48 protein-coding genes (1 of these 48 running past the window's edge) are annotated in these 57,551 nt (G+C 71.5%); 31 read left to right on the top strand and 17 right to left on the bottom strand.

All coding sequences use genetic code 11. From position 1 onward, the window contains the following. From QFW81_RS14950 to groES, 3 genes are all read right to left on the bottom strand, one after another. Nucleotides 1–860: the beginning of a translocation/assembly module TamB domain-containing protein gene (locus QFW81_RS14950; RefSeq protein ID WP_280579894.1), read on the bottom strand. Its footprint begins 1,339 nt before the window's first position; 860 of the gene's 2,199 nt are visible here — the first part of the coding sequence; the start codon lies at nt 858–860; its stop codon lies beyond the left edge, outside the window. A 128-nt stretch (nt 861–988) separates the two neighbouring features. Continuing rightward, nucleotides 989–2,632 (bottom strand): chaperonin GroEL, encoded by a 1,644-nt coding sequence (gene groL / locus QFW81_RS14945; protein ID WP_280579893.1) that lies wholly within the window; start codon nt 2,630–2,632, stop codon nt 989–991. A 141-nt stretch (nt 2,633–2,773) separates the two neighbouring features. Next, a complete protein-coding gene (groES, locus tag QFW81_RS14940) occupies nt 2,774–3,064 on the bottom strand; it encodes a co-chaperone GroES (protein ID WP_280579891.1) in 291 nt (96 codons plus the stop codon). Nucleotides 3,065–3,217: 153 nt separating this feature from the next. Between groES and QFW81_RS14935 the strand changes: the two genes are divergently transcribed. After that, nucleotides 3,218–3,361 (top strand): hypothetical protein, encoded by a 144-nt coding sequence (locus QFW81_RS14935; protein WP_280579889.1) that lies wholly within the window; start codon nt 3,218–3,220, stop codon nt 3,359–3,361. A 643-nt stretch (nt 3,362–4,004) separates the two neighbouring features. Here QFW81_RS14935 and QFW81_RS14930 read toward each other — a convergent pair. Next, nucleotides 4,005–4,478: a winged helix-turn-helix transcriptional regulator gene (locus QFW81_RS14930; RefSeq protein WP_280579887.1), complete on the bottom strand. Its 474-nt coding sequence runs from the start codon at nt 4,476–4,478 to the stop codon at nt 4,005–4,007. A 257-nt stretch (nt 4,479–4,735) separates the two neighbouring features. Here QFW81_RS14930 and QFW81_RS14925 point away from each other — a divergent pair, with 257 nt between their 5' ends. Beyond that, complete coding sequence (locus QFW81_RS14925; protein WP_280579886.1) at nt 4,736–6,019, top strand: D-amino acid dehydrogenase; 1,284 nt, start codon at nt 4,736–4,738, stop codon at nt 6,017–6,019. A 2-nt stretch (nt 6,020–6,021) separates the two neighbouring features. Further along, nucleotides 6,022–7,101: an alanine racemase gene (alr, locus tag QFW81_RS14920; protein WP_280579884.1), complete on the top strand. Its 1,080-nt coding sequence runs from the start codon at nt 6,022–6,024 to the stop codon at nt 7,099–7,101. Nucleotides 7,102–7,116: 15 nt separating this feature from the next. On the opposite strand, the gene QFW81_RS14915 is transcribed toward alr, so the two are convergent. Beyond that, entirely contained in the window at nt 7,117–7,611 is a 495-nt protein-coding gene (locus tag QFW81_RS14915; protein WP_280579881.1) for an acyloxyacyl hydrolase, read from the bottom strand. A gap of 307 nt (nt 7,612–7,918) precedes the next feature. Between QFW81_RS14915 and cutA the strand changes: the two genes are divergently transcribed. From cutA to QFW81_RS14900, 3 genes are read left to right on the top strand one after another with little or no spacing between them, the layout of a single operon-like run. Continuing rightward, nucleotides 7,919–8,248, top strand: coding sequence for a divalent-cation tolerance protein CutA (cutA, locus tag QFW81_RS14910; RefSeq protein ID WP_280579880.1), 330 nt, complete (start codon nt 7,919–7,921; stop codon nt 8,246–8,248). Continuing rightward, nucleotides 8,245–10,680 (top strand): protein-disulfide reductase DsbD family protein, encoded by a 2,436-nt coding sequence (locus QFW81_RS14905; protein ID WP_280579878.1) that lies wholly within the window; start codon nt 8,245–8,247, stop codon nt 10,678–10,680. Before cutA ends, QFW81_RS14905 begins: the two co-directional genes overlap by 4 nt. Continuing rightward, nucleotides 10,677–11,276 carry a TlpA family protein disulfide reductase gene (locus tag QFW81_RS14900; protein ID WP_280579876.1) on the top strand — a complete coding sequence of 200 codons (600 nt, stop codon included), beginning with the start codon at nt 10,677–10,679 and terminating at the stop codon, nt 11,274–11,276. Before QFW81_RS14905 ends, QFW81_RS14900 begins: the two co-directional genes overlap by 4 nt. Nucleotides 11,277–11,280: 4 nt before the next feature. Here QFW81_RS14900 and QFW81_RS14895 read toward each other — a convergent pair whose 3' ends face one another. Further along, nucleotides 11,281–11,904 (bottom strand): glutathione S-transferase family protein, encoded by a 624-nt coding sequence (locus QFW81_RS14895; protein WP_280579874.1) that lies wholly within the window; start codon nt 11,902–11,904, stop codon nt 11,281–11,283. Between the two features lie 219 nt (nt 11,905–12,123). Here QFW81_RS14895 and aroQ point away from each other — a divergent pair, with 219 nt between their 5' ends. From aroQ to accC, 3 genes are all read left to right on the top strand, one after another. Next, a complete protein-coding gene (aroQ, locus tag QFW81_RS14890) occupies nt 12,124–12,570 on the top strand; it encodes a type II 3-dehydroquinate dehydratase (protein ID WP_280579873.1) in 447 nt (148 codons plus the stop codon). 48 nt (nt 12,571–12,618) lie between these two features. After that, nucleotides 12,619–13,110, top strand: coding sequence for an acetyl-CoA carboxylase biotin carboxyl carrier protein (gene accB / locus QFW81_RS14885; RefSeq protein ID WP_280579871.1), 492 nt, complete (start codon nt 12,619–12,621; stop codon nt 13,108–13,110). A 90-nt stretch (nt 13,111–13,200) separates the two neighbouring features. Further along, entirely contained in the window at nt 13,201–14,568 is a 1,368-nt protein-coding gene (gene accC, locus QFW81_RS14880; RefSeq protein WP_280579869.1) for an acetyl-CoA carboxylase biotin carboxylase subunit, read from the top strand. On the opposite strand, the gene QFW81_RS14875 is transcribed toward accC, so the two are convergent. Together QFW81_RS14875 and QFW81_RS14870 are read right to left on the bottom strand one after the other, a co-directional pair. Continuing rightward, on the bottom strand, nt 14,565–14,999 hold the full coding sequence (locus tag QFW81_RS14875; RefSeq protein ID WP_331488087.1) for a hypothetical protein: 435 nt from the start codon (nt 14,997–14,999) through the stop codon (nt 14,565–14,567). The genes accC and QFW81_RS14875 overlap by 4 nt on opposite strands. Beyond that, nucleotides 14,996–16,006: a hypothetical protein gene (locus QFW81_RS14870; RefSeq protein WP_280579868.1), complete on the bottom strand. Its 1,011-nt coding sequence runs from the start codon at nt 16,004–16,006 to the stop codon at nt 14,996–14,998. The genes QFW81_RS14875 and QFW81_RS14870 overlap by 4 nt, the downstream gene beginning before the upstream one ends. Nucleotides 16,007–16,291: 285 nt before the next feature. Here QFW81_RS14870 and QFW81_RS14865 point away from each other — a divergent pair, with 285 nt between their 5' ends. From QFW81_RS14865 to QFW81_RS14855, 3 genes are all read left to right on the top strand, one after another. Further along, nucleotides 16,292–16,753, top strand: a complete 462-nt coding sequence (locus QFW81_RS14865) for a CopL family metal-binding regulatory protein (RefSeq protein WP_280579866.1) — start codon at nt 16,292–16,294, stop codon at nt 16,751–16,753. A 105-nt stretch (nt 16,754–16,858) separates the two neighbouring features. Further along, entirely contained in the window at nt 16,859–18,712 is a 1,854-nt protein-coding gene (locus tag QFW81_RS14860) for a copper resistance system multicopper oxidase (RefSeq protein WP_280579864.1), read from the top strand. Between the two features lie 512 nt (nt 18,713–19,224). After that, nucleotides 19,225–20,019 (top strand): copper resistance protein B, encoded by a 795-nt coding sequence (locus QFW81_RS14855; RefSeq protein WP_280579862.1) that lies wholly within the window; start codon nt 19,225–19,227, stop codon nt 20,017–20,019. 207 nt (nt 20,020–20,226) lie between these two features. Here QFW81_RS14855 and ung read toward each other — a convergent pair whose 3' ends face one another. The 5 genes from ung to rhlB all read right to left on the bottom strand — a co-directional run bounded on the left by ung (nt 20,227) and on the right by rhlB (nt 25,364). Further along, the gene (gene ung / locus QFW81_RS14850) at nt 20,227–20,931 is read right to left on the bottom strand and encodes a uracil-DNA glycosylase (protein ID WP_280579861.1); all 705 of its coding nucleotides are present in this window, start codon (nt 20,929–20,931) and stop codon (nt 20,227–20,229) included. Beyond that, nucleotides 20,928–21,770 (bottom strand): response regulator, encoded by an 843-nt coding sequence (locus QFW81_RS14845; protein ID WP_280579859.1) that lies wholly within the window; start codon nt 21,768–21,770, stop codon nt 20,928–20,930. Before QFW81_RS14845 ends, ung begins: the two co-directional genes overlap by 4 nt. Before the next feature lie 6 nt (nt 21,771–21,776). Then, entirely contained in the window at nt 21,777–22,727 is a 951-nt protein-coding gene (gene ftsX, locus QFW81_RS14840; RefSeq protein ID WP_280579856.1) for a permease-like cell division protein FtsX, read from the bottom strand. Next, complete coding sequence (ftsE, locus tag QFW81_RS14835) at nt 22,720–23,409, bottom strand: cell division ATP-binding protein FtsE (protein ID WP_280579853.1); 690 nt, start codon at nt 23,407–23,409, stop codon at nt 22,720–22,722. The genes ftsX and ftsE overlap by 8 nt, the downstream gene beginning before the upstream one ends. A gap of 146 nt (nt 23,410–23,555) precedes the next feature. After that, nucleotides 23,556–25,364 (bottom strand): ATP-dependent RNA helicase RhlB, encoded by a 1,809-nt coding sequence (gene rhlB / locus QFW81_RS14830; RefSeq protein WP_280579850.1) that lies wholly within the window; start codon nt 25,362–25,364, stop codon nt 23,556–23,558. A 367-nt stretch (nt 25,365–25,731) separates the two neighbouring features. On the opposite strand from rhlB, the gene trxA reads away from it, so the two are divergent. The 3 genes from trxA to QFW81_RS14815 all read left to right on the top strand — a co-directional run bounded on the left by trxA (nt 25,732) and on the right by QFW81_RS14815 (nt 29,279). Next, a complete protein-coding gene (gene trxA / locus QFW81_RS14825; RefSeq protein WP_280579849.1) occupies nt 25,732–26,058 on the top strand; it encodes a thioredoxin TrxA in 327 nt (108 codons plus the stop codon). Nucleotides 26,059–26,310: 252 nt separating this feature from the next. After that, nucleotides 26,311–28,071, top strand: a complete 1,761-nt coding sequence (gene rho / locus QFW81_RS14820; protein ID WP_280579847.1) for a transcription termination factor Rho — start codon at nt 26,311–26,313, stop codon at nt 28,069–28,071. A 680-nt stretch (nt 28,072–28,751) separates the two neighbouring features. Beyond that, the gene (locus QFW81_RS14815) at nt 28,752–29,279 is read left to right on the top strand and encodes a GAF domain-containing protein (protein ID WP_280579845.1); all 528 of its coding nucleotides are present in this window, start codon (nt 28,752–28,754) and stop codon (nt 29,277–29,279) included. Between the two features lie 6 nt (nt 29,280–29,285). Here the strand turns inward: QFW81_RS14815 and QFW81_RS14810 are convergent, their stop codons facing one another. The 3 genes from QFW81_RS14810 to QFW81_RS14800 all read right to left on the bottom strand — a co-directional run bounded on the left by QFW81_RS14810 (nt 29,286) and on the right by QFW81_RS14800 (nt 33,907). Continuing rightward, nucleotides 29,286–30,194 (bottom strand): energy transducer TonB, encoded by a 909-nt coding sequence (locus QFW81_RS14810; protein ID WP_280579843.1) that lies wholly within the window; start codon nt 30,192–30,194, stop codon nt 29,286–29,288. A gap of 178 nt (nt 30,195–30,372) precedes the next feature. Next, nucleotides 30,373–33,642, bottom strand: coding sequence for an ankyrin repeat domain-containing protein (locus QFW81_RS14805; protein WP_280579842.1), 3,270 nt, complete (start codon nt 33,640–33,642; stop codon nt 30,373–30,375). Continuing rightward, nucleotides 33,635–33,907, bottom strand: a complete 273-nt coding sequence (locus QFW81_RS14800; protein WP_280579841.1) for a YcgL domain-containing protein — start codon at nt 33,905–33,907, stop codon at nt 33,635–33,637. The genes QFW81_RS14805 and QFW81_RS14800 overlap by 8 nt, the downstream gene beginning before the upstream one ends. Before the next feature lie 155 nt (nt 33,908–34,062). On the opposite strand from QFW81_RS14800, the gene QFW81_RS14795 reads away from it, so the two are divergent. From QFW81_RS14795 to QFW81_RS14760, 8 genes are all read left to right on the top strand, one after another. Beyond that, nucleotides 34,063–34,626, top strand: a complete 564-nt coding sequence (locus QFW81_RS14795) for an ECF-type sigma factor (RefSeq protein WP_280579839.1) — start codon at nt 34,063–34,065, stop codon at nt 34,624–34,626. Continuing rightward, nucleotides 34,623–37,493 (top strand): serine/threonine-protein kinase, encoded by a 2,871-nt coding sequence (locus QFW81_RS14790; protein ID WP_280579837.1) that lies wholly within the window; start codon nt 34,623–34,625, stop codon nt 37,491–37,493. Before QFW81_RS14795 ends, QFW81_RS14790 begins: the two co-directional genes overlap by 4 nt. 330 nt (nt 37,494–37,823) lie before the next feature. Then, entirely contained in the window at nt 37,824–39,524 is a 1,701-nt protein-coding gene (locus QFW81_RS14785) for a YadA-like family protein (RefSeq protein ID WP_280579836.1), read from the top strand. Nucleotides 39,525–39,857: 333 nt separating this feature from the next. Next, on the top strand, nt 39,858–41,864 hold the full coding sequence (locus QFW81_RS14780) for a YadA-like family protein (protein ID WP_280579835.1): 2,007 nt from the start codon (nt 39,858–39,860) through the stop codon (nt 41,862–41,864). 192 nt (nt 41,865–42,056) lie between these two features. Next, on the top strand, nt 42,057–44,426 hold the full coding sequence (locus QFW81_RS14775) for a S9 family peptidase (protein WP_280579833.1): 2,370 nt from the start codon (nt 42,057–42,059) through the stop codon (nt 44,424–44,426). Then, the gene (locus QFW81_RS14770) at nt 44,423–44,914 is read left to right on the top strand and encodes a PH domain-containing protein (RefSeq protein ID WP_280579831.1); all 492 of its coding nucleotides are present in this window, start codon (nt 44,423–44,425) and stop codon (nt 44,912–44,914) included. The genes QFW81_RS14775 and QFW81_RS14770 overlap by 4 nt, the downstream gene beginning before the upstream one ends. Nucleotides 44,915–45,099: 185 nt before the next feature. Beyond that, a complete protein-coding gene (gene hemF / locus QFW81_RS14765) occupies nt 45,100–46,029 on the top strand; it encodes an oxygen-dependent coproporphyrinogen oxidase (RefSeq protein WP_280579830.1) in 930 nt (309 codons plus the stop codon). Nucleotides 46,030–46,035: 6 nt separating this feature from the next. Next, a complete protein-coding gene (locus QFW81_RS14760) occupies nt 46,036–46,797 on the top strand; it encodes a YggS family pyridoxal phosphate-dependent enzyme (RefSeq protein WP_280579829.1) in 762 nt (253 codons plus the stop codon). A gap of 72 nt (nt 46,798–46,869) precedes the next feature. Here the strand turns inward: QFW81_RS14760 and glmS are convergent, their stop codons facing one another. After that, nucleotides 46,870–48,699, bottom strand: a complete 1,830-nt coding sequence (glmS, locus tag QFW81_RS14755; protein ID WP_280579826.1) for a glutamine--fructose-6-phosphate transaminase (isomerizing) — start codon at nt 48,697–48,699, stop codon at nt 46,870–46,872. A 180-nt stretch (nt 48,700–48,879) separates the two neighbouring features. On the opposite strand from glmS, the gene QFW81_RS14750 reads away from it, so the two are divergent. The 8 genes from QFW81_RS14750 (at nt 48,880) to QFW81_RS14710 (ending at nt 57,196) form a co-directional block, all read left to right on the top strand. Continuing rightward, on the top strand, nt 48,880–50,175 hold the full coding sequence (locus QFW81_RS14750) for an efflux RND transporter periplasmic adaptor subunit (protein ID WP_280579824.1): 1,296 nt from the start codon (nt 48,880–48,882) through the stop codon (nt 50,173–50,175). Nucleotides 50,176–50,177: 2 nt separating this feature from the next. Then, nucleotides 50,178–50,387 (top strand): hypothetical protein, encoded by a 210-nt coding sequence (locus QFW81_RS14745; protein WP_280579823.1) that lies wholly within the window; start codon nt 50,178–50,180, stop codon nt 50,385–50,387. Between the two features lie 131 nt (nt 50,388–50,518). Continuing rightward, complete coding sequence (locus tag QFW81_RS14740) at nt 50,519–51,253, top strand: ABC transporter ATP-binding protein (protein ID WP_280579822.1); 735 nt, start codon at nt 50,519–50,521, stop codon at nt 51,251–51,253. 76 nt (nt 51,254–51,329) lie between these two features. After that, nucleotides 51,330–52,631 carry an ABC transporter permease gene (locus QFW81_RS14735; protein WP_280579820.1) on the top strand — a complete coding sequence of 434 codons (1,302 nt, stop codon included), beginning with the start codon at nt 51,330–51,332 and terminating at the stop codon, nt 52,629–52,631. Between the two features lie 77 nt (nt 52,632–52,708). Continuing rightward, on the top strand, nt 52,709–53,947 hold the full coding sequence (locus QFW81_RS14730; RefSeq protein WP_280579818.1) for an ABC transporter permease: 1,239 nt from the start codon (nt 52,709–52,711) through the stop codon (nt 53,945–53,947). A 26-nt stretch (nt 53,948–53,973) separates the two neighbouring features. Beyond that, nucleotides 53,974–54,462: a nuclear transport factor 2 family protein gene (locus QFW81_RS14725; RefSeq protein WP_280579816.1), complete on the top strand. Its 489-nt coding sequence runs from the start codon at nt 53,974–53,976 to the stop codon at nt 54,460–54,462. A gap of 39 nt (nt 54,463–54,501) precedes the next feature. Next, complete coding sequence (locus QFW81_RS14720) at nt 54,502–55,848, top strand: sigma-54-dependent transcriptional regulator (protein WP_280579814.1); 1,347 nt, start codon at nt 54,502–54,504, stop codon at nt 55,846–55,848. A gap of 10 nt (nt 55,849–55,858) precedes the next feature. After that, nucleotides 55,859–57,196, top strand: coding sequence for a sensor histidine kinase (locus QFW81_RS14710; RefSeq protein ID WP_331488086.1), 1,338 nt, complete (start codon nt 55,859–55,861; stop codon nt 57,194–57,196). Nucleotides 57,197–57,551: the final 355 nt, after the last annotated feature.

Raw genomic sequence — 57,551 nt, 5'->3', positions numbered from 1 at the left:
GGCGCCGACCAGTCCAGGCGGCTGCCCGGCATCAGCACGCCGCGATGCAGGCTGACGTCCGCACGCAGGTGTCCCGCGGCCCCGGCCACGGCGATCGGCAGCGCGTTATCGTTGCGCGCGACCAGGTCCAGTCCCGGCGCCGGACCGTCGACGCGCATCCGCGCGTCGAGCAGCACCAGCTTCTCCTCGCCCTGCGCCTGTTCGCGGATGTGCGCGGGCAACGCCATTTCGAAGTCCAGCGCGCCGTCCCGCAGCAGCGTGACCCCGCAAACCGACAGCGTGGCGTCGGGCATCGCCAGGGTGGAACGTCCGACCTCCATCGCGCCGCCCTGCAGCGTCTTTTCGAACGCGAAGCGCGCATCGCCGTGCCCGGTGACGCGCGCGTCGTAGAAATCCAGCCGCAGCAGGCTGGGGGTGGTGATCGCATCGAAGCGCAGGGTCCAGGGCGCCCGCCCGGGACGGACGGTGGACGGCATGTCGGTCGCGGCGCGTGCCACGTGCACGGACACATCGCGCGCGCGGATGCGTCCGAACGCGACCTCGCGCCAGAGCAGCGGCAGCACCTTGATGCGCCCGTTCGCGACCGGGCTGGCGACCGTCCAGCGCGTCACCCGCGCATGTCCGCCCATCACCACGCCACGCGCGTGGATGTGGCCCGGATACAGGCTCATCGCCCACGCCCAACGCGCGTGGTAGCGCTCGGGCTTGCGGTTGACGACGCCCTCGCCCCACGCGCTGTTGAGGAACACATTGGCGCCGACCAGGTAAAGCAGGTACAGCAACGCCAGCGCGACGACCGCGATGCGCAGGCGATGGCGATGGCGACGGGTCTGGAGTAGGGCAACGACGAGGGAAGGCATCCATACAGGGTGGACGAAACGCAGTGAGGGTCGCCTGCACGCGCGCCGGGCCGCCGCCGCGGCCGAACAAAGAAAAACCCCGCCTCGCGGCGGGGTTCTTCGTGTCGCTGCACACCGGGTGGCGCGGATCAGAAATCCATGCCGCCCATGCCGCCCATGCCACCGCCGCCGCCGTGGGCGTGCGGCTCTTCCTTCTTCGGAAGCTCCGCCACCATGGCTTCGGTGGTGATCATCAGGCCGGCGATCGAGGCCGCGTTCTGCAGCGCCGAGCGGGTGACCTTGGTCGGGTCCAGGATGCCGAACTCGATCATGTCGCCGTATTCGCCGGTCGCGGCGTTGTAGCCGTAGTTGCCCTTGCCGTCCTTGACCGCGTTGAGCACCACGCTCGGCTCTTCGCCGCAGTTGGTGACGATCTCGCGCAGCGGAGCCTCCATCGCACGCAGGGCGATGATGATGCCGTGGTTCTGGTCCTCGTTCGCGCCCTTGAGCTGGCCGATCGCCTGCAGCGCGCGCACCAGCGCCACGCCGCCGCCCGGAACCACGCCTTCTTCCACCGCCGCACGCGTGGCGTGCAGGGCGTCTTCGACGCGGGCCTTCTTTTCCTTCATCTCGATCTCGGTCGAGGCACCGACCTTGATCACCGCCACGCCGCCGGCCAGCTTGGCCACGCGCTCCTGCAGCTTCTCGCGGTCGTAGTCCGAGGAGGTCTCCTCGATCTGCGCCTTGATCTGCTTGATGCGCGCCTCGATGCCACCGGTCTCGCCGGCGCCGTCGATGATGGTGGTGTTCTCCTTCGAGACCTGGACCTTCTTGGCGCGGCCGAGATCGTTGATCGTCGCCTTCTCGAGCTGCAGGCCGACTTCCTCGGAGATCACGGTGCCGCCGGTCAGCACGGCCATGTCTTCCAGCATCGCCTTGCGACGGTCGCCGAAGCCCGGGGCCTTGACGGCGCAGACCTTGACGATGCCGCGGATGGTGTTGACCACCAGGGTCGCCAGCGCCTCGCCCTCGACTTCCTCGGCGACGATCAGCAGCGGCTTGCCGGCCTTGGCCACGCCTTCGAGCACTGGCAGCAGGTCACGGACGTTGGAGATCTTCTTGTCGTGCAGCAGGATGAACGGGTCGTCGAGTTCGGCCGACATCGACTGCTGGTTGTTGATGAAGTACGGCGACAGGTAGCCGCGGTCGAACTGCATGCCCTCGACGACGTCGAGTTCGTTGTCCAGGCCGGAGCCTTCTTCAACGGTGATCACGCCTTCCTTGCCGACCTTCTTCATCGCATCGGCGATGATGTTGCCGATCGACTCGTCGGAGTTGGCCGAGATGGTGCCGACCTGGGCGATCGCCTTGTCGTCGGCGGTGGGCTTGGAGATGTTCTTCAGCTCCTGCACCGCGGCCTTCACGGCCTGGTCGATGCCGCGCTTGAGGTCCATCGGGTTCATGCCGGCGGCGACCGCCTTGGAACCTTCGCGGATCAGCGCCTGCGCCAGCACGGTGGCGGTGGTGGTGCCGTCGCCGGCGTTGTCGGAGGTCTTCGAAGCGACTTCCTTCACCATCTGCGCGCCCATGTTCTCGAACTTGTCGGACAGTTCGATTTCCTTGGCGACGGACACGCCGTCCTTGGTGATGGTGGGAGCGCCGAAGCTCTTCTCGAGCACGACGTTGCGGCCCTTCGGGCCGAGGGTGGCCTTCACGGCATTGGCGAGCGTGTTGACGCCGCGCACCATCTTGGCGCGCGCATCCTCACCGAAACGGATTTCCTTGGCGGACATGGTTGCTGACTCCGGAATTTGGATTGAGTGTTGGGTCGGAAAAAAGGCGAAGCGGCGGACTCGGGGGCATCGGGATCTCCGGCGCTTGTGCGATCCGGTCGATCCCCGCGCCGGTGTCGACGCCCGTCGCGGGAGCGGCGTTTAGCCGAGCACCGCGAAGATGTCGTCTTCCTTCACCACCAGGTAGTCGGTGCCGTCGAGCTTGACCTCGGTGCCGGCGTACTTGCCGAACAGCACCTTGTCGCCGGCCTTGACCTTGGGGGCGCGCAGGTTGCCGTTGTCGAGCACCTTGCCCTCACCCACGGCGACGACTTCACCCTTGATGGGCTTCTCGGTGGCCGAGTCGGGGATCACGATCCCGCCGGCGGACATCTTTTCTTCTTCCATGCGCTTGATGACCACGCGGTCGTACAGCGGCTTGATGTTGCTCATGTTCAATCCTCGCAAGTGATTGATTGCACAGGTAAAGGGGCGGCGATGTTAGCACTCGGCACACGCGAGTGCCAGCAACGCTGGCGCGAAAATCCCGGGCGGACCGGGAGGTGCGCGGAACATGGGGCGGGGCGAGTGGGCTTTCAAGGGCAGGTGAAGAAAAAATCTCCCTCGCTGCGCGGCAGGAGCAGCGCCCGCCCCGGGCGCGGACATGCCGGACGGGTGGCGGCCGCTGCGGCGATGCGCGAGCTCAAGCCCGAGCTCGACGCCTACGACGCCATGCGCCCTGGTCGCTGAAGCCGCTGCCCGCGCTTCACTCCGCGCCGACCCTGCCCGGCCGGGAAGCGGCGGGACCGGGCGGATCGGCCCAGGATCAGGCACGGATGTCGCCAGGGTCGTCCCGTGGCGCGCGATGGCGCGGATGCCGAACTCGATCGGGGGCGCAGGGGACGGGTGCCTCCGGAGGCGAATGTCCCCCGCCGCCGGCCACGGGCCGGCGGCTCCTCCTTGATTTCGCCCCCGGAGACACCCGTCCCCTGCGGAGCAGGATCCGATGTCCGCACCATGTCCACGCGCGCAAGCAACCTGCATTGCGGCCGTCCCCGCGCTCCGCTCGGGGATCCGACCGCCAGCCGTGACCCGCCGGGGGCGGTGGGCTTTTGCGGCGAAATCAAGGAGGAGGCCTCCGCCGGCAGGCGGAGGCCGGGGGACATTCGCCGCGGAAGCCCGCCGGCCCCGGCGGGGCCCGTCAGTTCGCCGCGTCTCCCGTCAACTCGCAACTGCACCCTTCGGGCGCGCAAGACCCAACCACAGGTCGTGAGCGCGCAGGCCCGCATTCAACAAGTACACGCCACGTGCGCCACGCCTGCACCGCCTCAACACGAGGGTTCCCAACGCCTCGTGTCTGATGTCAGCTCCCGTGCGCAGCGGCCCGGCGCGCTCAATCCCCCACTGGCAGCTCCAGCGTCTCCTTCACCTCTTCCATGACGATGTAGCTGCGGGAGTCGCGCACGTGCGGCAGGGTCAGCAGGGTGCTGCCCAGCAGCTTGCGGTAGGAGGCCATCTCCGAGATGCGGGCCTTGATCAGGTAGTCGAAGTGCCCCGACACCAAGTGGCACTCGAGCACGTTGGGCAGCTTCAGCGCCGCGCGGCGGAACTCCTCGAAGATGTCGCCGGACTTGTAAGCCAGGCTGATCTCCACGAACACCAGCAGCCCCGCCTTCACCGAAGCCGGTGCCAGGCGCGCGTGGTAGCCGGTGATCACGCCATCGCGCTCGAGCCGGCGCACCCGCTCGGTGCAGGGCGTGGTCGACAGCCCCACCCGCTCGCCCAGTTCGGTGAAGGGGATGCGGCCCTCCTGCTGCAGGATGCGCAGGATGCGGCGGTCGATCCGGTCCAGCTCGCGCGACTTCATGGTCCTGCCTGAGGCGGCTTTCTCGGGAATATTACCTGGCTTATCGCCAAAAATCGGAATAACCAACTGGGTCCGCCTTCCTATACTGGTGGATGCCACGGCCATTGCGCGGCTTGCGAGCGCCCGGCGATCGCACCGCCTGTGGCCCGCAGCAGCGCAGGCAGCGACAGGCGGAATCCGACGGCGGCCGTCGACCGCCCCGGACGCGGCGGAAGAACGCGACACCCATCCACCGGCTTGTGGCGAGGCGAAAGGCGATGCGCATCCTGATCCTGGGTTCCGGCGTGATCGGCGTGACCAGCGCATGGGCGCTGCGCCGGGAGGGCCACGAGGTGGTCGTGGTCGACCGCGCCGAAGGGCCCGCCATGGAGACCAGCTTCGGCAACGCCGGCCAGGTCTCGCCCGGGTACGCCTCGCCGTGGCCGGCGCCGGGCATTCCGCTCAAGGCGATGAAGTGGCTGCTCTCACGCCATGCGCCGCTGGCGATCCGCCCCTCCGCCGATCCCGCCCAGTACCGTTGGCTGTGGCAGATGCTGCGCAACTGCACCCACCACCGCTATGCCGTGAGCAAGGCGCGGATGGTGCGGCTGGCCGAGTACAGCCGCGACCAGCTGGGCGAACTGCGCCGCGAGACCGGCATCGAGTACGAGCAGCGCACCCTCGGCACCACCCAGCTGTTCCGTACCCAGGCCCAGCTCGACGGCGCGGCGCGCGACATCGCCGTGCTGCGCGAGTACGGCGTGCCGCACGAATTGCTCGACCGCGACGGGATCGTCCGGGTCGAGCCGGCGCTGGTGCAGGTTCGCGACAGCCTGGTCGGCGCCCTGCGCCTGCCGGGGGACGAGACCGGCGACTGCCACCTGTTCACCACGCGCCTCGCGGCACGCGCGGCCGACGCCGGCGTCGAGTTCCGCTTCGGCCAGCGCGTGGATGCGCTGCTGGCGGCGGGCGATCGCCTCACGGGGGTCCGCATCGACGGGCGCGTCGAGACGGCCGACGCCTACGTGCTGGCGCTCGGCAGCTGGTCGCCCGGGCTGCTCGCGCCGGTCGGCGTACGACTGCCCGTGTATCCGCTGAAGGGCTATTCGCTCACGATTCCGATCGCGGACGATGCCTGCGCCCCGCGGTCGACCGTACTCGATGAGAGCTACAAGGTCGCGATTACGCGGTTCGACCGGCGCATCCGCGTCGGCGGCATGGCCGAAGTGGCCGGCTACAATCTGTCCCTGCCGCGCCGGCGGCGCGAGACGCTGGAGATGGTCGTGCGCAGCCTGTACCCACATGGCGGAGACTTGGATCGCGCGGAGTTCTGGACCGGCCTGCGTCCGTCCACGCCCGATGGCCCGCCGGTGGTCGGTGCGACCCGCTTGCGCAACCTCTGGCTCAACACCGGCCACGGCACCCTGGGCTGGACCATGGCCGCGGGCTCGGCCTCGTACCTGGCCGACCTGATCGACGGCCGCACGCCGGCGATCGATCCGGAGGGCCTCGACATCAGCCGTTACGACCGGCCCTGGCCGCTGCCCACGGGACTGCGCTGACCATGCGCCCCGCCCGCGCCAGCATCGACCTCGACGCCCTGCGCCACAATTACCGGCACGCGCGTGCACTCGGCGGAGGGCGCGCGCTCGCGGTGGTCAAGGCCGACGCGTACGGCCACGGCGCGGTCGCCTGCGCGCGCGCGCTGGAGCCGGAGGCCGACGGCTTCGGCGTGGCCTGCCTCGAGGAGGCGCTGGAGCTGCGCGAGGCCGGCATCCGCACGCCGATCCTGCTGCTGGAAGGCTTCTTCGATGCCTATGAACTGGCATCGATCGAACGCCACGAGTTGTGGACCGTGGTCGCCTCGCCGTGGCAGGTCGACATGCTGGAGCGGCACCATGCGACCCGTCCCTGGCGGGTTTGGCTGAAACTCGACTCGGGCATGCACCGTCTCGGCCTGTCGCCCGCCGAGTACCTGCCCGCCTGGCGGCGACTGCAGGCGCTGCCATGGATCGACACGCTGGTGGCGATGACCCACTTCGCGCGCGCCGACGAACTCTCGCATGCCGGCACCGGTGGCCAGATCGCCGTGTTCGACGCGGCCGTGTCGCAGCTGCCCGCCGGCACGCCGGCCAGCCTGTCCAATTCGGCCGCGCTGATGGCGTGGCCGGCGGCGCGGCGCGACTGGGTGCGCCCGGGGCTGATGCTGTACGGATCGCACATGCTCGACGCCCCGCGTGCGGAGGCCGACGCCCTGCGCGCAGTGATGACGCTCGAGTCGCAGGTGATCTCGGTGCGCGAGTTGGACGTGGGCCAGCAGATTGGTTACGGCGGGACCTTCACTACCACCCGGCCCACCCGCGTGGGCGTGGTGGCGGGGGGCTACGCCGACGGCTATCCGCAGTACGCCAGTGCCGGCACACCGGTGGTGATCGACGGCCGTGCGGGCGAGTTGATCGGTCGGGTATCGATGGACATGCTCACCGTCGACCTGACCGACCATCCGCAGGCGGGCGTCGGCAGCACGATCGAACTGTGGGGTCCGCGCCTGCCGGTCGCCGAGGTCGCCGCCCGGGGCGCAAGCAGCCCCTACCGACTGCTCACCGGTCTCAAGCGCGTCCCGCGTCGCTACATATGCGCGTGACCGCGCGCCTGCACGTCAGAAACGCCAGGCCGCCTGGAGCATCGTCTCGCCGTCGTTGGGCTGGTGCAGGCTGGCATTGGAGATGTGCCGCGCGAGCAGCGAGAACCGGCCCCACTGCCAGCCGATGGTGCTGATGAACTGCGGCGAGCCCGACAGCGCATCGGTCTCCCCGCTCTGCACGCCGACGCCGAACCCGCCGACCAGGCCGCTCGGCCGCTCGTAACGCAGACCGCCGTGGAACACGGTGACGTGGTCGCCGTTGTCGTAATCCGAATCGCTGCGCCCGCGCACATGCATCGCGCCCAGTTCCCAGTGCAGCATGCCGCCGCGGAACTCGCGCCAGACCGGCAGCCAGGCGACCGAGACCACCGGCGTGTCCTCGTTGTCGCGGGTGAAGGAGGCGCCGGCCCCGACCTCGACCTGCGCGGCGGCGGCGGCACTGAAGGCACACAGCAGCGGCAGCGACAGCAGGGCGAGCCGACGCGCGGCAACGTGGATCGATCGCGGCATGGGGAAACCGGTGGAATGGGGGACTGCGGAAGGATAAGGCCCGGCGCGCCACCGTGCACCGGCACCGGCCCTCCCGCCACGGCACGCAGCGTTGCGGTCGCGCACGACGACTGGTTCTACGGGGACGTCCACGGCGGGCGCTGAGGCTGACGCTCTTCCACCCTCCGAGGTTGGTTCCATGGACGCCGCTGCCGCCGGTCGCTGCGGTTCCGGCATCTGCGCCGACCGGATGCTCTGACCTGCGGAGCGCGGCGCCCACCGCGTCCGGGTCGGCTACCCTTGTCGCCCCCGCCCCAGCGCCGCCTCCGTGACCGCCATCGCCTGCCTGTGCACCTGCCCCGACGCCGCCAGCGCGCGCCGCATCGCCCATGCGCTGGTCGAAGCGCGCCTGGCCGCGTGCGTGAACCTGCTGCCCGGCGTCACCTCGGTGTACCGCTGGCAGGGCCGGGTGGAGCAGGCCGATGAAGTGCTGCTGGTGGCCAAGACCGTGCGCGAGCGCCTCGACGCGCTGACGCGGCAGGTGCAGGCGCTGCACCCGTATGAACTTCCCGAAGTGGTGGCGGTCGATATCGCCGGCGGCCTGCCGGAATACCTGGACTGGATCGCCGCCGAAACCCGACCCGGAGCGACCGCTTGAACGCGACCCGCGGCCTCGCATGGCGCCTGTACGCCTTGCTGGCGCTGCTGCTGGCAGCACTGCCGGCAGCCGCCGTGGACGACAGCCAGCTGCTGCCGGTGGACCAGGCCTTCGCCCTCGAGGCGAGGGCCACGGCACGCGGGCGGGTCGAACTCGAGTGGACCATCGCCGAGGGCTACTACCTTTACCGGCACCGCATCTCCGTGCGCGAGGTCGGGGGCGGGTTCAAGTCCAATCCGCTGCAGCTGCCCGCCGGCAAGCGCCATGTGGACGAGTTCTTCGGTGAGGTCGAGACCTATCGCCAGCGGCTCGTGGGCGTGTTCACCGGCGCCGCCGCGGATGGCACCACGGCGCTGAGGCTGGAAGTGAAGTACCAGGGCTGCGCCGACCTCGGCATCTGCTACCCGCCGCAGACGCGGATGCTGCAGGTGCCGCTGCCGGGTGCGGACGCGTCAGCGCCGGGCAGCAGGCCGGCCGCCGCCAGCGCCGCAGTCGCTGCGCGCGACCCCGGCTTCGCGGCCCTGGGCCGCGCCTTGTCCGGTACCCCGGGCGCGGCGGCGACGCCGTTGACCGGTACCGATGCCGCAGGCCGCTCGCAGGCGCTGCCGCTGCCGCCGGAGCAGGCGTTCGGCTTCGAGGCCATCGCCGACGGGGGCGACGGCCTGCTGCTGCGCTTCACCCCTGCGCCCGGGTACTACCTCTACCGCGACCGCAGCCGCTTCGAGGTCTCCGGCGCCGACGGCACCCGCGCCGGCGCGCCGCGCTGGCCGGACGGCGCGGCCCACCGCGACGCGCACTTCGGCGAGGTGGTGGTGTACTTCGAGCAGGTCGATATACCGCTGCCGCTGCGCCGCGGCAGCGCCGGGCCCGCGCACGTGCAGGTCACCGCGACCTTCCAGGGCTGCCAGGACGAGGGCATCTGCTACCCACCGATGACTCGGACGGTGCAGGTGGCGCTGCCGGCCGGAACGCTGGCGGTCGAGGCGGCGGCCACGGCCCCGGACGCGGGCGCGGGCCCGGACTCGCTGTCCCCCGCGAGCACCGACGATCGGGCCGGGCTCGACGCGGAGGATGGCGGCGGGCCCGTCGCGACCGCCTCGACCACGCCGATGCCGGACGCGGCGGCGGCCACGCCCGCCGGCGGCCTGCGCGGCCCCGCCCCCGACGCCTCCGCCGACAACGCAGCACGCACGCGCCCGCCCGGCGTGGCACTGCCGGCCGGTGGCGTGTTCGGTGCGCTGCTGCTGGCGCTGCTCGGCGGCCTGGTGCTGAACCTCATGCCCTGCGTGCTGCCGATCCTGTCGCTGAAAGTGCTGGGCCTGGCGCAGAGCGGCGAAAGCCGCGCCCGGGCCCGCAGCCACGCGCTCTGGTACACGCTGGGCGTGCTGGTGGCGTTCGCCGCGGTCGGCGGGCTGGTGCTGGCGCTGCGCGCCGGCGGGCAGGCGCTGGGCTGGGGATTCCAGCTGCAGCAGCCCTGGTTCGTCGCGGCGCTGGTGTACGTGATGTTCGCGGTCGGATTGAGCCTGTCGGGCGTGTTCACGCTGGGCGGCGGGCTCGGCAGCGTCGGCCAGTCGCTGGCGGCGCGCACCGGCCCTGCGGGCGACTTCTTCACCGGCGTGCTGGCCTGCGTGGTCGCCAGCCCCTGCATCGCGCCGTTCATGGGCGGCGCGCTGGCGTTCGCCTTCACCGCCTCGCCGCTGCTGGCGCTGGCGGTGTTCCTGATGCTGGGCCTGGGCCTGGCGCTGCCGTTCCTGCTGATCGGCCTCGTCCCCGCGCTGGCGGAGCGGCTGCCGCGGCCCGGCGCGTGGATGGAAACGCTGAAGCAGGTGCTGGCGTTCCCGATGTACCTGACCGCGATCTGGCTGCTGTGGGTGCTCGGCCAGCAGCGCGGCGTGGATGCGATGGCGCTGGTCGCGGCCGGGCTGGCGCTGTTCGCGCTGGGCCTGTGGTGGCACGAGCGGCGGCGCTGGACCGGCAGCACGCTCGGCCGCGCGCTGGCACTGCTGCTGGTGGCCGCGGCGCTGTTTCCGGTGTGGAAGGTGCACACGCTGGTGGCGCCGGCGCGGGTGGCCGAGGTCGGCGATGCGCAGCGCCACGCGTGGACGCCGACGCGGCTGCAGGCACTGCGCGGCGAAGGCCGGGCGGTGTTCGTGAACATGACCGCGGACTGGTGCGTGACCTGCAAGGCCAACGAGCGCCGGGTGCTGTCGCAGCCGGCCTTCCGCGATGCGCTGCGTGCGGCGGACGCGGCCTACCTGGTCGGCGACTACACCGATGCGGATCCCGAGATCGCCGCCTTCCTCGAACGCCACCGCGCGGTCGGCGTGCCGCTGTACGTGGTCTACCCGTCCGGCGGCGGCGAAGGCGAAGTGCTGCCGGCGCTGCTGAGCGATGCGGTCGTGGTCGCGGCGCTGGAGCGCGCGGCACGGTGAAGATCACCCCGCTGAAGGTGGTGCTGGTCGCGCTGGCGGCCGGGGGCCTGGGCCTGCTGGCGGGGGTGCTGGCCACCGGCGGCGGGCCGCTGCTGGGCACCGACCTGGGCCAGCGCGTGCTCAACGATGCGCTGACCGCCAACGCGCCGCCGCTGTCCGACGGCGGTCCGGTCGCACGCCGCGGCGAGGCGCTGCCGCCGGTGCAGGTGGAGGCGCTCGACGGCGGACGGATGCGCCTGCCCGGCGATTTCGCCGGTCGCCCGCTGCTGGTCAACGTCTGGGCCAGCTGGTGCGGCCCCTGCATCAAGGAGATGCCCGAACTCGACCGCTACGCCCGTGCCCAGGGCGCGGCCGGCGTGCAGGTGCTGGGCCTGGCGCTGGACGAGCCGCAGGCGGTGCGCGAGTTCCTGGCGCGCATCCCGGTGCACTACCCGCAGGCGATCGATGCGCCGGGCCCGGCCGACGCCGGCGTGCGCCTGGGCAATCCCAAGGGCGTGCTGCCGTACTCGATCCTGGTCTCGGCCGACGGCCGCCTGCTGAAGCAGAAGATCGGCCCGTTCGAGCACGGCGAGATCGATCGCTGGGCGGCGCCCTGACGGATCAGTCCAGGCCCGCGAACGGGTCGCGCCAGGCGTCGATCTCCTCCAGCTGCGCGTGCCAGCGCCGGATGTGTGCGAACGGCTCGAGCGGCAGCCGCGCCTCGGCCGCGAACGGCAGCGCCGAGGCGACCCGGAAGTCGGCATAGGTGGGCGCGTCGCCGACCAGCCAGCGGCGGCCGGCCAGGGTTTCGTCCAGGATCGCGGCGAACTCCCGGAAGTCCGCGTCGGCGGCCTTCACCACGGCAGCGTCCGGCGCGCGTTCGAAATAGCGCGGCACGATGATGTGCTCGAAATACAGCACGCCCCCGGCGCTGGTGAAGTGGTGCGCGCTCCAGCTCACCCACAACATCACCTCCTCGCGCCGGGCGGGCGGCCAGAAGCTCTCGTCGCAGCGCGCGGCCAGCCGCATCGCGATCGCGTCGGTCTCCCACAGCGTCAGGTCGGGCTCCACCAGGATCGGCACCCGGGTGTTGGGATTGATCGGGCGGAAGGCCTCGCGCTCGCGGCCCATCGGGTCGGCGCGGACGTAACGCACCGGCGCCTGCAGGTGGCGCGCGACGGCGACCGCGACCCGCGGGTTGAGGTTGTGGGAGTAGTAGAGAATGTCGCTGGGGGCGTGGGACATGGGGCGGGCCGCCGGTGGGGGGTCACGTCGACGTCGAACGCCGGGCGCCCGGATCGACATCGCGCCGGTGCCGGAGTGCGCCGCGCCGTGCCCGTTGCGAGCGGCCCGCGCGACTAGAGCCGCGGCTCCAACCGCGCTGAACTCCGCCAAACTTCGCCGAACTGGACACCATCCGGAGCTTGCGCCAGACTGCGCGCCTGTTCCGCGGCAACCGATCCGATGGCCAAGCTGCTGCTCCTGCACGGCCCCAACCTCAACCTGCTCGGCACCCGCGAGCCGGAAGTCTACGGCCACGCCACCCTGGCCGACATCGACGCCGGACTGCAGGCGACCGCCACGGCCGCCGGCCATGCGCTGGAATGCCTGCAGTCCAACGCCGAGCACGTGCTGGTCGACCGCATCCAGGCCGCCCGCACCGACGGCACCGGCTTCATCCTGATCAATCCGGCCGCCTTCACCCACACCAGCGTGGCGATCCGCGACGCGCTGGCGGCGGTGGCGCTGCCGTTCATCGAGATCCACCTGTCGAACCCGCACGCGCGCGAGCCCTTCCGCCAGCACAGCTACCTCAGCGACAAGGCGCTGGGCGTGGTCTGCGGCTTCGGCGCCGACAGCTACCGCTACGCCCTGGACGCGGCCCTGCGCCGCCTCGCGCCAGGCGCCTGACACCCGTTCCCCTGTCCCTTTCCACAGCGACACCGCCCGAGGCCAGCCATGGACCTGCGCAAGATCAAGAAGCTCATCGACCTGCTCGAGGAATCCAACCTCGCCGAACTGGAGATCAGGGAGGGCGAGGAGTCCGTGCGCCTGTCGCGCAACCCCACCGGGAACGCGCCGCTGGTCTACGCCCAGGCCGCCCAGCACGCGTCCGCGCCGGCGCGCGGCAGCGAGCCGGTGATGCCCATGCTCTCCCCGGTCGACAGCGCCACCGGGGGCCGTCCCGCGGAGTCCGTCGGCAATGGACTGCCCGACGGCCACGTCGTCACCTCGCCGATGGTCGGCACCTTCTACGCGTCACCCGCGCCGGACAAGCCGGCCTTCGTCAGCGTCGGCCAGCAGGTCAAGGCCGGCGAGACACTGGGCATCATCGAGGCGATGAAGATGTTCAACCCGATCGAGGCCGACGCCTCGGGCACGGTGCTCGCGGTCGCGGTCGAGAGCGGCCAGCCGGTCGAGTTCGACCAGCCGCTGTTCGTGATTGGGTGAGCAGGGCTTTCGAGCGGCGCGAGCCGCGAGCCTGCGAACGCCCGCCGGCCGGCAGGCCGGTGGGCCGGAGATGCAACCTGGAACTTTCCCATGCTCGATAAAGTAGTCATCGCCAACCGTGGCGAAATCGCGCTGCGCATCCTGCGCGCGTGCCACGCGCTTGGCATCCGCACGGTCGCGGTGCATTCCACCGTCGACCGCAACCTCAAGCATGTGGCGATGGCCGACGAGTCGGTGTGCATCGGCCCGGCGCCATCCAACCGCAGCTACCTCGACATGCCGGCGATCATCGCCGCGGCCGAGGTCACCGACGCGCAGGCCATCCACCCCGGCTACGGCTTCCTCAGCGAGAACGCGGACTTCGCCGAGCGTGTCGAGCAGAGCGGCTTCGTGTTCATCGGGCCGAAGGCCGAGACCATCCGCCTGATGGGCGACAAGGTCGAGGCGATCCGCGCGATGAAGGAGGCCGGCGTGCCGTGCGTGCCCGGCAGCGGCGGACCGCTCGGCGACGACGTCCCCACCAACGTGCGGATCGCGGCCGAGATCGGCTATCCGGTGATCGTCAAGGCCGCCGGCGGCGGCGGCGGCCGCGGCATGCGCGTGGTCCATACCGAGGCCGCGCTCGCCAACGCCATCGCCACCACCAAGCAGGAAGCCAAGGCCGCGTTCGGCAACGACATGGTCTACATGGAGAAGTTCCTGGAGAACCCGCGCCACGTGGAGATCCAGGTGCTCGCCGACGGCCAGGGCAGCGCCATCCACCTGGGCGAGCGCGACTGTTCGATGCAGCGCCGCCACCAGAAGGTGGTGGAGGAAGCGCCCGCGCCGGGCATCACCCCCGAACAGCGGGCGGAGATCGGCAAGGTGTGCGTGGAGGCCTGCCTGCGCATCGGCTATCGCGGCGCGGGCACGTTCGAATTCCTGTACGAGGACGGCCGCTTCTATTTCATCGAGATGAACACCCGCATCCAGGTCGAGCACCCGGTCACCGAACTGGTCACCGGCATCGACCTGATCCGCGAGCAGCTGAAGATCGCCTCGGGCCAGAAGCTCTCGATCCGCCAGGAGGACGTGGTGCTGCGCGGCCATGCGGTCGAATGCCGCATCAACGCCGAGGACCCGGACACCTTCCTGCCCTCGCCCGGCCTGATCCAGCACTTCCATTCGCCCGGCGGGCCCGGGGTGCGCGTCGACTCGCACATCTACGAGGGTTACACCGTGCCGCCGAACTACGATTCGATGATCGGCAAGCTGATCGTGCACGGCGCCGACCGCGAGCAGGCGATCGCGCGCATGCGGGTGGCGCTGAGTGAGATGGTGGTGGACGGGATCAGGACCAACATCCCGCTGCAGCAGCGGATCATGGCCGACGCCGGCTTCCAGGCCGGTGGCCAGAACATCCACTACCTCGAAAAGCGCCTGGCCGAGCGCAAGGACAAGGCGCTCTCGATCGGCTAGTCCCGCGGCAGCAACCGCCCCGCGCCGTCGGCCGCTGCCGGCGGTTCGCCGCGACCGCCGTCCACCGGCCGGTCGGCCGCGTCGCGCAGGGTGCCCGGGATCGGCACGATGCCGTCGCTGGCGGCGGGATTGGTCACGACCACGTACTCGCTCGAACCGTCGGGCCAGACCACGCGCAGGGTGGTGCCGGGCGCCAGCGAGGCGAACGGCGCACCGCTCTGCGCGCGATACGCGGCCGCCATCTGCGCCGCGCCCAGGTTGCGCATGTCCTCGCTCGCATGGACGGTGACCGGTGCCACCTTCGACAGGTCCGCGTACGCCTCGTCGCCCGCGTCGAGCACGGTCAGCCCGATCGCCGCCACCGAGTACACCGCGAACAGCAGCAGCCAGAACAGTCCGGCGAACCGGCGCCTCGTCATCTCGAACTTCATGGTGCTCCTCCGAAACGTTCCACCAGCGCATCCACCGCCGCGCTGACGTGGTCGACGCTCTGCCGCGGGATCGCGGCGTCATAGACGAATGCCTCGAACCCCTGCGCCGGGTCGCGCGAACAGACGCCGCCGTTGACGCAGTACGACGTCATCAGCGCGCTGTCCGGCCCGCAGTCCGCACCCATCCGGCACGCGGCCAGCTGCCAGGTGATCGCGTGGTACTGCGGCGCCACCTCGCGGTCCAGGAGCGAGAGCCAGTCGGGGACCTCGACCGCCGTCGCCAGCGCGCCGAACGCGTCGGCATCCCCCGCGCTCCCGACCCGGTCCAGCAGCGCGCCGGCGTAATCGTCGGCCGTGGAGACCGGCTCGCCACGCGCAAGCAGTTCCGCTTCCGCCGGCAGGTTGCCGCCCTGCGCGGCCTGCACCCGCAGTTGCCGGACGCGCGTCGGCGACAGCCCGTCGGTGGGGGTGAAGCGGCGGCAGCGCGTGGCCACGCGCTCGCGCGCGGCCGTCATCGCCGGCCCGGCCGCGAAACCCAGGGCGGCGAGCGTGGCGCTGTCGCGCACGAACGCCGCCGGGTCCGATGCGTAGCCTGCGCAGGTGTCGACCACCCGGCTCATCAGCCACGCGGCCTCGGGGTCGCCCTCGCGCAGCGCCGGCAACAGCTGTTGCGAGTACGCGAACAGATCGTCGCTGGTCTCCAGCGCGCTGCGGCGCGAGGGATTGCGATGGCGTCGTCCCGTCGCATCGTCGCGGGCGCCGTCGTGCACCGCGCGCACGCCCGCGTCACCGGCATCGGCCGGGATGCGGGACGCCTGCACCGGCACACTCACCGCCTGATGACCGAGCGGAGCGGGCAAGGTGTCGAGCACGGCTGCGCGATGATCGTCGCGCAGCAGCCACAGTCCGAGCACCAGCGCCAGGCCGCTCGCGGCCAGCAGCATCGCGCGCGGCTGCACGCGCCCCGCTTCGACGCTTCGCCACGCATTGTCTTGGCCGACCTGCATCGACAGGCTCCACGGGATCCCGCGCGGTGGCGCCGCTGGCGCCCGGCGCGCCGGTATGCCCGCGATTCTATCGCGCCCGTGCCGGGCGCTGCGCGGCAGGCTGGCTCGGCACAGGCGCGGGATCCCGGACGGTCAGCGCTGACGAGGGGGTCGCGTGACCGGACCTGCAGGCACGCACGTCAGCGCACGGCGCAGATATGGCATTGGCCCAACGTGCCGGCCCCACGGGCGCCGGGAGCGATGTCCGGCACGCGCGGCGGTCGAAGCTGAACCCACCGCGGCCCCGTGCCGCGCCGTGACCCGGGGCGCCGCTCGCGCGGGACCGCTGCGGTATCCTGCCGGCTTCTGCGCAACGTCCGCCCTGCCGTGCTGTCCGTCCTGTCCCGCCTGTTGCTGTGCCTGTGCCTGCTGGTCGACACCGTCGGCCCGGCAGTCGCGGCCACGCATCCGGCGAACGCGATGGGCCCCGCCGTCGGGACGCCGACGCCCGTGGCGGACGAGGATTGCCACGGCATGCCGGCCGACGCCGTCGGCGATGCGGTCGCGTCCATACCCGCGTCGCCGGTTCCCGTGGATGACGAGTGCGTGGAACGCTGCCTCGAACTGTGCCTGCAGCACGGCCCCGCGACCCTGCCCGCGATCGCGCCCGTACCGCACCCCACCACCGCGGCACCCGCAGCATCCGGCGTCGCAACCAGGCTGGTGCCCGCGTACGCCTTGCCGTCCCTGCGACCGCCGATCGGCTGAGTCCGGCCGCACGCGCGGCCAGACCTCGTGCCGCGCCTCCTGCGGCGCGTACCGCCATCCCCGATCGACCGGGCGCGTGCATCGCGCCCGCCACGGAGCATCGACATGATCCATCGCAGTCCGCGGCTGCCCGCGCACGCGCCGGCCTCGCCATCGCGGCGCCATTTCGTCCAGGGTCTCGTGCTGGGCGGCGCCGCACTCGCTGCCGGCACCCTGAGGCTTCCCGCCCACGCTCGCGAACGCGTGGCCGCGGTGCCGGGCACCGAACTGGCCGGCAGCGAGTTCCAGCTCGACATCGGCCAGAGCCTGGTGAACTTCACCGGCCGCCCGCGCCAGGCGATCACCATCAACCACCGCCTGCCCGCGCCGGTGCTGCGCTGGCGCGAAGGCGACACCGTCACCCTGCGCGTGGCCAACCACCTGCCGCCGGGCGTGACGACCTCGATCCACTGGCACGGCATCCTGCTGCCGTCGAACATGGACGGCGTGCCGGGCATGAGCTTCGACGGCATCGCATCGGGCGAGGCGTACCTGTACCGCTTCACCCTCAAGCAATCGGGCACGTACTGGTACCACAGCCATTCGCTGCACCAGGAGCAGGCCGGCCTGTACGGCGCGATCATCGTCGACCCGCGCGATCCGCCGCCCTACCACTGGGACCGCGAACACGTGGTGCTGCTGTCGGACTGGACCGACCTGGACCCGGACGACCTGTTCGCCCGGTTGAAGAAGGCGCCGCATCACGACAACTGGTACAAGCCCACGGTCGGCGACCTCATCCGCGACGTGCGTCGCGACGGACTGGCCGCCACGCTCGCCGACCGGCGCGCGTGGGGGCAGATGCGCATGACGCCGAGCGACCTGTCCGACGTCAACGCGCACACCTACACCTACCTGATGAACGGCGCCACGCCCTCGGGCAACTGGACCGGCGCATTCCGCCCGGGCGAGAAGGTGTTGCTGCGCTTCATCAACGCCTCGGCGATGACCCATTTCGACGTGCGCATTCCGGGACTCAAGATGACCGTGGTCGCCGCCGACGGCCAGTCCGTGCATCCGGTGAGCGTGGACGAACTGCGCATGGGCGCGGCGGAAACCTTCGACGTGATCGTCGAGCCCGCGGGCCAGGACGCCTACACCGTCTTCGCCCAGGACATGGGCCGCACCGGCCATGCGCGCGGGACGCTGGCGGTGCGCGCCGGGTTGGAGGCACCGGTTCCGGCAGCCGACCCGCGTCCGCGGCTGACCATGGACGACATGGGTCATGGCGGACATGGCGCGCACGCCGGAGGCGGCAAGGCGATGGAAGGCGGCTGCGGCGCGGCGATGATGGCCGAGGGCGGCTGCGGCGCGAACATGCACGCGCCGGCCGCGCGTCCGCACGTCACAAACGCCGCCCACGCGACGCACGCGGGCGACGAGGACGGCATGCAGTCGCACCCGGACAGCGAAACCGGCAACCCGCTGGTCGACATGCAGACCATGGCGCCCACGCCGCGCCTGGACGACCCCGGCATCGGCCTGCGCGACAACGGCCGCCGCGTGCTCACCTACGCCGACCTCAGGAGCGTGTTCGACGATCCCGACGGCCGCGAGCCGTCGCGCACGGTCGAGCTGCACCTGACCGGCCACATGGAGAAGTTCGCCTGGTCGTTCGACGGCATCCCGTTCTCGAGCGCCGAACCGCTGCGCCTGAACTACGGCGAGCGCATGCGCATCGTGCTGGTCAACGACACGATGATGCAGCACCCGATCCACCTGCACGGGCTGTGGAGCGACCTGGAAGACGAAGCGGGCGCGTTCATGGCGCGCAAGCACACCGTCGACATGCCGCCGGGCACCAGGCGCAGCTATCGCGTGCGCGCCGACGCGCTCGGCCGCTGGGCCTACCACTGCCATCTGCTTTACCACATGGACGCGGGGATGATGCGCGAAGTGCGCGTGGAGGAAGGCGCATGAGCCGGTATCCGCGCGCCCTGGCCCTGCTCCTGCTCGGGCTTGCACCACTTGCGGCCACCGCACGGGAGGGCGGACACCCGCAGCATGCCGCGCACGCCGAGCATGCCGGACACACCTTACAGACCGGCCACGCCGATCATGCCCGGACCGCCGATCGCACCGGACCCACCGGCCATGACGCCCATTCCGGGCGGGCTTCAGGTGCCCCGCCCGCCGCGGAGGCCGGTCACGCCGGACACGGCGGGCCAATCCATGACGCGCCGATGCAAGGCTGCACACCCGCGCATGCGGCCATGGGCCACTGCACGCCAGGGCAGTCCGCAGACGTCGACGCGCAGGCTCCCGCTGGCAGCGATCCGCATCGCGGACACGGCGCCGCTGTCGCCCAGCCGCCACAGCCGGATACCCGCTGCACGCCCCGGCATGCGGCCATGGGCCACTGCACGCAGGAACGTCCGGCACGCGACGACGCACACGCCGGTGCAGTGACGCATCCGCACCAAGGCGACGGCGTGCGGGAACCGGTCCCGGTGGACGCCTGTCCGCCGGAACACGCGGCGATGGGCCACTGCACGCCCACGATCGCCGCCGTGCCGCGCGAGCCGATCCCGACGCTTACCGACGCCGACCGCGCCGCCGCGTTCCCCGCGCTCTCGCATCCACACATGGCGCACGGCGCGACGACCTGGCGCCGGCTCGACATCGACCACCTGGAAGCCTGGGACGACGGCGACACCCGCGGACAGTCCTGGGAAGGCAAGGCCTCCTGGGGCGGCGACATCCACCGCGCCTGGCTGCGCAGCAGCGGCGAACGCACGGGCGGCCACCTCGAATCGGCGCAGGTCGAACTGCGTTACTCGCGCGCGGTCGCCCGCTGGTGGGACGTGGTGGGCGGCCTGCGACGCGACTGGGGCGATGCGCCGTCGCGGACGCGCCTGGGCGTCGGCGTGCAGGGCATCGCGCCATACATGTTCGAGGTGTCCGCCATCGCCTATGCCGGCGAAGGCGGCGGGCTGGCGGCGGAGCTGGAGGCGGAATACGACCTGCGTTTCACCAATCGCCTGGTGCTGCAGCCCATGGTCGAGGTCGAACTGAACTCGAAAGACGACCCGCGCCGCGGCATCGGCCACGGGCTGTCCGAGGTCGAGGCCGGGCTGCGCTTGCGCTACGAAGTCACGCGTCGGTTCGCGCCGTATCTGGGCGTCGTGCACGAACGGGCGTTCGGACGCACCGCCGACCTGCACGCGGCGGACGGCGAGGCGACGCGCGAGACGCGCTGGATCGCCGGGATCAAGCTCTGGTTCTGAGCACGGGCGATGCATGGCGCGTGGATGCGCGCCGCGCCCGCGTGAGTCAATGGAACACGGAGCGCCGCCGCACAGGGGATCTCATGGCTGTCGCGGCGTGGCGGCCTTCAGCGGCGGCCAGACGCACGACCCCGGTGCGAGTCCCGCGCGTCGCGCGCCAGGTCGAGGCCTCGGGGTCCGGACGCGACGGCGTCGCGCGCCTGCATCTCACGCCTCGATCTGCGCGCGCGGCGGCAGCGACCAGTCGATCGGCGCCTGCCCGTGCCGCATCAGGTAATCGTTGGCGGCGGAGAAGTGCCCGCAACCGAGGAAGCCGCGATGCGCGGACAGCGGCGAGGGATGCGTCGTGCGCAGCACGCGGTGCCGGCGCGGATCGACGATCGAGCCCTTCTTCTGCGCGTACGCGCCCCACAGCAGGAACACCAGGCCCTCGCGCTCCCGGTTGAGCACGTCGACCACGTGGTCGGTGAAGCCCTCCCAGCCGCGGCCCTGGTGCGCGCCCGCCCGCCCCTCCTCCACGGTGAGCACCGCATTGAGCAGCAGCACGCCCTGTCGCGCCCAGGGCATCAGCCAGCCATGGTCGGGACGCGCGAGCCCCAGATCGCGCTGCAGTTCCTTGTACATGTTCTCCAGCGACGGCGGCACCGGCACGTCCGGACGCACCGAAAAACACAGGCCATGCGCCTGGCCCGGCCCGTGGTAGGGATCCTGGCCGAGGACCACCACCTTCACCGTGTCGAACGGCGTCGCCTCGAACGCGGCGAAGATCTCGGGGCCCGGCGGATAGATGCGCGCGCCGGCCGCGCGGCGCTCACGCAGGAAGCCCGACAGCGCGCGCATGTCGTCGCGCGCGAACCAGTCGCCCACGCGCGCCTTCCACGATGGCTCGAGCCGCACGTCCGGTGCGTTCATGCCTGCAGCGGGTGGTCCGGCAGCCGCGACAGCCGCAGCTGGAACAGCGCCTTGGTCGCGAGCAGGCGTTCCTCGATCGGCTTGAGCACCAGGTCGTTGGCGCCTTGGCGCAGCAGCGCGGCCTGGTTGTCGCGGTTGTCGTCTCCGGTCATCACCAGCACCGGCAGCCGGCGCTTGCCGTAGCCCAGGCCGTTGCGGACCTTGTCGAGCACGTCGCGGCCGTCGAGCTCGCCTTTCAGGTACAGGTCGGTGAGCACCAGGTCGGCGCCGGGGGCGGCATCGGTGCCGGCATAGGCCTCGAGGTAGGCGATCGCATCCTCGGCATTGGTGACGTGGGTGACGCGCATCTGGTGCGCCTCGAGCATGCGCCGGATCGCCACCGCCACCGTGCGGCTGTCCTCGATGTACAGCACGTGCGCGTCGGCGATCGGCTGCGGCTGCACGTAGCCACGGATGAACGCGGCCAGCGCGTTGTGGCCCAGGCCCTTGTCGAAGTAATCGGTGACGTCTTCGGTGAAGCGGCGATCCTCCAGGTGCGACTGCACGTCGCCGGAGATCACGATCACCGGTACGTAGCGCTGGCCGCCGGCCTCGCGCACCGCGCGCGCGACCTGCAGCCCGTCGCCGTCGGGCAGCACCAGCGCGGTGGTCACCAGGTCCACCGGCTCGGCGCCCAGCACCGCGCGCGCCTCGGCCAGGCTGCCGCCCTCGGCCACGCGCACGCCCGGCAGTTCCTTCTGCAGCACCGCCAGGATCAGCTTGCGCACGAGCTTCGAGCCGTCGACCACCAGCACGCACGGGGTCTCGGTGTCCAGGTGGCGCAGATCGTGCGACATCATGTCGGCTCAGGTCTCCGTGGGGCGCGTCTGGCGCAGGAAGTGCCCGGTTACCAGATTGGCGCCGAGCCAGCCGAGCGCGGTGGCGCCGCCGAGCACGGCGAGCGTCCACGGCCCGTCGATGCCGCCCAGCGCGAACCGGCTGCCGTAGCTGGCGGCCAGTTCCGCCAGCGGACCGCGCAGCGCGCCCGCGGCGGCGGCGAGCAGTGCCACCGCCATCGCGCCCGCGGCCAGGCCGTACCACGCGCCGAGGTAGAGGAAGGGCCGCCGGATGAAGCCGTCGGTCGCGCCCAGCAGCTGCAGCACGCCGATCTCCTCACGCCGCGACTGGATGTCCAGGCGCACCGTGTTGCCCACCACCAGCAGCGCGCCCAGCCCGAACAGGGCGGCGAGCACCCAGGCCACGCGGCCGCCGAAACGCAGCCAGGTGTCCAGGCGCTGGCGCCACTGCGCATCGTGCTGCACGAGTTCCGCCTCGGGCAGCTGCCGCAGCGACTCGGCCACCATCAGTTCGTCACCGGCGGGCAGCACCAGCAGGGCGTGCGGCAGCGGGTTCTCGTCGCCGACCGCGTCGATGATCCCGGCCAGCGTGTCGTCCTCGCGTAGCGACGCCAGCCCCTGCTCGGGCGGGATGTGGGTGACATCGGCCACGTTGCCGCGCGCCCGCAGTTCGTCGGCCAGTTGCCTGGCGCGCGCGGAGTCCACGTCCTGGCGCAGGAAGACGCTGATCTCGCGCGAACGCTCGATGTTGCCGGCCAGCCGCTCGAGGTTGCCCAGCACCAGCCACAGGCCCAGCGGCAGCGCGAGCGCCATCGCCATGACCGCGATCGTCAGCAGCGCCGCCCACGGCTTGCGGAACACGCGGCCGAGGCTGGCGACCAGGCTGTAGAGATGGTGGTCGATCCAGGTGCCGACCGCGGAAGGACGTGCGGCGGGCGCCGCCGCGCGAGGCTCATTCACCGGCCAGGTCCTCCGGCGCGATGTCGTCCACCAGGGCGCCGTGGTCGAGCACCAGCACGCGCTTGCGCATGCGCTTGACCAGGCCGAGGTCGTGGCTGGCGATCAGCACGCTGGTGCCGCGCTCGGGAAGCGAGGCGAACAGCGCCATGATCTCCGCCGACAGGGTCGGGTCGAGGTTGCCGGTGGGCTCGTCGGCCACCAGCAGCCGCGGTTCGCCGACCATCGCGCGGGCGATGCCCACGCGCTGCTGTTCGCCCGCCGACAGTTGCGTCGGCAGCGCCTGCTCGCGGTCGCCCAGGCCGAGCCGTTCGAGCGCGCTGCGCACCCGCTTGCCGATCTCGCCGCGGCGCTGGCCGCGCAGGATCAGCGGCAGCGCGACGTTGTCGAACACACTGCGGTCGGTGAGCAGGCGATGGTCCTGGAACACCACGCCCACCTCGCGCCGGTGCAGCGCGACCCGCCGCCCGCGCACCTTGAGCAGGTTGCGCTCGTTGAACACCACCGCGCCACGGCTCGGCCGCTCGGCCAGGTGGATCAACTTGAGCAGGGTGCTCTTGCCGGCGCCGGAGTGGCCGGTGAGGAACAGCATCTCGCCGGCGGCCACGCCGAAGCTCACCTCGGACAGCGCGACGCGCCCGCCGGCGTACTGCTTGCTGACGCTGTCGAAGCGCAGAACGGTCATGGCGCGGAGTATCGCAGAACTCGTCTCGACCCAAGCGCATGCCGTGCCGGCTTTGCGGACGCCGTCAAGACATGGCGACGGCGACGGCGTCGCCGACGCGATGCGCGCCACGTCGGGGCTGGGCACTCCGGCGTGGCGCGTCGCGCTCAGTGCTGGCTGTGCGGCGCGCGCGTCACCAGTTTGCGCAGCCGGGCACCCAGGCGCGACAGCAGCGAAGGTTCGCTCGACCCGCCGGTAGACGCCGATGCCGGGGCGCCGTCGCGGGGCGCGCGCTGAGAACGTGGGGCCGACGCCTTGCGCGGTTCGCGCGTCGCCGTGGCGCGGGCTCCCTGCCCGCCGGTCTGCTGGGCGGAGTCCTGGCCGGTGTCCGCAGCACCCTCGACGCGCTGGCCGCGACGCCGGCGGCGACGCTTGCGCGGCGGCCGCGATTCGTCCGGCATCGCCGCCGCGACCGCACCGGCCGCGTCGATCACCTGCGAGGGCGCCGCCTCGGCAGGCGCCGCCTCGGCCGTGACGGCAGCCGCGGCCGGGCCCTCGCCGTCCGCATGCACGCGCGGCTTGCGCGCGCGCCGCGGGCGCTCGCCGGAACCGGATCCCGCGTCGGAGCGGGGGCCGGTGCGTCCTGCCCCCGGACCCGGACGCCCGCCGCGGCCACCACCGCGCTTGGCGTCCTCGGCCGCCTTGGCCTCGCGCACCTCGCGGTAGATCTCGCCGATGCTGTCGCCGTCCTCGTTGTCGCCCGTGTCCACCACCGCGTCCGGCCGCGCCTTGCGCGGCACCGGCACCAGCAGTTCCGCGGTCACCGGCTCGGACGGAATCTTCTGTTCGATGTAGGCCTCGATGTCCGGCAGGCCCATCGCGTAGCGCTCGCAGGCGAAGCTGATCGCGTCGCCCTCGGCGCCCAGGCGCGCGGTGCGGCCGATGCGGTGGACGTAATCCTCGGCATCGAACGGCAGGTCGTAGTTGTAGACATGGCTGACGCCGTCGATGTGCAGGCCCCGCGCGGCCACGTCGGTGGCCACCAGGATCTCGAGCTGGCCGGCCTGGAACTTCTTCAGCAGCGACTCGCGCTTCTTCTGAGGCACGTCGCCCGACAACACGCCGACGCGGTAGCCGGCGCGCTCGAGCGAACGCGCGACGCGCTCGACGAAAGCCTTGGTGTTGACGAACACCATGGTGCGCGCGCCCTCGCTGCGCGAGAGCAGGCCCAGCAGCAGCGGCAGCTTCTCCTCGTCGGAGGGGTAGTAGAGCTTCTGCCGCACTTTGGCTGCGGTGATGAACTCGGTCTCGACGACGATCTTCTCCGGCTCGTTCATGTGCTCGTAGGCCAGTTCCAGCACGCGATGGCTGAGGGTGGCCGAGAACAGCAGCGTCTGGCGCTCGGTGCGGATCGGCATGCGCCGCAGCAGGAAGCGGATGTCCTTGATGAAGCCCAGGTCGAACATCCGGTCGGCCTCGTCCAGCACGCACACCTCGCAGGCGTGCAGGGACACGACCTTGTGCTGCTTGACGTAGTCGATCAGGCGGCCGGGGGTGGCGATGATCACGTCCGCGCCGGCCTGCAGCAGCGAGCGCTGCTTGTCGTAGTCGACGCCGCCGTAGACCAGGGCGAACTTCAGGCCCAGCTCGGGCGCGAGTTTCATCGCGTCCTTGTGGATCTGGATCGCCAGTTCGCGGGTCGGCGCCAGGATCAGCGCGCGCGGATCCTCGGGCTTGCGCTCGGCCAATGCCGGCTTCGACAGCAGCCGGTTGATGACCGTGACCAGGAAGGCCAGGGTCTTGCCGGTGCCGGTCTGCGCCTGTCCGGCCACATCGCGCCCGGACAGGGTGATGGGCAGGGTCAGCGCCTGGATCGGGGTGCACCGGGTGAACCCGGCGGCCTCGAGTCCGGCCAGCAGCGCCGGGTGCAGTTCGAAGCTGGAGAAGGTGATGTCGGTAAGTGGCTTGTCGCTCATGTAGGGCTTCTTGTGTGCGGCCCCAGTGCGTCGCGAACCGTCCGGAAGCGACTCCCGGTCCGCTTGGGTCGCCGCGCTGCAGGGCGCGTATCGCCGCGGTGCGGCGACCCAAACGGGCAGGGAAGTCCTTCAAGCGGCATGACACGCCCTGGAGCTTGCGTGGGCGGCGCCTGCATCGCAGACTGCCTTGGAACGGGGAGGGCGCCGGTTGGCGCGGACCCCGGGCTCGCGGACCATGGGCGCATGGGGTCGCCCGGGGATGCCCGTCACGGGCGGCCCTTGAATCGGGCCGCGAATCACCCAAGTTTACCATCCATCCCGGTGCGGCCGTCCTGGCCGGCCATCGACCCCCTTCCAGGAGCCCTCCGTGAGCGAACACGTCTTCCACGCCAGCGATGCCGATTTCGATGCCACCGTGCTGCAGTCCGGCGAGCCGGTGCTGGTCGACTTCTGGGCGCCGTGGTGCGGGCCGTGCAAGATGATCGCCCCCGCGCTGGACGAACTGGCGGAGGACTATGCCGGCAAGGTGAAGGTCGCCAAGGTCAACGTCGACGAGAACCGCGCCACCGCGCTGAAGTACCACGTGCGTTCGATCCCGATGCTGCTGCTGTTCAAGGACGGCCAGGTCCAGGCGACCCAGATCGGCGCCGTCGGCAAGGCGCAGCTGGCGCAGATGATCGACAAGGCGCTCTGAGCGCCGCGTCCCTGCATTCCCCGGTGCCGCGTCGACTGCGCGGCACCGACCCGTCCGCAATCCCCGCGACGCCCGACCGGGCGGCCCGGGCACCGGCCTGAACGGCCCGCCCCGCCCGCTTGCCGTCGTCCGCACGCGGTGTTAGTTTGGCTGCATCCGGCGTGGAACACGGCGCCGCACCCCGTCTGAACGACTCCCGTCAACACCTCCCCGCCCGTTCCAGGGCGCTCGCAGCAAGCGAGGAATTCGCACTTGTCCGACAACACCCCCGACGACGGCGGCACCGCCGCCAAGCGCGTGCGCAAGACTGCCGTCCGCGCGCCCCGAAAGAGCGCCAAACCCGCGGACGCGGACGCGCCCAAGCTGTTCGACTCCGCCCCGGCACCCTCCGAACCCAGGCCCGCCGAACCCCGGCCGCCCGCACCCGAATCCGCCGCGCCAGCCGCGCCGCGGGCGCCGGAGCCGGCCCAGTCCGCCCCGTCCACGGGTGGCGGTGGCGGAGGTGAGTCGCCGCAGCCGCAGGCCGACGGGACCCAGCCGCGACAGCAGTCCGAAGGCCAGCGCAACAACCAGGCCAGCCAGAACCAGGCCAACCAGAACGCGCAGGGCAACAACCGCCGCGACCGCTTCCGCAACCGCCGCGACCGCCAGCGCGACCGCTACCGCGACGGCGGCCTGCCGCAGGACGATTCGGGCAACGGCGAGCAGACCAGCCGCATGCCGCCGCCGAACATCCCCGAGGGCTTCCCGCAGTACTCGCTGGGCGACCTGAAGCGGATGCCGGCGCACAAGCTGTTCGACATCGCCGAGCAGCTCAACATCCACGAGGGCGTCGCCCGCGCACGAAAGCAGGACGTGATCTTCGCCCTGCTCAAGGTGCTCACCCGCACCCACGAGGGCGTGCAGGCAGACGGCGTGCTGGAGATCCTGCCCGACGGCTTCGGCTTCCTGCGCGGGGCCGAGGCCAGCTACCTGGCCGGCCCGGACGACACCTACATCTCGCCCAGCCAGATCCGGCGCTTCAACCTGCGCACCGGCGACCACCTGTCCGGCCGCATCCGCTGGCCCAAGGACGGCGAGCGCTACTTCGCGCTCAACGTGGTCGACACCATCAACGGCGAGCCGCCCGAAGCCAGCAAGGGCAAGGTGCTGTTCGAGAACCTGACCCCGCTGTTCCCGCGCCGGCGCTTCAAGCTCGAGCGCGGCGACGGATCCTCGGAGGACATCGCCGGCCGCATCCTCGACCTGATGGCGCCGCAGGGTAAGGGCCAGCGCGCCCTGATCGTCTCGCCGCCCAAGGCCGGCAAGACCATGCTCATGCAGCAGATCGCCACCGCGATCACCACCAACCATCCGGAAGTGTTCCTGATCGTGCTGCTGGTGGACGAGCGGCCGGAGGAAGTGACCGAGATGCAGCGCACCGTGCGCGGCGAAGTGGTGTCCTCGACCTTCGACGAGCCAGCCGCGCGCCACGTGCAGGTCGCCGAGATGGTGATCGAGCGCGCCAAGCGCCTGGTCGAGCACAAGAAGGACGTGGTGATCCTGCTCGACTCGATCACCCGCCTGGCCCGCGCCTACAACAACGTGGTGCCGTCCTCGGGCAAGGTGCTCACCGGCGGCGTCGACGCCAACGCCCTGCACCGCCCCAAGCGGTTCTTCGGCGCGGCGCGCAACGTCGAGGAAGGCGGTTCGCTGACCATCATCGCCACCGCCCTGGTCGACACCGGCAGCGCGATGGACAAGGTGATCTACGAGGAGTTCAAGGGCACCGGCAACTCGGAAGTGCACCTGGACCGCCGCATCGCCGAAAAGCGCGTGTATCCGGCGATCGCGGTCAACCTCTCCGGCACCCGCCGCGAGGACCTGCTGATCGAGCCCGACCTGCTGCAGCGCATCTGGATCCTGCGCAAGCTGCTGCATCCGATGGACGAGATCGCCGCGATGGAGTTCCTGCTCGACAGGATGAAGAGCAGCAAGTCCAACGATGAGTTCTTCGCTTCGATGAAGCGCTGAGCCAGGACGCACCGCGACACCAGCAAAGGCGCCGGGCAACCGGCGCCTTTGCTGCTTCTTGGCCCGGTCGCGGTGCCCCGGTCCAGGCGAAGGGAGAGCAGTTTCCGCTGGATCGCGTCGCTTCGTTTTCCTGGTGTTCTAGCGACCTGACGGGTCCAGCCGCGACCGGCAGGCCTTTGCGGCAAATGTCCCCCGGCATCCGCCTGCAGGCGGATGCCTCCTCCTTGATTTTGCCGCAAAGGCCTGCCGGCCACGGCTGGGCGCGGCTTCCGGGTGCATGCGCGGCAGGCGCGAAGTGCTCTGGATCCGCGCTGCGGGTCGCCATCGATGTCGGCACGCCGGACGCGAAGACCTTCGGGTACGAAATCAAGGAGCGACGCCGGCCGGAGTCCGTGCCGGGAGACATTGGTATCCAAGGGCCTTCGTGCACCACGCCTCGCGAGCCGGACAGGCGCGACGCTTTCCCTCGCGACAGCCGCCTCCGCTCCGCATCTGCGGCAATCCCGGATCCGTTGAGGCTTGGGCCCATCCGAGACAAGAACACGTCGGCCGCTCCCTCCGACGGTTGCGAGGCGCGCGGACCGATTGGACATGCCCGCATTCCGGTCGCACCATGCATCTCGCGGACGCCGGTTCGCCGACTGGCGTCCGGCATGGAACTCTTGCAGGGGGCCATCGCCATGTCCCGAGCCGCCGCCTTCCTCGCCAATGCCCGCAATCGCCTCGCGCAGCTCGACACCGCGCTCGAGGGCGCGACGCTTCCGGCGGAGGTGGCCTGGACCCTGTGCGGCTTCGCCGGCAAGGAGCTCGAGCTGGTGGACGCGATCGTCTACCTGTGCGATCCCGGCGGTCACAGCCTGACCCAGCAGGCGGCGTGGGGCCCCAAGCGCGCGGCCAGTCGCGTGCTCGAATCCCGCCTCACGCTCGCCTTCGGCCAGGGCATCGTCGGCCGCTGCGCGCGGCTGCGCCTGCCGCAGCGCACCGGCGACGCGCGCTTCGACCCGCGCTACGTCCCCGACGACCAGTCCAACCTGTCGGAACTCGCGGTGCCGATCCTGCTGGGCGACGTCCTGTTCGGCGTGCTCGACAGCGAGCATCCCGATGCCGACCACTACACGCTCGAGCACGAACATGCGCTGCAGGCGATCGCCGAACGCGGCGCGCGCAGGCTGCAGGCGCTGGGACGATCGAACGCGCCCGGCCCGTGAGCCGCGTCAGCCGCCCTGCAGCGGGCTCAGCAGCTTCAGCCCGGTACCGACCTGATGCACCTCGCCGGCCACCAGCGTATCGGGGGCCACGTCGAATCCCTCCAGGCTTTCCATCTGCCAGGGCACCGGGCTGCGGGGGCCCGGCACATAGGCCTGCCACTGGCCGTAGCCGGGTTGCATGCCGCCGATGAGATAGTCGACCGGCACCCGCGCCGACCACCACTCCTCGTCCACCCACTCGCCGCGGACGGGCGTCCGGAACGTCCATCTGCGCGCGGCCGCGAGTGCGGGCTTGGCCAGCAGGTCCCGCATGCGCGCCATCTCGCGCGCGTTGCCCAGCGCCCGCAGGTTCACCTGCTCCACCGCGGCGTCCTGGACCCGTCCGCTGCGGTCCACGCGGACGATCACGTACACGGTGCCCTGCACGCCCGCTTCGAGCGCCAGTGCCGGATAGCCGGGCGCGCGCATCTCCAGCCCGCTCAGCCGGTCATCCGGGAAGGACGCATCTTCGCGTTTGCCGCGCCGACCCGGGGGCTGTGCCCTGGACACCGCCTCGCGCCCGAAATACCCGTTGCGGATCGAGACCCGGAAGCGCTCGTCATCGATCCGTTCGGCGATCATCTGCAGGCTCATCCGCGCGCTGCCGTGCGCCGGCTCGCCGTCGATCTCGATCGGCTCGAAGCGCCAGCCCGGCGCCGCCGCATCGACCATGTTCGCCACCACCTCCGGCAGCTTCTCGCGCTGGTCGATGGTCCAGTCGCTGACCGTGCCTTCGCGCGTGATGGTGACCCGTCCGGTCACCAGCATGCTCGCCTCGACCTGCTTGCGGGCTTCGGCCACGCCGGCGGCCTGGGCGGCACCGGCCGCGAGCCACAGCAGCAGCACGCACCAGCGCGAATGCCGTCGAATCTTCATGTCCCCTCCCTGACGCGTCGTCGAGCCACGTCGCATGCCGGCCCGAGGCACGGGTACGACTCCCTGGCGCAGCCACCCGGGCCCGGGGTGCCGCCCGCGGACTGTAGGCCCGGCGCTCCAGGGCGCGCAAGGCTCGCGCCGGAAGGGTCGGGTGACCCGAGGCGATCCGGGGATCCGGTCAGCTCCGGTCGCGCAGGAAGCGCGCCATCGACACCCCGGCCTGCACCGGCACGTACTCGTGGGCAACGTCGACGAAGCCGCGCATCACCGCGATCTCGCGCGGGGTGCGGTTGAGGGCGTCGCGCGTCTCCGGATCGGCGCCGGCGCGCAGCAGGCGCTGGGTCACCCGCAGCAGGCCATGCAGCGCGGCCAGGTGCAGCGGGCCGAAGCCGCGAGGATCGCGCGCCTCCAGGCTCGCCCCCTCGTCGAGCAGGTGCTCGATCACCGCCAGCAGCACGTCCTCGTCGCAGGCCGTGCCGGGCTCGGCGCGCGCACCGACCAGCAGCAGCAGCGGGGTGACGCCGCCGGCGGCCGGCGCGTCGACCTCGGCGCCGGCCAGCAACAGGGTGTCGAACAGCGCCACCAGGCGGGTGCGGTCGCGCGCGGTGAATCCGTACAGCGCAGCGCAGTGCAGCGGCGTCAGTCCCTGGGCATCGGTGGCGTGCACGTTGGCGCCAGCGGTCATCAGCCGCGCGCACAGCTCGGGCAGGCCGAGTGCCGCCGCCAGCATCAGCACCGTGACCTCGCCGGGCAGCCGCTGTTCGAGCTGCGCGCCGGCGGCGAGCAGCCGGTCGACGATCTCGATCTGGCGCACGCTGACCGCTGCCGACAGCGGCGTGGCGCCGGTGTGGGCCACGTGCTGCGGCTGCGCGCCGCGCGCCAGCAGCAGATCGACCACCGCCGGGTGGCCGCCGCCGCAGGCGCGCAGCAGCGCGGTGCACCCCTGGCCGTCGACCGCTTCGACCGGCAGCCCGAGGTCGATCAGGCGACGCACGGCATCGGCGTCGCCGGTCATCGCGGCGGCCGGCAGGTCCGACGGCTGCAGTGCGCGTCGCGGCAGGGTCCAGCCGCGCCAGTCGAGCCAGTCGGCCAGGTCGCGCCGGCCGCTGGCGAGCGCCACCCCGAGCGGGGTCTGGCCGTCCTGGGCGCGCATGTCGATGGTCGCGCCGTGGCGCACGAGGGTCTTGAGCACGTCCTCTCGCGCCAAGGCGGCGGCCAGATGCAGTGCGGTCATGCCACGGGCGTCGCGTGCATCGGCATCGACCCCGATCGCGAGCAGGCGCTGGATCAGCCGGTCCCAGCCCAGGTGCACGGCGAGCGACAGCGGGGGGTCGCCCGCAGGCGAAGGCGCGAACGGGTCGGCACCGGCCTCGAGCAGGTCCAGCGCGCACTGCTCGAGCGCGCGCCCGGCCTGGTCGCCGGCGACGCAGGCGGCCAGGAAACGCGCCAGCCCGCCGCTGCCCGCCGGCGAGGCACCGTGGCGCAGCAGCGCCTGCAGCGCGGAGACCGCGCCGGAGCCGCGCGCGAGCAGCCGGAACAGGGCCGTCTCGCCATCCGCGTCGCGGGATTCGAGGTCGGCACCCTGCGCCACCAACCAGTCGATCCGCGCGATGGACGCAGGCCCCTCCTCCAGCAGCAGCGAGCCGAGGTCGGCCGGCGTGACCAGCGCCGCGACGCGCTCGAGATCGTCGAACCGGCCGGCATCCAGGCCCTCGCGCAGCAGCGTCAGCGGCGCGCGGTCTTCCGGCCTGCCCTCGTCGCCCTCGCCCTGGACGCTGGGCGGCAGCGCATAGGCGGGGTCGAGCAGGGCCACCAGGCGCCAGCGTCCGGCCGCAGCGGCCGCGTCCACCGCTTTGCGCCCTGCACCATCGACGGCCTGCGGATCGAGTCCGAGTTCGAGCAGGCGCGCGACCAGTGCCGAAGAGGGTGCCTCGGCCAGGCAGGCCAGCAGCAAGGCGTGGCGTCCCCCGCCGTCGACGGTGCGCGGATCGGCTTTTGCGGCGAGCAGCGCTTCGAAGGTGGCCGTGCGTGCGCCGCGTGCGGCCTCGAGCAGCGGCGTGGCGCCGTGGGCGTCGCGTGCATGGACATCGGCGCCGGCGTCGAGCAGCGTCGCGGTGATGTCCTGATGGCCCTGGAAGGCGGCCACGTGCAGGGCGGTGCGGCCATCGCGGTCGCATGCGTCCACTTTCGCCTTGTGTCGCAGTAGCAACTGCACGCCGGCCGGATCGTCCTCGTCGCCGGCGGCCGCGGCCACCAGCGCGGGCGTGCCCGATTCCACCCCGGGGCGCGCGCCGCGCTCCAGGAGGAAGCGCGCCAGCCGCCAGTTGCCGGCAGCGCAGGCGACGCCGAGCGGGGTCAGGCCGTCGGCGTTGGGGGCGTCGAGTTCGGCCGACGCGTCGCGCAGCAGCGCGGCCACGCCAGGATCGGAGCTGCGCGCGGCATGGTGCAGCGGGGTGTTGCCGTCGCGGTCGGCGGCGCGCGGATCGGCGCCGTTGGCCAGCAGGGTCATCACCGCCTCGGGCCGCCCGTGCCAGCTGTCCCGGGTGGCGGCCAGCAGCGGGGTCAGGCCGGCGTGGGCGGCATTGACGTCGACCCCGGCGGCGATCAGCGCGCGCAGAAGGCGCAGGTCCGGCAACACCGCGGCCAGCACCGGCAGCGGGCGCTGGTCGCGATCGTCGTCCAGCGGCCGCGCGTGGGCATCGGCGCCGGCATCGAGCAGCGCAAGCGCCTGCTCGACGCGGCCGCCGCGCGCGGCGGCATACAGGGCGCGGTCGAGGTCGCCCTCGGGGATGGGCGGCGCCATCCGCGAAGGCTCGCCGCCCATGTCCACCACCGGCAGCGCGAGCACGGGCGGCGCGGGCAGCCGCTGCAGCAGCGCGTGCAGCAGCGGCCAGGCCAGCACGCAGCCGCCCGCCAGGCCCCAGCGGACCGGCGCAGGCACCAGGGCCGGCCAGGCGAGCAGGACCAGCGTGCCCACGATCACGGCCACGCACGCGGCCGCGGCCAGGCCGTGCCAGCCGGAGGCATCGCGCTCGCCCAGCGCCTCCCACTGTCGCGCCAGCGGGCCGCCATCGCGTTCGACGGCGTGCCACAGCGGCCAGCTGCGCCACAGCGCGAGCACGCACAGCCCCGCCGCGGCGCTGAGCGCGAGTACCGGGCCGAGTCCGGCGCCGGCCAGCAGCGCCGACAGCGGCCAGGCCACCAGCAGGCCTGCGAGCCCGACCGCGATCGCCCACAGCGCCAGCAGTGCACGCGCATCGCGACCCAGCGTGGCGCGATCGGCGTCGCGGCGCAGGCGCCAGCCGCGCACGGCAAGCGCCAGCGCCGGCTGGGCCAGCACGCCGGCCGCGATCGCCACCACGCCGCCCAGGCCCGCGGCCAGCGTCAGCGCGACAGCGGCCGCGGCGGCGGCGAGCGCCTGTCGGCGGCTTGCCGGTGCATCAGGCATCGGTGCCCCAGTCCTCGTGCATCGGATCGGCGACCCGGCCCGGCGGGAACTGCAGGTGGAACCCGCGCGCGGCGAGGTTCGCGCGCACGTCCCCGGCATCCTCGCGCGCCAGCCTGCGCCCCGGGGTCAGGGCCACGTCGAGCACGAACTCGAGCGGACCGAGCTGCGTGCGCAGCGGTTCGGGCAAGCGGTCGAACGCGTCGCGCGCCGCCAGGTACACGTACGTCTCCGCCTTGCGCTGGCTCTTGTAAACGTAGGCGTGCATGTCCGTCCGCGGGCTCGATCGCGGAATTGTGCGGGAAAAGCGCGGGGGGCGGAACCGACAGGACGCGGCTGCGGTTCATGCACGGCGCCCGCGCCGGTCGCGGCGACGCCGGAACGCTGGGGTAAGCTGGCTCCGCCACCCCAACGGTTCCGCGCATGGCCCCCGAGGATTCCGTCGCCACCGAGATCGTCCCGGACGCCGACTGGAAGGACGCCGCCTACCGCGCCCGCTTCGAGGAGCTCTACACGCAGTTGCGCGCGATCGCCCGGCGAGAACTGCGGGGCGTGGCGCGCGGCACGCTCGACACCACCGTGCTGGTGCACGAGGCCTACCTCAAGCTCGACGGGAGCGCACTCGACGTCAGCCAGCGCGGCCCGTTCCTCGCGCTGGCCGCCAAGGTGATCCGTTGCGTGCTGGTCGACCACGTCCGTGCGCGCGGCACCCGCAAGCGCGGCGGCGATGTCGCCCGGGTCACGCTGTCCACCGACCTGCCGCAGGACGGCGCGCAGCCCGGGCTGGACGTGCTGGACATCGAACGCGGCCTGCGCGCGCTGGAAACGCTCGACCCGCGGCTGGCCACCGTGATCGAGTTCCGCTTCTACGCCGGCATGGAATTCGAGGAGATCGCCCGCCACCTGGGTGTCACCTCGCGCACCGTGCACCGCGACTGGCGCAAGGCGCGCGCCTTCCTGCTCTCGCACCTGGGCGAGGCCGCGTGACCTCCGGGCGGTCGCGATGGCTGCGGCTGTCGCAGCTGTTCGACCACGCGATCGACCTGGACCCGGCACAGCGCGACGCCCTGCTCGAGGCCGAATGCGCCGACGACCTATCGCTGCGCGCCGAACTGCTACGCATGCTCGAGGCCGACGCCGCCGACAGCGCGTTCGATGCCGGCGCGCGCGGGATCATCAGCCACCCCACGCAGGACGCCGGGGAGCACGACGGCGCCGACGATGCGCCCGCCCACCGTCTCGGCCGCTGGCGCGTCGACCGCGAACTCGGCCGTGGCGCGATGGGCACCGTGCACGCCGCGCACCGCGACGACGACACCGCCCAGCGCGCGGCGATCAAGCGCCTGCGCCGGCGCTGGGACGGCAGCACCCAGGCCCAGCGCTTCCTGCAGGAGCGGCGGATCCTGGCGGTGCTCTCGCACCCCAACATCCCGCGGCTGCTCGACAACGGCATCGACGGCGACGGCCGCCCCTGGTTCGCGCTCGAGTACGTCGACGGCAGCCCGCTCGATGCCTGGGCCGATGCGCGGCGGCTGCCGCTGCGCGAACGCGTGGCCCTGTTCGCGCAGGTCTGCGAGGCGGTGCAGCACGCGCACGAGCATTTCGTGGTGCATCGCGACCTCAAGCCGGCCAACATCCTGGTCGACAACGACGGCCGCGCGAAGGTGCTCGATTTCGGCGTCGCCAAGCGCATGGACGAGGATGCGGGCTCCACACGCACCGGCATGTTCGCCGGGTTCACGCCCGAGTACGCGGCGCCCGAGCAGATCAGCGGCGGTGCGATCAGCGCCGCCACCGACGTGCATGCGCTAGGCGTGGTGCTGTACCGGCTGCTGGCCGGCCGCCTGCCCTTCACCTTCCCCGCCGACGACCTGCGCGCGGCGGCCGAGGCCATTTCCACCCAGCAGCCGCCCCGGCTGGAGCAGGCAATCACCACCGGCAGCGACGACGAGGTCGCCACCCGCCTGCGCGAACGCCGCACCGACACGCGGGCGTTCCGGCGCTTCGTCCGCGGCGACCTCGGCCGCATCCTGCAGACCGCGCTGGCCAAGGAACCGCAGCGCCGCTACGCCAGCGTGCGCGCCTTCGCCGACGACCTGCAGCGCTTCCTCGACGGCCGCCCGGTGTCGGTCACGGGCGACACCATCGGCTATCGCACCCGCAAGTTCGTGCAGCGCAACCGCGGGATCGCGAGCCTGGCGGCGATCACCGCGATCGTGGTGGTGCTGGGGATCGCGAGCGTGCTGCACCAGTCCGCCCGTGTTCGCCAGCACGCGGCGGAGGCCGAACGCCAGGCCGAACAGGCCCTGCGGGTGCGCGATTTCGCGCTGCAGCTGCTGGCCGATGCCAATCCGACGAACGCGGCGTTCGGCGGCGACCTGGAACGCGTGTTCAGCCATGCGGCCACGGACCTGGTCGAGCGCTTCTCCGGGCAGCCGGACCTGCTGGCGCAGATCGCCGACCTGCTCGCCTCCACCATGTCCGATTCGGGTGAGCGCGCATCCGCGGAGCGGTTGCTGCGCGACGTGCGCAAGACACTCGCCGCGGATCCGGGCGCGGCGCCGTGGGCGCGCAAGCTGATCGACGTGCGCCTGTCGCAGGAAACGCTGGCCGCCGGGCAGGCGGTGGAAACCGATGCGCTGCTCGATGGCGCGATCGACACGCTGTCCCCGGACCGGGCCGAACACATCCCGATCCTCACCGACGCCTGGCAGGTGCGCGCCTACCAGCGCCTGAGCCAGGGCCGCGAGCAGGAGGCGCTCGAGTCGGCGCGCACCGCCTCGCGGCTGGCGCACGCGCACATGCCCGCGGACTCCCGCGTGACCGCGCACGCCGACCTGTCACGGCTGATCCTGCTGGCCACCACCAGCGTGACCGCGCCGCCACAGGCGCTCGCGGAAGGCACGCCGATGTTCGAATCGGTGCGCGGCTTCTACGGCGACACGCACCCGGTGACCCGCAATGCGCTGAAATACATGGCCATGCTGCAGCAGGAGAACGGCATGGTGCGCGAGGCGGAAGCCACGTATCGCCAGCTGCTGGCAGCGGCCGCGGCCACTGGCGACCAGCGCCGGCTCGCCTTCGCCGGACTGGAACTGGCCTCGCTGCTCGAAGAGGACGATCGCTTCCGCGAGGCCGAAGTGGCGTACGACGAGGCGATCCGGCACGGGACGGAACACAACGCGCCCGACCGGCAGTTCATGCTGGCGGCGCGCAACAACCGTGCATTCAACTGGTATCGCGCGGGAGACTGGAGGCGTGCCGCGGAAGGGTTCGACGAAGTCGCCTCCGCCTGGCACCGCATCCACGCCGACGCCGACCACGCCTACGTGCTGTCCGCCCGCACGCGGCAGGCCGATGCGCTGGTGGAGTCCGGGCAACTCGCGCAGGCGGGGCAACGGCTCGACGACCTGCTGCCGCGGCTGGCCGCGCACGATGCGGATTTCCATCCGCTCGGCCTGTCCGTGCGCGCCAAGCTGCATCTGGCGCGGCAGGATCCGGCAGCGGCCCGGCGCGACATCGATGCGGCCTTCGCCGCAGCGTCGCAAGGCGACCTCACGCCGCGCAGCGAGGCCGCCTTGTGGACCGTGCGTGCGCGCGTCCTGCTCGCGCAGGGCGAATCCGGCGACGCATCGACCGCCATTTCCGAAGCCGCGGCCCGCCTGCAGGACGCGGACCCATGGCGCAATCCGGAACGTGCGCGGCTTGCGTTGCTGCAACTGCGGGCAGGGCCGGCCGCCGGCGCCACCACGCTGTGCGACGCGCTGCGCGACGCGACGGGCTCGCAGAGCGCCGACGAGGATGCGCCGTTCCAGGCGGACGTGCGTCAGGCCGTGGGGCGCTGTCCCGGCTGACCGGCAAGGCACCGCTGCGGCCTGCCGGAAGCACGGCGCCGAGCGTATTCGACGATCCAGCCCGGGGACCGGCGCCCTGCGACCCTGTTTCGCGCGCGCGCCGGCGCAGTTCGACCTCACGGCGACCGGCACCAAGCGCTGTCGAACCACACCTCCCGCCCGCCACCGTCGAAACGCTGGCGACGCGCCATCCGGACGGTGACGCCGACCACCTCACGGGGCACGGCCGGGCCGCGCTCCCGGGTCGCGTCCAGCCGATGTCAGTCCGCAGCCGTCCTTTCCGATCCTCCTGACTGTCGGCCATTTCCGGCCTGCCACAAGGTGATCGCCATGCCCCGTCGCACAGTCCGCATCCCATCGGATCTCCCCATACGTCGCGCACCGTTGCCGCTGTGCCTGGCCCTTGCCGTCGCCGGCGCATTGCCCCTGCCGGCGGCCGCCGACCCCACCCCCGAGTGCAACAACGGGGCCCAGTACGGCAGCACCGAGTGCGGAACCAATTCGACCGCGTCGGCCAACCGGTCCAGCGCCTTCGGCTTCCAGTCCTCCGTCGGCGTTGCCGGAGGCACTGCCGTCGGCGCCGAGTCCGTCGTGGCCCAGGCGTCCGGCACCGCGATCGGCGTGCAGGCACGGGTCAACGCCGGAAGCGGCGGAGCGATCACCATCGGTCCGATTCCCGCGCAGATCGGGGGCACCGCGGTCGGCTCGCTCGCGCGGACCCAGGGCGACAACAATGTCGCCCTCGGCGGTTACGCGCTCGTCGGCATCCGGACAGCCTCCACCGCGGTTGACGACGGCACCGCCATCGGGGCGGGATCGTTGGTTTCGGCCGATGGCGGCACCACGCTGGGGGCCGGCACGTCGGCATCCGGCATCGACGCAATGGCGTTGGGCAACGTGGCCAGCGCGACGGCGCCCAACAGCGTCGCGATCGGAGCGCGATCCGTGGCCGATCAGGCGGACACCGTCTCGTTCGGCCTCGACGGCTATCAGCGGCGCCTGACCCAGGTCGATGACGGCACCGACGACACGGATGCGGTGAACCTGCGCCAGATGCGCGCGGCCGACGACGACCTCGGTGCCGGCATCGCCGCATGGCTGGGCGGCGGCGCGGCGTATGCGGGCGGCGTGTTCACCGCGCCGGTGTATGTCATCCAGTCGAACGACTACGACACCGTCGGTGCGGCCTTCGGCGCGGTCGACACCGCGCTCGACGACATCAATGCTCGCATCAACGATGTCGGCGGCATCCAGGGCGAGCGCGGCTACAGCGCCTACGAGGTCGCGGTGCAGAACGGCTTCGCCGGCACCGAATCCGACTGGCTGGGCTCGCTGCAGGGCGACCAGGGACCGGCGGGACCGCAAGGCCCGGAGGGCCCCGAAGGTCCGCAGGGCCCGACGGGGCCGGAAGGTCCCGAAGGCCCCGAAGGTCCGGAAGGTCCCGCCGGCGGCGGCCCGCGCAGCGTGGTCTACGACGACGACGGCCGCGACGTGCTGACCCTGTCTGGTGCCGACGGCACTACGATCGCCAACCTCGCCGACGGCGTTGCCGCCACCGATGCGGTCAACGTGCGGCAATTGCAGGCTGGCGACGCCGCCACCCTGCAGTCCGCACAGGCGCACGCCGACGCCGGCGACGTCGCCACGCTCGCCTCGGCCAACACCTACACCGACACCGTCGCGGTACAGACCCTGCAGTCGGCCAACGAATACACCGACAGCCGCTTCGCCACCTGGGATGCGCAGCTCGATTCGATCCAGCGCGGCATCGACGACCGCTTCCAGCGGCAGGACCGGCGCATCGACCGCCAGGGCGCGATGGGAAGCGCGATGCTGAACATGGCGATCAATGCCGCCGGTTCGCAAAGCCCGCGCGGACGCATCGCGGTCGGTGCCGGCTTCCAGGGTGGCGAACAGGCGTTGTCGGTGGGCTATGGGCGCAAGGTCGGCAGCCGGGCCTCGTTCTCGCTGGGCGGCGCCTTCAGCGGTGGCGAAAGATCGGCAGGCATCGGCTTCGGCGTGGATCTGTGACCAACGCCCTGTCATCCCAGCGCCCTGCGTTCCGGTGTTGGCAGAACCCCGCCGCGCGCGGCCCATCCTCCTTGTCGCCTGGTCGCTTGCTCCGCCAGCGGTTGCCTGCTGCTGCAGGGTCGGCGCCCCTCGGGTGGTCGTCGGGTTCGATGCATCGCCTCCGCACACGCTGTACGCGTGGACACGCGGTGGAAGGCATCGCACACGTGCAACGCCGTGACCCTGCCTCTGCCGGATCGAGGAATGGGCTGCCGCCATGGGTCATGTCAGTCCGACGCCCTGAATTCCGATCCCCTTCCGGCCGGGCGGTTCCGGCCTATCAGGAAGATCCTCATGTTTCACACCCGCTCCCGTGTCCTGCGCAGGCGCCTGATCACCATGGCGCTTCTGAGTTGCCTGTCCAGCCCGTCCTGGGCAGCCGACGCTGTCTGCATCTTTCTCGACGATGCCGGGAATCCGGTCGATCGCGGGGCGAGCGATGCGGATGCCGTCGACGCCGTCGCCTGCGGAAGGTTCAACAACTACGACCTGGACGAGAGTGGCGGCAACATTCCGGCCGGTGCGCGGAGCTCCGCCTTCGGGTCCCGCAACCTCACCCCGGGTGGATACAGCACCGGCGTGGGGCATCGCAACTGGGCGTGGGGTGAAAGCAGTACCGCAGTCGGCCACACCAACATCATCGGCACGTGGGACGATCAGGATGGAGACGGCCAGCCCGAAGCCTATGAGATCAGCGCGGGCGGAAGCTTCTCGACAGCCGTGGGTACCCAGAACGTGGTGGCCTCGTCCAACGCCACCGCACTCGGTGCCGGCAACCGTGTGCTGTCGGCCACGAGCCTCGCGATCGGGCAAGGCAACCAGGTGACCCGGTCCGCCAGCGGAAGCACCTCCGTCGGCGTGTCGAACATCGCGGCCTCGTTCTCCGCGACATCGGTTGGACACTCGAACACGGCAGAAGGCGTGCAGAGCTCTGCGATGGGACTCCGCAACTCGGCCAGGGGCGTGAACAGTGCCGCCCTCGGCGCCCTGAACTCCGCACATGGCGACAACAGCAGCGCCGTCGGATTCCTCGGGCTCGCGACCGGAGAAGGATCCGTCGTGCTCTCCGGATGGTATGACCGCGACGGGGACGGGGGGGTGCCGGAAAGCGACTACGACGGCGATGGCGTTCCCGATTCGTCCCCGGAGACTGCGCGGGCGACGGGCAGCGGTTCGGTCGCCGTGGGCGCGGCCGTCCATGCAGCCGGGAACGCAAGCGCGGCCCTTGGCGTAAATGCCGCGGCCGACGCGGACTACAGCGTCGCCATCGGCTACGGCGCGGTCGCGGATCGCGAATACACCGTGTCGGTGGGCTCGTCCGAACGGATGAACCAGATCGCCAATCTTGCCGCCGGCACCGAGGACTTCGACGCCGTCAACCTGCGCCAGCTGCGCGCGGCCGACGACGATCTCGGTACCGGCATCGCCGCGTGGCTCGGCGGCGGCGCGGCGTATGCGGGCGGCGCGTTCACCGCGCCGGTGTACGTGATCCAGTCGGCGAGCTACACCGACGTCGGCGCGGCGTTCGATGCGGTCGATGGCGCACTCGACGACCTCGACGCGCGCATTTCCGACGCCGGCGGCGTCCAAGGCGAGCGCGGCTACAGCGCCTACGAGGTGGCGGTGCAGAACGGCTACGCCGGCACCGAAGCCGATTGGCTGGACTCGTTGCAGGGACCGACCGGGCCCGGCGGCCCGCCCGGGCCGGAGGGTCCCGCCGGCGGCGGTCCGCGCAGCGTGGTCTACGACGACGACGGCCGCGAGGTGCTGACCCTGGCCGGCGCCGACGGCACCACGATTTCCAACCTCGCCGACGGCGTGGCCGCGACCGATGCGGTGAACCTGCGGCAGATGCAGGCCGGCGACGCGGCCACGCTCGAATCCGCGCAGGCGCATGCCGATGCCGGCGACGCCGCCACGCTCGTGTCCGCCAACACCTACACCGACACCGTCGCGGTGCAGACCCTGCAGTCGGCCAACGAGTACACCGACAGCCGCTTCGCCACCTGGGACGCGCAACTCGACTCGATCCAGCGCGGCATCGACGACCGGTTCCACCGGCAGGACCGCCGCATCGACCGGCAGGGGGCGATGGCGGGTGCGTTCGCGGGCATGGCGATGAACACCGCCGGGCTGGCCGGGCGCAACCGGGTGGGCGTCGGCGTGGGTGGCCAGGGCGGCGAGCAGGCGCTCGCGGTGGGCTACCAGCGCGCCGTCGGCGACCGTGCCAGCGTGTCGTTCGGCGGCGCCTTCAGCGGCGGCGAGAAGAGCGTGATGGGCGGCGCCGGCTTCAGCTGGTAGCGCGACAGGTGCGGCGCGGACCTTCACGGACCTCGCGCCGACGCGTGGTCCGTGCGAGGCGACGACAGCGCGGATCATCGCACCCGCCCTCACCGGCGGACGACGTCGCCCGCCGCCGGGCATGACCTGTGGCCCGGCCCCGGCGCGGACGGGACTGCTACCCTGCGCGGCGGTCCGTCCCACGCCATCGCCATGATCCGACGCCTGCCTGCCCTCCTCCTTCTGCTGGCCGCCTCCGGCGCGCTGCACGCCCAGCCCGCGCAACCACTGACGATGGAGCGGATCATGGCCGATCCCGACTGGATCGGGCCGCCGGTCGAGCAGGCGTGGTGGTCGTGGGACGGCACGCGCATCTACTACCCGCTCAAGCGCGAAGGCAGCCGCGTCCGCGATCTCTACGTGCAGGACATCGGCGGTGGCCAGGCACAGCGGCTCGACGGCGCCGCGCGCGCCGACGCGGATGCCGCCGATCCGGTGCTCGACCCGCAGCGCACGCGCATGGCCTTCGTGCGCAACGGCGACGTGTTCGTACGCGACCTGCGCAGCGGCGCGCTCACCCAGCTCACCCGCAGCGAGGCGGACGAGGCCTCGCCGCGCTGGGGCAGCGACGGCGCGCTGGTCTGGCGCAGCGGCCACGACTGGTTCCGCTGGAGCGCGCAGGGCGGCACCGTGGCCCACGCCGCCGCGCCCAAGGCCGAGGACGATCCGGCCAAGCCGCCCAAGCCCGACCTGCTGCGCGAGGACCAGCTGCGCCTGGTCGAGACCCTGCGCGAGGAGCGCGCCCGGCGCGAGGCCGCGCGCGAGCAGGAAGCGCAATGGCGCCGGGCCGATCCCACCCGCGCGCCGGCCCCGGTCTACCTGGGCAAGGACGTCGAGATCGCCGCGACCTCGCTCTCGCCCGACGGCCGCTGGCTGCTGGCGGTCACCGAGCGCAAGCAGGACGAGCGCGGCCAGGCCGGGAAGATGCCCAAGTACGTCACCGAATCGGGCTACGAGGAATTCGAGGACGTGCGCACGCGCGTGGGGCGCAACCTGCCGCGCGCGCAGACGCTGTGGCTGGTCGACATGCGCGACGGCACGCCGCGCGAACTGGACATCGCCGGACTGCCCGGCATCTCCGACGATCCGCTCGCCGCGCTGCGCGAGGCCGCCGAGAAGGAGCCGCTGAAGGGGGCGCGCGCAGTGCGCGTGGAGGACGACGCCGAGGGCATCCGCTGGAACGCGGACGCCTCGATCGCCGCGCTGATGCTGCATTCGGTCGACAACAAGGATCGCTGGCTGGTCACCCTCGACCCGGCCGCTGCGCGCCTGCAGTCGCGCCACCGGCTGTCCGACGAGGCCTGGATCAACTGGGCCTACAACGAGTTCGGCTGGCTGCCGGACCAGCGCACGCTGTGGTTCATGTCCGAGGACAGCGGTTACGCCCACCTCTACACGCTCGACGCCGCGCGCGGTGGACGCGCGCGTGCGCTGACTTCGGGACGTTGGGAAGTCTCGCAGCCCGCGCTGTCGCCCGACGGCGCGCGCTTCCACTTCACCTGCAACCGCGCCCGGCCGGGCGACTACGAACTGTGCACGGTGCCGGTCGACGGCGGCGAGGTGCGCGAACTCACCGCGCTCGGTGGCGTGGAAGGCTTCGCGGTCTCGCCCGACGGCAGCCGCATCGCCCTGCGCCACTCGTCGAGCTACGTGCCGCCGCAGCTGGCGGTGCTCGATGCCGACGGCGGCCAGCCGCGCACGCTCACCGATACCCGCAAGGCCGAGTACCGCGATTACGACTTCCTCCAGCCCGAAACCGTGCAGGTGCCCTCGACCCACGGCGCCGGCACCATCTGGGGCAAGTACTACGGCCCGAAGACGATGGAGCCGGGGCGCACGTATCCGGTAGTGCTGTTCGTGCACGGCGCCGGCTACCTGCAGAACGTCAGCGACCGTTATCCGAACTACTTCCGCGAGCAGATGTTCCACAACCTGCTGGTGCAGCGCGGCTACATCGTGCTCGACCTGGATTTCCGCGCCTCCGAAGGCTACGGCCGCGACTGGCGCACCGCGATCTACCGGCGCATGGGCGAACCGGAACTGCAGGACTACCTGGACGGCATCGACTGGCTGGTCCAGCACCGCCAGGCCGACCGCGACCGCGTCGGCATCTACGGCGGCAGCTACGGCGGCTTCATGGCGTTCATGGCCCTGTTCCGCGAGCCCGGCACGTTCAAGGCCGGCGCGGCGCTGCGTCCGGTCGCCGACTGGACCCAGTACAACCACGCCTACACCAGCAACATCCTCAACACCCCGGACATCGATCCCGAGGCCTACCGCCGCTCCTCGCCGATCGAGTTCGCCGACGGCCTGCAGGACCACTTGCTGATCGCGCACGGCATGATCGACGACAACGTGTTCTACCGCGATTCGGTGGTGCTGGCGCAGCGGCTGATCGAACTGCGCAAGGACAAGTGGGAACTGGCCAGCTATCCGCTCGAGCGCCACGCCTACCAGCAGTCCGACTCGTGGTACGACCAGTACCGGCGGATCCTGGAACTGTTCGAGCGCACGCTGAAGTGATCCCCGCCACCGGCGCGACCGAAGTGTTGCGGCCGTCGCCCGGCAAATGGCTGGCGATGGTCGCGATCAGCGGCGCGCTGGTGTGGATCGGCACGCGCATCCTGGGTACGCATCCGCTGGTGGGCTGGAGCTGCATCGTCCTGTTCGGCCTGTGCGGCGCGCTCGCGGTGCTGAACCTGGTGCCGGGCGCGAGCCGCCTGGTGCTGGATGCCGACGGCTTCGAGATCGTCTCGCTGTTCCGGCGGACGCGCGTGCGCTGGCCCGAGGTGTCGCGCTTCGGCAGCACGCGCGTGGGCATGCACCGGCTGGTCGGCTTCGATTTCGTCGACGGCCATGCCGGCAGCGAGCGCTTGCGCCGGGTGAACCGCAATCTCAGCGGTTTCCAGGCCGCGCTGCCGGACACGTATGGCCGGTCCGCGGGGGACCTCGCCGCGCAGCTGGACGCACGGCTCGCCGCACACCGGGCGGAGACGCTCACGCGCTCGTGACACGGCGCTGGGCGCGCGGCGGCATGCCCCCCCTTGCGTTCCCTTGCGCGGACGCCTTCGTCCGTCATTCCCGCGAAGGCGGGAATCCATGGACATTCGTCGATCGAAGGCAAGGTCCCCGGCATCCCGCGGCCGCGGGTGAGGACGACGCGGAAACCCGCGACACGGCGCACTAGAATGTCGCCATGGACCGCTTCGACGACATCCGCACCTGGCTCACCGGCCTGCAGGACCGCATCTGCGCCGCGATCGAGACCGCCGACGGCGGCGGCCGCTTCGTCGAGGACGCTTGGCAGCGCGATCCCGACGACGCCTCCAGCCACCTGCGCGGCGGCGGCCGTACCCGCATCCTGCGCGACGGCGCGGTGTTCGAGCAGGCGGGGATCGGTTTTTCGGACGTCTCCGGCGACACCCTGCCGCCGTCGGCCACCGCGGCGCGGCCGGAACTGGTGGGCGCCTCCTGGCAGGCGGTGGGCGTGTCGCTGGTGTTCCACCCGCGCAATCCGCATGTGCCGACCACCCATGCCAACGTCCGCCACTTCCGCGCGCTGCGCGATGGCGCCACCGTGGCCTGGTGGTTCGGCGGCGGCTTCGACCTGACCCCGTTCTATCCCGTCGACGAAGACGTGCGCCACTGGCACCGCACCGCGCGCGACGTGTGCGAGCCCTTCGGCGGCGAGGAGCGCTACCAGGCGCACAAGCGCTGGTGCGACGAATACTTCTACCTCAGGCACCGCAACGAGACGCGCGGCATCGGCGGACTGTTCTTCGACGACCTGCACGGCGACCTCGAGCAGGATTTCGGCTACCTGCGTGCGGTGGGGGACGGCTTCCTCGATGCCTACCTGCCGATCGTGGAACGCCGCAAGGCCACGCCGTACGGCGAGCGCGAGCGCGCGTTCCAGCTCTATCGCCGCGGCCGCTACGTCGAGTTCAACCTGGTCTACGACCGCGGCACCCATTTCGGTCTGCAGAGCGGCGGGCGCGCGGAATCGATCCTGATGAGCCTGCCGCCGCTGGTGCGCTGGGAATACGGCTACGCGCCCGAACCCGGCAGCGCCGAAGCGCGCCTGCACGACTACCTGGTGCCGCGCGACTGGCTGGCGGGCACCTGAGCCGCGATGGACGCCGCCGCGCAACTGCAGGCCAACCTCGACGCGATCCGAACGCGTATCGACGCTGCCTGCCACGCGGCGGGGCGCCATCCGGGCGGGGTGCGGCTGCTGGCGGTCACCAAGACCGTGGACGCCGGGCGCTTGCGACTTGCCCACGCGCTCGGGCTGCGCCAGTTCGGCGAGAACAAGGTGCAGGAGGCACTGGCGAAGTCCGAATCGCTCGCCGACCTGCCCGACCTGCGCTGGGTGCTGATCGGCCACCTGCAGACCAACAAGGCCAAGTACGCAGCGCGCTTCGCCGGCGAATTCCAGGCGCTCGACAGCCTGCGCGTGGCGCAGGCGCTGGATGCGCAGTTGCAGAAGCAGGGACGCGCGCTCGACGTGCTGGTGCAGGTCAATACCTCGGGCGAGGCCAGCAAGTTCGGACTCGCCCCGGGCGAGGTTCCTGCGTTCGTCCGCGAGTTGCCCGCGTTCTCGTCGCTGCGCGTGCGCGGGCTGATGACGCTGGCGCTGTTCTCCGACGACACCGCGCGCGTGCGCCCCTGCTTCGTGCGCCTGCGCGAGCTGCGCGAGCGGTTGCGCCAGGACGCCCCGCAGGGCATCGCGATGGATGAACTCTCGATGGGCATGTCCGGTGACTTCGAACTCGCCATCGCCGAAGGCGCCACCACGGTGCGCGTGGGCACGGGGATCTTCGGCAGCCGGCCCACCCCCGACAGCGCCTACTGGCCGGACTCGGCCAATGCCGGAGGCGTCACCCCGGCCTGAACGTCGGTGCCGGGCCGCGGATTCGCGCGCCGCACCACGCGCCGGGCGCGGTCGGGACAATGCATTGCGCGCCTACTCGACCGTGACCGCCTTGGCCAGGTTGCGCGGCTTGTCGACGTCGGTGCCGCGCGACAGGGCGGTGTGGTAGGCCAGCAGCTGCACCGGGATGGTGTGCACGATCGGGCTGAGCACGCCGACGTGGCGCGGCGTACGGATCACGTGCACGCCCTCTGACTCGTTGAAGTTGCTGTCGGCGTCGGTGAATACGAACAGTTCGCCGCCGCGCGCGCGCACTTCCTGCATGTTCGACTTCACCTTCTCCAGCAGGCTGTCGTTGGGCGCGATCACCACCACCGGCATGTCCACGTCCACCAGCGCCAGTGGGCCGTGCTTGAGCTCGCCCGCGGGATAGGCCTCGGCGTGGATGTAGGAGATTTCCTTGAGCTTGAGCGCGCCCTCGAGCGCGATCGGATAGTGCACGCCGCGACCGAGGAACAGCGCGTGGTGCTTCGGCGCGAAGCGCTCGGCCCACAGCGCGATCTGGGGCTCGAGGTTGAGCGCGTGCTGGACGCTGCCGGGCAGGTGGCGCAGGTCTTCGATGTAGGCCGCTTCGCGCGCGGCATCGAGCCGGCCGTGCAGCTTGGCCAGGGTGGCGGCGAGCGCGAACAGGCCCACCAGCTGGGTGGTGAAGGCCTTGGTGGAGGCGACGCCGATCTCGGCCCCGGCGCGGGTGTAGAACACCAGCCGGCTGGCGCGGGGAATCGCGCTCTCGGGCACGTTGCAGATCGACAGCGTGCGGTCGTGGCCGAGCGACTTGGCGTACTTCAGCGCCTCCATCGTGTCGAGCGTCTCGCCCGACTGGGAAATGGTCACCACCAGCTGCTTCGGGTTCGCCACCGCCTGGCGGTAGCGGTATTCGCTGGCGATCTCGACGCTGCACGGCAGGCCGCTGATCGCCTCGATCCAGTAGCGCGCCACTGAACCTGCGTAGAAACTGGTGCCGCAGGCCAGGATCTGCACGCCCTCCACGCCGTCGAGCACCTGCGCGCCGTCGCGGCCGAACAGCGCGGGCTCGAACGCGTTGGCGTCGATGATCGCCTCGAGCGTGTCGCCGATCGCGCGCGGCTGTTCGTGGATCTCCTTCTGCATGAAGTGCCGGTACGGGCCCAGCTCCAGCGAGGCCAGCGACACGTCCGACAGATGTTCGTCACGTTCGACCGGCGCATCGTCGGCGCCGAACACGCGCACGCCGGCGCGTGTGATCTCGGCGGTGTCGCCCTCTTCCAGGAAGATCACCCGGCGGGTGGCCTGCACGATCGCCGACACGTCGGAGGCGACGAAATTCTCGCCCTCGCCCAGGCCCACCAGCAGCGGGCAGCCCATGCGCGCGACCACCATCCGATGCGGCTCCTTGCGGCTGACCACGGCCAGCGCGTAGGCGCCGTGCAGTTCCTTGACCGCACGCTGCAGCGCCGCCAGCAGGTCCAGCCCGTCCTTGAGGTAGTGGTGGATGAGGTGGGCGATCACCTCGGTGTCGGTCTGCGACTCGAACGTGTAGCCGAGCTGCTGCAGCCGCTCGCGCTGCTGCTCGTGGTTCTCGATGATGCCGTTGTGCACCAGGGCCACGCCGTGGCTCGCGTGCGGATGCGCGTTGGCCTCGGTGACGCCGCCATGGGTCGCCCAGCGGGTGTGGCCGATGCCCAGCGTGGCCTGGACGTCGTCGGCGCGGGCCGCGGCCTCCATCTCGGCCACCCGGCCGGTGCGACGCACGCGGCGCACCTCGCCGTCGCCGATCACGGCGATGCCCGCCGAATCGTAGCCCCGGTATTCCAGCCGCTTCAGTCCGTCGATCAGGACCGGGACCACATCGCGATCCGCGATCGCGCCAACGATGCCGCACATGGTTCCGCTACTCCTTCAGGGGCCGCCAAGTGTACGGGAAAGGCCTGTCCGGCCGGACACGGACAGTGTCCGCGCGGACACCGTCGCCAGGCCATTTTTTCTTTTGAATCAATCACATGAAGGTTGGCACGGCGATTGCGTGCAACCTTCCTGCCCACACCGACATCCCAGACCTTGCCCATGGAACAGCCCGCCCGTATCCGCGACACCTCCGCCCAGGACCAGGTGCTGGCCAGGCCGCGCGGCCTGCGCCGGCTGCCGAAGGCCTGGCTGCTCGGCGGTGCCGGCGGCCTGGCGCTGCTGGCGCTGGCGGTGTGGGTGATCGGCGGCTGGACATCCGGCGCCAGCTCGTACGATGCCTCGCGCGTGCGCATCGCGGAGGTGACCCGCGGCGACCTGGTGCGCGACCTGTCCGCCGAGGGCCGGGTGATCACCGCCAACAGCCCCACCCTCTATGCGATCGCCGGCGGCACGGTGTCGCTGAAGGTGGTGGCCGGCGACGTGGTGAAGGACGGCCAGGAACTGGCGGTGATCGACAGCCCGGAACTGCGCAGCAAGCTGGTGCAGGAGGAATCCACCCTGGCCAGCCTGCAGGGCGAGGCCAACCGCGCCGTGCTCGACGCCCAGCTCACGCGCTCGGACGCGCAGAAGGTGCTCGACCAGGCGCAGATCGACCACACCGCCGCGCAGCGCGACGTCGAGCGCTACCAGCGCGCGTTCGAGGGCGGCGCGGTGTCGAAGAACGAGTACGACCGCGCGCTCGACGGCCTGAAGAAGGCCGACCTGGGCCTGGCCGCGGCGCGCAAGGATTTCTCGCTGCAGGGCCAGGGTGCCGGCATCGACGCACGCAACAAGCGGCTGCTGGCCGAGCGCCAGAAGTCCGTGGTCGACGAACTGCGCCGCCAGGTGGAAGCGCTGACGCTGCGCGCGCCGTTCGACGGCCAGGTCGGCCAGGTGCAGATCGCGCAGGGCACCAACGTGGCGATCAACGCGCCGATCCTGAGCGTGATCGACCTGAGCGTGTTCGAGGTCGAGATCCGCGTGCCGGAAAGCTTCGCCCGCGACCTCGCCATCGGCGTGCCGGCGCAGATCACCAGCAGCGGCAACCGCTACGGCGCGCAGGTCTCGGCGGTCTCGCCCGAAGTGGTGAACGGCGAGGTCACCGCGCGGCTGCGCTTCGACGACGACCAGCAACCGCCGGGCCTGCGCCAGAACCAGCGCCTGTCGGCGCGGATCGTGCTGGACACGCGCGAGAACGTGCTGATGGTCGAGCGCGGCCCGTTCCTGGAACAGGACGGCGGCCGCTTCGCCTGGGTGGTCGAGGGCAGCAGTGCCGTGCGCCGCCCGATCCAGGCCGGGGCCAGCAGCCTCAATGCCGTGGAAATCGTGTCGGGCCTGCAGGAGGGCGAGCGCATCGTCGTCTCGGGCACCGACCAGTTCGACAACGCGGACCGCGTCCGCCTCTCTGGACAATGACCATGAACCACTTTGCCCACTTCCCCGCCCGCCCGCACTGGACCGCGCAGCAGCTCGCCGACGCCGTCCCCGTGCGCCTGCACCAGCTGTTCGCGTTCGACGCCCGCCACGAGGGGGCGGATGCGCCCGCCGCCAACGCCCCCCGCCACCGCGCGCGCGATGCCCGCTACACGCGGCACTCGATGCTGCCGCCCCGCTTCGGCGTGCACTGAAGGCCGCCACCGCTTTTCCATCCTGGTCCGCCCCGGCGCCGTCCGACTCTCTCTCCGGTCGGCGCCCGCGGTTCCCGCCGCCGGCCCGGGATGGCATTCATTCGACCGCTCCAACCGCGAAGGAACCCACCATGCTCGACATGCGCCAGGTCACCAAGGTCTACCGCACCGAACTCGTCGAAACCCACGCCCTGCGCTCGCTCGACCTGCACGTGGGCGACGGCGAGTTCGTCGCCGTCACCGGGCCGTCGGGGTCGGGCAAGACCACGTTCCTCAACATCGCCGGCCTGCTGGAAACCTTCACCGGCGGCGACTACCTGCTCGACGGCGTCGACGTGAAGGGCCTGAACGACAACCAGCGCTCGCGCCTGCGCAACGAGAAGATCGGCTTCATCTTCCAGAGCTTCAACCTGATCCCCGACCTCAACCTGTTCGACAACGCCGACGTGCCGCTGCGCTACCGCGGCATGCCGGCCAACGAGCGCAGGATGCGGATCGAGGAGGCGCTCTCGCAGGTGGGCCTGGGCTCGCGCATGAAGCATTTCCCGGCCGAACTGTCGGGCGGCCAGCAGCAGCGCGCCGCCATCGCCCGCGCGCTCGCCGGTTCGCCGCGCCTGCTGCTGGCGGACGAACCGACCGGCAACCTGGACTCGCAGATGGCGCGCAGCGTGATGGAGCTGCTGGAGGACATCAATTCGCGCGGGACCACCATCGTGATGGTGACCCACGACCCCGAACTGGCCGCGCGCGCGCAGCGCAACGTGCACATCGTCGACGGCATGGCCACCGACCTGACGGTCGATCCCGGCCTGGGCCGCGCGGCGAACGCGCAGCGCCGGGACGCCGACGCCACCGCGTCCGCCTGAGGCCGTCCACGCCCGTCGCCTCCACCATCGCACCCGGCCGTCGCCCCGCGCACCGGCCCGTCCACGGAGCTCCGCCATGTTCGGCTACTACTTCAACCTCGCCCTGCGCAGCTTCCGCCGCAACCGGGTGCTGACCGCGCTGATGGTGCTGGCGATCGCGCTGGGCATCGGCGCGTGCATGACCACCCTGACGGTGTTCCGCGTGCTGTCGGGCGATCCGATCCCGCACAAGAGCGAGCGCCTGTTCTACGTCCAGCTCGACCCGGAGGGCATGCAGGGCTATACCGCCGGCGAGGAACCCTCGTTCCAGATGACGCGCTTCGATTCCGAGGCGCTGCTGCGCGAGAAGCGCGGCCAGCGCCAGGCGATGATGACCGGTGGCGGCCTGTCGGTGACGCCCGAGCGCGCGGAAACCCCGCCGTTTGTGTCCCAGGCCCGCTACACCAGCGCCGATTTCTTCCCGATGTTCGACACCCCGTTCCTGCACGGCAACGGCTGGTCGGCGCGCGAGGACGAGGCGCAGGCCCGGGTGACCGTGCTGAGCCGCGAGATGGCGACCCGGCTGTTCGGCGAGGCCAACCCGATCGGACGCAGCGTGCGCCTGGACCAGGCCGACTTCACCGTGGTCGGCGTGCTCGACGAGTGGCAGCCCACGCCGCGCTTCTACGACATGGTGCTCGACCGCTACGGCGAGGACGACGCGATCTACGTGCCGTTCTCGACCGCCCTCGGGCTGGAGATGGGGCGCAACGGCAGCATGGACTGCTGGGGCGATACGGGCGGCGACAACACGTCCCTCAGCGCGCCCTGCACCTGGATCCAGTACTGGGTGGAACTCGAGTCCGCGGACAAGGCGGGCGACTACCTCAACTACCTGCGCAACTATTCCGAGCAACAGCGCAGCGCCGGCCGCTTCGAGCGGCCCACCAACGTGCGCCTGCGCGACGTGATGGAGCTGCTGGAGTTCAACCGCGTGGTCCCGAGCGACGTGGTCATGCAGCTGTGGCTGGGCTTCGGCTTCCTGATGGTGTGCCTGCTCAACACCGTCGGGCTGCTGCTGGCCAAGTTCCTGCGCCGCAGCAGCGAGATCGGCGTGCGCCGCGCCCTCGGCGCATCGCGCGCGGAGATCTTCAAGCAGTGCCTGGTGGAGGCCGGCACGATCGGCCTGGCCGGCGGTGTCCTCGGCCTCGGGCTGTCGCTCCTGGGTCTGTGGGCGGTCCGGCAGCAACCGACCGGCTACGCGGAACTCGCGCACCTGGATATCGGCATGCTGCTGACCACGTTCGCCCTCGCCATCGTCGCCAGCCTGTTCGCCGGCCTGCTGCCCGCCTGGCGCGCGATGCAGGTCACCCCGGCGATCCAGCTCAAGTCGCAGTAATCGATCGTCCCGTCCTTCCCTTCCATCGATCCGCCCGCCACGCGGGACGAAGAACGCAGCATCTCCCGGAGACCACCATGGAAATCCGCCCCATCCTCTCCACGCTCATGCGGCACAAGACCGCCGCCGCACTGATCGTGCTGGAGATCGCGCTCACCTGTGCCATCATCTGCAACGCACTGTTCATGATCGGCGAGCGCATCACCCAGGTGAACGAAGTCAGCGGCCTGGCCGAGGACGAACTGGTGCGCATCCAGATCACCGGCATCGGCAACGACGCCGACGCCGAGGCGCAGACGCGCTCCGATCTCGCCCTGCTGCGCGGCCTGCCCGGGGTTACCGACGCCACCGTGATCAACCAGGTGCCGTTCGTGAACTCCTCCTGGAACAGCGGCATCCGCCTGGAACAGGAGCAGCAGCAGTCCAGCGCGAACGCGACGGTCTACATGGCCGAAGACCGGTTCATCGAGACGCTGGGCCTGCGGATCGTGGCCGGCCGCGACTTCAACGCCGACGAGTACCTCGAGTTCGAGGCGCTGCAGGCGCCGGAAGACGAGCGCCCGCCCGGCATCCCCGGCACGATCGTGACCCGCGCGCTCGCCGAACGGCTGTTCCCCGGCCAGGACGCGGTCGGCAAGACCTTCTACAGCTGGGGCGACGAGCCGATCCGCATCGTCGGCGTGGTCGAGCACCTAGTGCGGCCGAGCCTGCAGGGCGGGCCGACACAGCGCGAATCCACGATGGTGTTCCCGATCCGCACCGCCTACACCGTCGGCGGCAACTACGTGATCCGGACCTCGCCCGAACGCCGGGCCGAGGTGCTCGCGGCCGCCACCGAAGCGCTGCGCGGCAACGGACCGACCCGGATCATCCTCGAGGACAACACCAAGACCGTCTCGGCGCTGCGCGACGAGTTTTACCAGCAACCGCGTTCGATGGCCTGGCTGCTGGGCATCGTCTGCATCGCGCTGCTGCTGGTCACCGCGCTGGGCATCGTCGGCCTGGCCAGCTTCTGGGTGCAGCAGCGGACCAAGCAGATCGGCGTGCGCCGCGCGCTGGGCGCGACCAAGGGCCAGATCCTGCGCTACTTCCAGACCGAGAATTTCCTGCTGGCCACCATCGGCATCGTGATCGGCATGCTGCTGGCCTACGGTATCAACCAGGTGCTGATGGGCAAGTACGAACTGCCGCGCCTGCCGCTGTACTACCTGCCGATCGGCGCGCTCGCGCTGTGGCTGCTGGGCCAGGCGGCGGTGTTCGGCCCGGCACGGCGCGCCGCGGCGGTGCCGCCGGCGATCGCGACGCGCAGCGTGTGACTTCGCGGCCTGACGGAGATCCGACGATGCATACCGCCCTGCGTTGCGTGCTGGCCGTCGGCCTCGGGCTGAGCGCGCCTGCGGTGGCCGGCGACGCCATCGACGCAGGCGAAGATCTGCACACGACGATCGCGACGCAGGATGCCGCGGTCTTCGAGGCGTTCAACCGCTGCGACGATCCCGCGCAGCTCGAACGCCACGCGGGCTACTTCGATGCCGACGTCGAGTTCTACCACGACACCGGCGGCGTCACCTGGACCCGCGAGGAGATGCTCGCCAACACGCGCCGTTACGCCTGCGGCCATTTCACCCGGCAGCTGGTCCCGGGCACCCTGCGGGTGTATCCGGTCAAGGATTTCGGCGCGATCTCCCAAGGCGAGCACCGGTTCTGCCAGACCCCGGACGGCGCCTGCGAGGGTGCGGCCGACTTCACCATGGTCTGGCGGCTGCAGGACGACGGCCAGTGGCGCATCACCCGCGTGCTCAGCTACGGACATCGCGCCGCGGGCGGATGAACCCTTTACGATAGCGGCCCACGCCTGCGCCAGGACTGCATGCCCACCCTCCTCGTCATCGACGACAACCCCGCCGTCGCCACCGCGCTCGAGCTGCTGTTCTCGCTGCACGAGATCCACGTGCTGCGCGCCGAGACGCCGGAGGCCGGGCTGGAGATCCTGCGGCGCGGCGGCGTGGACCTGGTGATCCAGGACATGAACTTCCGCTCCGACACCACGTCCGGCGACGAAGGCGTGGCGCTGTTCGGCGAGATCCGCGCCGAACACCCGGACATGCCGGTGATCCTGCTCACGGCGTGGACGCGGCTGGAATCGGCGGTCGACCTGGTGAAGGCCGGCGCCGCGGACTACGTCGGCAAGCCCTGGGACGACCACAAGTTGCTGGCCACGGTCAACAACCTGCTGGAGCTGTCCGAAACGCGGCGCGAACTGGCCGCGCGCAGCGGCGGCGAACGCCGCCGGCGCGAGGCACTGGCGCAGCAGCACGACCTGCGCGGCCTGGTCTACGACGACGTCGCCAGCGAAACCGTGCTGGCGCTGGCGCTGCAGGTCGCGCGCTCGGAGCTGCCGGTGCTGATCACCGGGCCCAATGGCGCGGGCAAGGAGAAGTTCGCCGAGATCATCCACCACAACTCGGCGGTGAAGTCCGGCCCGTTCGTGGCGGTGAACTGCGGTGCGTTGCCGAGCGAGCTGATCGAGGCCGAACTGTTCGGGGCCGAGCCCGGCGCCTACACCGGCGCCGGCACCAAGGCGCGCACCGGCAAGTTCGAGGCCGCCGATGGCGGCACCCTGTTCCTGGACGAGATCGGCACGCTGCCGCCCGCGGGCCAGGTGAAGCTGCTGCGGGTGCTGGAAACCGGCCGCTTCCAGCGCCTGGGCGGCAACCAGGAGCGCAGCGTCAAGGTGCGCGTGGTCAGCGCCACCAACGCCGACCTGCAGGCGATGATCGCCGACGGCCAGTTCCGCGAGGACGTGTTCTACCGGCTCAACGGCATCGAGCTGCGGCTGCCGCCGCTGGCGCGCCGCCCGCGCGACATCCTGCCGCTGGCGCGCCACTTCCTTCCCGCCGGCAAGCGCTTCGCGGAGAGCGCCGAACGCGCGCTCATGCGCCACCCCTGGCCGGGCAACGTGCGCGAACTGCGCAACGCGGTGCAGCGCGCGGCGCTGCTGTCGGGCGAACGCATCGAAGCCGAGGCGCTGGGGCTGCAGTCGCTGGCGATGCCGGGATCGGCGCACGGCGGCGGCGGCGACGAGCCCGACCGGGCGACGATCGAAGCCGCACTCGCGCGCAGTGGCGGCGTCGTCGCCCAGGCCGCGGCGGACCTGGGGCTCTCGCGCCAGGCGCTGTACCGCAGGCTCGACCGCCTCGGCATCCCGCGCGGCTGACCGCGGCCCGATGCGCATCCTCCGCGTCCTGCCGCTGGCGATCCGGATGGTCGCGCTGGTGCTGTGCGCGGTGGCCGGCACCGCAGCGCTCACCGCGCTGCTGGTCGAGTGGCTGGCGCCGTGGCAGGCCGCGCTCGCATCGGCGGCGGTGCTTGGCGCGCTCATGGGCATCGTGGTGTGGCGCACCTTCGTGCCGCTGCGTGCGCTGTTCCGGGCGCTGGCCGGGACCGTGGCCGGCTACCGCGACGGCGATTTCAGTTTCGGCATCACCTGGGACCGCTACGGCGACCTGATCGAACTGGTCGATGCCCACAATGCGCTCGGCCAGGCGTTGCGCGACCAGCGCCTGTCGCTGGTGCAGCGCGAACTGCTGCTCGACACCATGGTGCAGAACACGCCGGTGTCGATGCTGCTGCTCGATCCCGCGCGGCGCGTGGTGCTGGGCAACCTGGCGGCGCGGCGCATGCTCGGCGACGGCCGGCGGCTGGAGGGCCATGCCCTCGACGACCTGCTGCAGCAGGCGCCGGCCGCAGTGGGCGAAGCGTTCGCGCGCGGCGGCGACGGCATGTTCACCGTCGGCGACGACAACGATCCGGACAACGGCGCCGAGGACATCTACCACCTCGCGCGCCGCATGTTCCGGCTCAACGGCCGCCTGCACGAGCTGGTGCTGCTGCGCAAGATGACGGCCGAGCTGCGGCGGCAGGAAGTGCAGACATGGAAGAAGGTGATCCGGGTGATCAGCCACGAACTCAACAATTCGCTGGCGCCGATCGCGTCGCTGGCGCATTCGGGTGCCGAGCTGCTGCGCCGCGGCCAGTACGAGAAGTTGCCGATCGCGCTGGCCACGATCGAGGAACGCGCACGCCACCTCGAAGGCTTCCTGCGCGACTACGCACGCTTCGCCAAGCTGCCGTCACCGCGCGGCGAACCGATGGCGCTGCCGCAATTCGTGGAGAAGCTGCGCACCCAGGTGGACTTCGCGATCGAGGGCACGATCCCCGACGAGGTGGTGCGGTTCGATCCGGCGCAGATGGAGCAGGCGCTGCTCAACCTGCTCAAGAATGCGCACGAGTCCGGCACCGCGCCCGGCACGGTCGCGCTCTCGGCGCGACGCATCGCCGACGGCTGGCGCATCGACGTGCTCGACCGCGGCAGCGGCATGAACGAATCGGTGCTGTCCAACGCGCTGCTGCCGTTCTACTCGACCAAGCGCAGCGGCACCGGCCTGGGGCTGGCGCTGGCCCGCGAGATCGCCGAGGCCCACGGTGGCCGCATCGCCCTGCTCAACCGCGACGGCGGCGGACTGTGCGTGTCGTTGGTGTTACCGGCACAGATGAGTTCCTGAGCCGTCTTCCGGGCATCGTCGCGCTGGTTTGCGGGACGTTTGGAGCGGCGTGAGTGGCGGTACATGCTTCGCCGCATCGAGCCGGTTCGTCCATCAGGATCGACGCAAGTGGCGGTCGCGGAGCGGTCCCCCATTGAATCCGACGTGACGTTTTGCGTTGCCCGCGGGGTTTCGGCCGCAACCCGGCTCGCATCGCGCGTCGACCGTCATCCCGGGTGCGCTGCGCTTACCCGGGCTACGCGGCTGCCGCGCGAGACAGAGAGTGGGTAAGGCATCGCTCGCATGTCGCTCACCGCAGCGATGCGACGAACAGTCAGGGTCGAGCCGCGTCCTGGCGGCCGGGAGCCGCGTCGAG

Origin of the sequence: Luteimonas kalidii (assembly GCF_029887935.1) — a bacterium.
GTDB classification, from domain to species: domain Bacteria; phylum Pseudomonadota; class Gammaproteobacteria; order Xanthomonadales; family Xanthomonadaceae; genus Luteimonas; species Luteimonas kalidii.
Note: the sequence above shows the minus strand (reverse complement) of the source record. Positions and strands in the feature narration are given on the sequence as shown.

What these genes read in the sequence shown, in the direction of transcription:
- groL (WP_280579893.1), bottom strand. Translation starts at nt 2,632, where the DNA reads ATGTCCGCCAAGGAAATCCGTTTCGGTGAGGATGCGCGCGCCAAGATG.
- groES (WP_280579891.1), bottom strand. Translation starts at nt 3,064, where the DNA reads ATGAGCAACATCAAGCCGCTGTACGACCGCGTGGTCATCAAGCGCATG.
- QFW81_RS14930 (WP_280579887.1), bottom strand. Translation starts at nt 4,478, where the DNA reads ATGAAGTCGCGCGAGCTGGACCGGATCGACCGCCGCATCCTGCGCATC.
- QFW81_RS14925 (WP_280579886.1), top strand. Translation starts at nt 4,736, where the DNA reads ATGCGCATCCTGATCCTGGGTTCCGGCGTGATCGGCGTGACCAGCGCA.
- alr (WP_280579884.1), top strand. Translation starts at nt 6,022, where the DNA reads ATGCGCCCCGCCCGCGCCAGCATCGACCTCGACGCCCTGCGCCACAAT.
- QFW81_RS14915 (WP_280579881.1), bottom strand. Translation starts at nt 7,611, where the DNA reads ATGCCGCGATCGATCCACGTTGCCGCGCGTCGGCTCGCCCTGCTGTCG.
- QFW81_RS14895 (WP_280579874.1), bottom strand. Translation starts at nt 11,904, where the DNA reads ATGTCCCACGCCCCCAGCGACATTCTCTACTACTCCCACAACCTCAAC.
- aroQ (WP_280579873.1), top strand. Translation starts at nt 12,124, where the DNA reads ATGGCCAAGCTGCTGCTCCTGCACGGCCCCAACCTCAACCTGCTCGGC.
- accB (WP_280579871.1), top strand. Translation starts at nt 12,619, where the DNA reads ATGGACCTGCGCAAGATCAAGAAGCTCATCGACCTGCTCGAGGAATCC.
- accC (WP_280579869.1), top strand. Translation starts at nt 13,201, where the DNA reads ATGCTCGATAAAGTAGTCATCGCCAACCGTGGCGAAATCGCGCTGCGC.
- QFW81_RS14875 (WP_331488087.1), bottom strand. Translation starts at nt 14,999, where the DNA reads ATGAAGTTCGAGATGACGAGGCGCCGGTTCGCCGGACTGTTCTGGCTG.
- QFW81_RS14870 (WP_280579868.1), bottom strand. Translation starts at nt 16,006, where the DNA reads ATGCAGGTCGGCCAAGACAATGCGTGGCGAAGCGTCGAAGCGGGGCGC.
- QFW81_RS14860 (WP_280579864.1), top strand. Translation starts at nt 16,859, where the DNA reads ATGATCCATCGCAGTCCGCGGCTGCCCGCGCACGCGCCGGCCTCGCCA.
- ung (WP_280579861.1), bottom strand. Translation starts at nt 20,931, where the DNA reads ATGAACGCACCGGACGTGCGGCTCGAGCCATCGTGGAAGGCGCGCGTG.
- QFW81_RS14845 (WP_280579859.1), bottom strand. Translation starts at nt 21,770, where the DNA reads ATGATGTCGCACGATCTGCGCCACCTGGACACCGAGACCCCGTGCGTG.
- ftsE (WP_280579853.1), bottom strand. Translation starts at nt 23,409, where the DNA reads ATGACCGTTCTGCGCTTCGACAGCGTCAGCAAGCAGTACGCCGGCGGG.
- rhlB (WP_280579850.1), bottom strand. Translation starts at nt 25,364, where the DNA reads ATGAGCGACAAGCCACTTACCGACATCACCTTCTCCAGCTTCGAACTG.
- QFW81_RS14815 (WP_280579845.1), top strand. Translation starts at nt 28,752, where the DNA reads ATGTCCCGAGCCGCCGCCTTCCTCGCCAATGCCCGCAATCGCCTCGCG.
- QFW81_RS14810 (WP_280579843.1), bottom strand. Translation starts at nt 30,194, where the DNA reads ATGAAGATTCGACGGCATTCGCGCTGGTGCGTGCTGCTGCTGTGGCTC.
- QFW81_RS14805 (WP_280579842.1), bottom strand. Translation starts at nt 33,642, where the DNA reads ATGCCTGATGCACCGGCAAGCCGCCGACAGGCGCTCGCCGCCGCCGCG.
- QFW81_RS14800 (WP_280579841.1), bottom strand. Translation starts at nt 33,907, where the DNA reads ATGCACGCCTACGTTTACAAGAGCCAGCGCAAGGCGGAGACGTACGTG.
- QFW81_RS14795 (WP_280579839.1), top strand. Translation starts at nt 34,063, where the DNA reads ATGGCCCCCGAGGATTCCGTCGCCACCGAGATCGTCCCGGACGCCGAC.
- QFW81_RS14785 (WP_280579836.1), top strand. Translation starts at nt 37,824, where the DNA reads ATGCCCCGTCGCACAGTCCGCATCCCATCGGATCTCCCCATACGTCGC.
- QFW81_RS14780 (WP_280579835.1), top strand. Translation starts at nt 39,858, where the DNA reads ATGTTTCACACCCGCTCCCGTGTCCTGCGCAGGCGCCTGATCACCATG.
- QFW81_RS14775 (WP_280579833.1), top strand. Translation starts at nt 42,057, where the DNA reads ATGATCCGACGCCTGCCTGCCCTCCTCCTTCTGCTGGCCGCCTCCGGC.
- hemF (WP_280579830.1), top strand. Translation starts at nt 45,100, where the DNA reads ATGGACCGCTTCGACGACATCCGCACCTGGCTCACCGGCCTGCAGGAC.
- QFW81_RS14760 (WP_280579829.1), top strand. Translation starts at nt 46,036, where the DNA reads ATGGACGCCGCCGCGCAACTGCAGGCCAACCTCGACGCGATCCGAACG.
- glmS (WP_280579826.1), bottom strand. Translation starts at nt 48,699, where the DNA reads ATGTGCGGCATCGTTGGCGCGATCGCGGATCGCGATGTGGTCCCGGTC.
- QFW81_RS14750 (WP_280579824.1), top strand. Translation starts at nt 48,880, where the DNA reads ATGGAACAGCCCGCCCGTATCCGCGACACCTCCGCCCAGGACCAGGTG.
- QFW81_RS14745 (WP_280579823.1), top strand. Translation starts at nt 50,178, where the DNA reads ATGAACCACTTTGCCCACTTCCCCGCCCGCCCGCACTGGACCGCGCAG.
- QFW81_RS14740 (WP_280579822.1), top strand. Translation starts at nt 50,519, where the DNA reads ATGCTCGACATGCGCCAGGTCACCAAGGTCTACCGCACCGAACTCGTC.
- QFW81_RS14735 (WP_280579820.1), top strand. Translation starts at nt 51,330, where the DNA reads ATGTTCGGCTACTACTTCAACCTCGCCCTGCGCAGCTTCCGCCGCAAC.
- QFW81_RS14730 (WP_280579818.1), top strand. Translation starts at nt 52,709, where the DNA reads ATGGAAATCCGCCCCATCCTCTCCACGCTCATGCGGCACAAGACCGCC.
- QFW81_RS14725 (WP_280579816.1), top strand. Translation starts at nt 53,974, where the DNA reads ATGCATACCGCCCTGCGTTGCGTGCTGGCCGTCGGCCTCGGGCTGAGC.
- QFW81_RS14720 (WP_280579814.1), top strand. Translation starts at nt 54,502, where the DNA reads ATGCCCACCCTCCTCGTCATCGACGACAACCCCGCCGTCGCCACCGCG.
- QFW81_RS14710 (WP_331488086.1), top strand. Translation starts at nt 55,859, where the DNA reads ATGCGCATCCTCCGCGTCCTGCCGCTGGCGATCCGGATGGTCGCGCTG.